The sequence below is a fragment of the Janthinobacterium sp. genome (genome assembly GCF_031995485.1).
Taxonomy (GTDB): domain Bacteria; phylum Pseudomonadota; class Gammaproteobacteria; order Burkholderiales; family Burkholderiaceae_D; genus Janthinobacterium.
This window is the reverse complement of record NZ_DAMAGB010000006.1, coordinates 76,257-131,724: the sequence shown is the minus strand read 5'-3', so window position 1 is coordinate 131,724 and position 55,468 is coordinate 76,257. Positions and strand designations below refer to the sequence as shown.

The following is a 55,468-nucleotide window of genomic DNA, read 5'->3' as shown; positions in this document are numbered from 1 at the left end:
TGATCGAGTCTCGGGAGTCAGCAGTCAAGCTGGTCCAGGCACACGTCGACCTGAAAAACGCCACCGTGCTGGCGCGCATCGCCCAAGATGCGGCCGTCATCGGCCACCTGAATTCGTCAGACGCATTTGATCGCCTGGTGAACGGCATTTCGCGCGGCAACGTGCTCATCCTGCGCAACATCGGCATCAACGTGAACTTGCAAAGCGCGTATCGCCAGATGGCCGATGAGCTTGGTAAGACGACGAAGGAGCTGACGGAGAACGAGCGCGTGCAGGCCCGCCTGAATGCTGTCATTGATCGCGGCTCGGATATTGCCGGGACCTACACCGCCAGTATGGATACCGCTGGCAAGCAGATCACTTCGATGCAACGGTATGTCACCGATTTGAAAACGCGCTTCGGTGAGACATTCAACGAGGTGCTCACGGTGTCTGTAATGGCGCTCACGAAATCACTAAAGGACGCTAATGGCGAAGTAAGTGAATTGTCCAAAAATAATCAGTTGGAAGAGTGGGGGCATAACCTTGCGTCGACTTTTGTCTGGCTGGCCAACACAGTTAGCAATGCGAATACCGTTCTTGTCAAGGCATGGGCGTGGGCGGATCACCGGCAAGCGCGCGATGACCTGGTAAGTAAATTTGACGTGCAGGCGAGGGCGAATTACGACGATAAATCTATTGCGGCGCCGGAGCGAACTCGCCGTGCTGTGCGCATTGAGGCGGGACTGCAAAGCGAATTGGCGCAAGAATATGCGGATTACGTCAGTCAGCAAGCCAAGTTGACCGGCGAATTCGACCGGTTTACGAAGGCCGAAGCTGAACGAAACGCCACCAGGACGGCAAAACGCAAGGCAGAAGCCGATGAGCGGCTTAAGGTCGATGCCGACTATGCAAAAGCGGCTTCAGATATTCTCTTGAAATCGGCCAATGAAGGCGCTGTCGCGCAAGAAGCCGCGCGCAAAAAGGTCCTCGCACTCTATGACAAAACTTACGTCGGCACGCCAACCTACCGCGATTCGGGAGGGCGGGAGCCTACCCCGAAGGCAGACCCGGTCGAGAACACGCAGCTCGCCGACCAACTGAAACAGTTCGAGAAGGAGGCTGCCGCCACCAAAGCACACTACGACGCATTGGGCAAACTTGATGATATGTACTTGAAAGGTGGCGAGCTATCCGTTCAGCAGGCCTATGCCAACAAGCGTGAATACGCCACAAAGACGTACGAGGCGCAGATTGATGCCTTCGACCAGCAGATCGATGCACTGCAAGGGCACAACAGCGCCACCAAAGCGGAGGCCGCCAAGCACCAGAAGGAACTGAACGAGATCCTTGGCAAGCGTGATGCAGCTGAGAAGGCGTTTTTTGATGCGGATTTCATTCGAGAGGAGGAGGAACGCCTGCGCAAAGCAGCCGGTGCCACGGCCGCCAGCGATGCTGCCAACAAGGAAATCGCCAGCATTAATGCGCAGGTCGCGGCGGTGGAAGAGCAGATCCGGACATATGGCATGCTGCCGGCGGCCAAGACGGCGCTGGCCATCGCCGACTTGGAAGAGCAGAGCGCCGCGCTGGCCGGATTCGCGAACAGCGAGAAAACCATCGAGCTGAACAACCGCAAGATCGACAGCCTGAAACGTCTTCGCGCCGCGCAGGGTATCGCCCAGGCGCAGGAGGCCGGGACGGATGTTGCAAAGGCAAAGGAGCTGTTGGACATTTTGACGGCCATCGACACGGCAGCGCAGGCGGCAGCGCAGGGCATGGCAGCGTCTTTTGGTGCGGTCGGCACCGCTATCGGTGGATTGACGACGGCCCTGACTGGGTATGAGCGCACACAAGCGGCGATAGCTGCGCAACTGGCAACCTCAATGACGAGCGCTGGCGGAGATCAGGAAAAGATCGCCAAGGCCCAAGCTGCTGCTGCGCAGCAGGGCGCTCAGGCGCAGGTCAAGAGCTACGGCGACATGGCCAGCGCGGCCAAGGGCTTTTTCAAAGAGAACTCGGCCGGCTACAAGGCGATGGAGGGCGTCGAGAAAGCATATCGTGCGTATGAGATGGCCATGGCCGTCCAGAGCATGCTTACTAAAAGCGGCTTGCTGACTGCTTTCACCGGGCTGTTCGTCACGGCGAAAGCCGCTGAGGTGACCGCGACCGTGGCGACCGTACCGGTTACCGTGGCCGCTGAGGGCGTGAAGCAGGGCGCCCTGGCGACGACTGCCATGGCCGGCGCTATCGCCGTACCATTCCCTGGCAATCTGGCTGCGGTCGGTATCGTGGCCGCCATGCTTGCTGCCATCGGCCTGGCCAGTGGCGGGGGCGGCGGATCATCGATCAGTCTGTCCCAGCAGCGTCAAGCGGCCACCGGTACCGGTTCGGTGCTGGGCGACTCGTCCGCGAAATCGGAATCGATCGCACACAGCCTGGCCATCATGGAGAAAAACAGCGGCCTGGGCCTGGCGCACACCATTTCGATGGACCAGTCGCTGAAACAGATGGTGGCCGGCATCGGCAACCTGGGCAACCTGCTGGCGCGCGATGGCGTGACTGAAGCAGGCGGTGGCGCGGCAGCTGGCGTACAGACCGGCACGAAAGTGCTTGGCGGCACGCTGGGCACCGTTACCGGCGCCGTGACCGGTGGCGTCGGTGGTGCTGCACTTGGCACGTACCTGGGCATGGGCATGGCAGCGATCGGCGGACCGCTCGGCCTGGCAATCGGCGCCGTGCTTGGCACGGTGCTCGGTGGTGTCGTGTCGAAACTGTTCAACACGTCGACCTCGATCAAAGACCAAGGCATCACCGGCAAGGCCATGTCGCTGGGCGATGTCGACGCGTTGGGCTTTACCGCCCAGGCCTACGCCGATATCAACACGAAGAAGAAGGCCTTCGGGATCTCGTACAGCAGCAAGAACAGCACGCAGACCGCTGCGCTGTCCGATGAAATGAACGACCAGTTCAGCATGATCATCAGCGGCATGGGTGACACCATCCGCAGCGCGGCCGATGTGCTGGGCTTGGGTGGTGCCGCCTTCAATGCCAAGTTGAATACCTTCGTGGTCGATCTGGGCAAGATCAGCCTGAAGGATCTGAAGGGCGAAGAGCAGCAGAAGGCGCTGGAAACGGCCTTTTCCAAGCTCGGTGACGACATGGCCAAGTTCGGCGTGGCCGGCCTGGCGCAATACCAGGCTGTCGGCGAGGGCTACCTGGAAACGCTGGTGCGCGTCACCAACGACTATATGCAGGTATCCGACGTGCTGGCCGTGCTGGGCAAATCGTTCAACACCACCGGCTTGGGCGCCGTCGCGCTGAGCGAAAACCTGATCGCAGCAACTGGTGGTCTCGAAAAGCTGACCAGTGGCACCAGCTATTTTGTCGAAAACTTCCTAACCGAAGCGGAGCGCATGGCGCCGATCACCAAGTCGGTGAACGATGCCATGGGCAAGTTGGGCGTTTCAGGAGTGACTACGGTCGACCAATTCAAGGCCTTGGTGCTGGCGCAGGACCTGAATACGGCAGCCGGCCAGGCTATGTACGCGCAGCTGATCGCGCTGGCCGAGCCGTTCAAAGCTGCGGCCGACTACGCCGCCGAGCTGGCGGCGGCCACCGGCGACTTCGCTGCTGTGGCGAAAACCGCCAGCGAAATCGCCAGCGAGCACCGCGACCTGCAGCAGCAGCTGAACGAGCTGACGAAGACCGAAGCCCAGCTGCTGGCCATCCAGCGCGCCGGCATCGCCGACGTCAACAAGGCGCTGTTCGACCAGGTGCAGGCGGCCAAGGCTGTGGTATCGGCCAAGGACGCGCTTGCCAAGGCATACGAAACGGAATCGACGGCGGCGAAGGCTGCATTGGACAAGTCGAAATCGTGGGTGACAACGCTTAACGGCCTGAATGCCAGTTTCGCCTTGGGCGCTCAGTCCACGCTGACGCCGGAGCAGAAATATGCCGAGGCGCGGGCGCAGTTCGAGAAAACCTTGGCAGCGGCGAATGCCGGCGACAGCACGGCGCAGTCTGGCCTGTCGGCGGCCGAGCAGGCGTTCCTGACGGCCTCGCAGGTGGTCAACGCGTCGGATGCGAAGTACGTGGCGGACTACGCGCGCGTGATGGCGGCCAATGACGAGGCCATGCGCTGGGCCAGCACCCAGGTGGATGTGCAGCAGGCCAGCCTGGATGCGCTGACAGCGCAGGTATCTGGCCTGATCACCATCAACGACTCGGTGCTGACGGTGGCGCAGGGGATTGCCAACTTGAATGCGGCAATGGGCGCGGCTACCGGCTTGGGCGTGAAGTTCGACGGCTCGCACGCCGGTGGCCTGGCCAACGTCCCGTTCGATGGTTACGCGGCCGAGCTGCACCGCGGCGAGGTGGTGGTCGATGCGCAGGCTGCGGCGGCCATGCGTCGCTACTTCGGCGGCGCACCAAGCCAGGGCGGCGGCAACACCGATGCGCTGGTGGCGGAGGTCAAGATGCTGCGCGAGGAAATCAAAGGCCTGCGTGGCGACCAGGACAAGCAGACCGGCGCCGCGATCCGTGCCACGGTTGAATCGAACGCCAGCGCCGCGAAGGTGGTGGTAGCAGGCGTCGATAAGTCAGCCAAAACATCGGCGTGGGAAAAAGCAAATAGAAAGGTGGAGTATGTCTGATGATCAGTTTTTAGCGTGGCTGCAGGATTCGGCCGCTGCGCGCATGGTGCTGATCGAGGCCCAAGTGAACGTGGCCGGCGTCGAGGTGACGCGTTACCTCTCGTCGCGCCTGTACACCACCGGCCCGGCTGACACGCCGGCCAACGTCGAATATCTTCCGCTGGCCACCGGCGGCCTGGCCTTCACCGAGCAGGTCAGCCTGACCGGTGAGGCAGGGCTGTCGGGCGGCGATATCGCGCTGGACAACGCCGACGGCGCGCTCGACGGCTGGCTCGGCGATGTGTGGACCAATCGGGCCATCCGCGTCTGGTCTGGCGACCCGGCCTGGCCGCGTGGTCAGTTCCGCCTGGTGTTCGACGGCATCATCGCCGACGTAGGCGTGTCGGGCCGCGAATCGATCACCCTGGCGCTGCGCGACAAGTTGCAGCGTTTGAACACCCCGATCACCGAGGCCAAGCTGGGCGGCGCCACGCAGAACAAGGACGCGGTCCTGCCGGTGCCGTTCGGCGAATGCCACAACGTTTCGCCGCTGGCTACCAACCCGGCCACGCTGGAATATGGCTTTCTCGGCGCCGTCGAGTCGATCGCCGAGGTGCGGGCCAACGGCAAGCCGGTGGCGGCCACGATCGACAACGCGGCCGGCCGCTTCACGCCGATCACGAATCCGCTGGCCCAAGTGATCACCGCCAGCGTGCAGGGCGACAACGTGGCTGGCTACGCGCCGCGCATCGCCCCGCTGGTGCAGCGCATCGCCACCGGCTATGGCAAGGCGGCGGATCGCTTCACAGCTGCCGATCTGGACCTGGTCAATCTGGACGCCTTCGACGCGGCGCACCAGCAGCTGGTGGGCCTGTACATCGCCGACCGCACCAATCAGGCGCAGGCCATCCAGCAGCTGGCGGCTAGCGTGGGCGCGCAAGCGATTATGTCGCGCACCGGCCAGCTGCGACTGGTCCAGGTCGCGCTGCCGGGCCTGGGTGTGCCGGTGGAGATCGGCCCGGACCAGATGATGGAGAAAACGTTGCACCCGGTGCAGCGTCTGCCGGTGACGGCGGCCGTGAAAATTGGCTTCGACCAGAACTACACCGTGCAGGCCAGCCTGACGACCAGCATCCCGCCAGAGCATGCCGACCTGTACGGCACTGAATGGCTGACCGAAACAGTGGTCGATGAGGCAGTGCGCGCTCGGTACCGCCTCAGCGATGACCCGGTGCAGGTCGATACCTGCCTGAAAACCCGCGCCGACGCGCATGCCGAGGCCGCGCGGCGCCTGGTGTTGAACAGCGTGCCGCGCACGATCTACGAATTTGACGGAGAACCCGAGATGATGATGCTGGAACTGGGCCAGGCCGTGACCCTTACGGATGCGCGCTACGGCCTGCAGGATGGCGCCCCGGGCGTGGTGGTGCTGCTGTCGCGCTACTGGCTGACCGGCCGCGTGACCGTCGGGGTGATGGTTTGAGCGCGCTGCTGGGCGAGCGTGACCGCCTGATCATGAATACGGTGCCGCGCTACTCGACGCCGATCGACCGCGCGCTGATGCTGTCGGCCAGCGCCACGATGTTCGAGGTGTCGCTGGCGGGTGTGCCGACACCGGCAACGATCACGTTCTCGGCGCTGATGCTGGGCGCCGTGGGCGAGGTCACATTTGCCAGCGAGCCGCCGGTGCCGCTGACGGTGACCAACGGCGACGCCGTGCTCAAATTCGCGGATATGACGGCCAGCATTGTGACTGTCACGGCCACCACGGTGATCGATGGCCTGACATATTACGCCCGCCAGACCATCGCCAAAACCCAGGCGCTGGATCTGCGGCCGCCGCCGGCGCCGACTGGACTGGTCGCCACAGGCACGCCAGCGGCCATCGTGCTGCACTGGAACGCTGCGCCGGCCAATTACAGCAACCTGTCGCACACCGAGGTGTGGCGCGCGTCGGTGAATGATTTCGCCCAAGCGGCGCTTGTCGGCCGTGCCGACGGCCGTGAATACACCGATCCAGTCGGGCCGGGCGTATTCCGCTATTACTGGATTCGCTATGTGTCGCGAGCGAGCATCCCCGGCCCATACAACGCCAGCAGCGGCACGGTGGGCGCCTCGAATGCCGAGGTCGAGCATCTGCTGCAGGTACTGACCGGCGAGATCACGCAGTCGCAACTGCATGCGGATCTGGGCGCGAAAATCGATCTAATCGATGAGCTGGACGAGGCATATGGCGATACGGCCAGTGCGGCCTCCTCGGCAGCTGCCGCTGCTCAGGCAGCAGCAGCGGCGGCGCTTGATGCTGCAGCCGCAGATGCCGCTGCCGGCGGCGCCAGCCAGTACGCCAGCCAGGCGAACCAGTCGGCTACCAGTGCCAGCACGGCCGCCGGCGCCGCGTCGACGTCAGCTGGACAGTCGTCACAGGCGGCCAGTGCTGCAGGCGGCAGCGCCGCAGCGGCGGAAAACTCGGCCCGCACCGCTGCCAATTCAGCTGGCGCGGCCGGCGCCAGCGCCAGTGCCGCGTCAACCAGTAAGGACAGCGCGGCTGGCTCAGCAACTGCTGCCGGCGTGCAGGCCGCTGCATCATCCCAGTCGGCGATTGAGGCGAAAGCGGCACGCGATTCCGCCAGCGGCGCGGCCAGCGCAGCGCTGCAGTCGGCTGGCACGGCCAGCGCGGCATCGACAGCAGCCGGGCAAAGCGCGGCATCGGCAAGCAGTTCCGCTGGTACAGCGACGACCAAGGCAGCTGATGCAGGCGTGTTTGCATCGCAGGCCGCCACGTCAAAAAGCGGCGCCGATGGCAGCGCCCAGGCGGCGGCTAATTTTCTGCAGCAGGCGCAAGCGATCCTAACTGACCCTGTGACGGGGCTAGTGCAGAAATATGCAGCCGTCAAAGTCCTTGCCGACGCCACTGCCAACTCGCTGGGCCAGGTGCAGGCGAAATATTCCGTCCAGGTTGACGCTGATGGTGTTGCGGGCGGGCTTGAGCTGATCGCCGGCGGGGGACGCGTGGATCTCGGCGTGCGCGCCAGCACGTTCTTTATCGCCGCGCCTGCCAGCAGCGGGATTCCCACGGCTGTGCCATTTATCGTGCGCACGACGGAGACGGTGATCGGCGGCGTGACTATCCCGATCGGCATGTATGTCGCTGACGCTTTCATCCAGAACGCCTCGATCACCAACGCAAAAATTGGCGGGGATATCTGGTCGAGCAATTTTGTAGCCGGCCAGTCCGGCTGGCGACTGTATCGCAGCGGCGATCTGGAGATCAACAATCTTCGTGCGCGAGGCGCCATCGCCGGCGGCGGGTTCACCGGATGGGGATGGCCAGGGAATGGCGGTGGATATTATCTGGGGCCGGAGGGCCTGCTGATGGGCAATGCGGGGACTGGTAAATATCTCCAGGTGACAGCCAATGGTGATGTGGAAGCGCCAGGCCTCTCCATCGTCAATGGCAATGCGAAATTTTCAGGAGAGCTGATCGCCGCAACCGGGACAATCGGAATGTTGCGCAGCCGGACAACAGGTGGCCGCGTCGAGATCTCCGGGGATGCTATCAAGACTTTCGACGATAACGGCACGCTGCGAGGAACTTTTGGGAAGCGAACCGCATGAACTTCGGACTGACATTATTTAAAGCGGATGGCACCGTGCTGGTTAGTTCAGACAGTTTCGGCATCGTGTTTGTCGATCTGATGGTTGTATCTCCAGGCGTTGCTGCAACGCGATCCTTTCCTGCTTTTGCGGGCCGCACATTTAAAACACTGAGCGGCTCACTGGCACAGTTGAGCTATCCAGGGGGCGTGCCGACAGTTTCTGTCAATGGCGCGGATTTTAAAAAAATTGAAAAAATATACATTTTCTCCTTATGACCTTTGGCATCTACTTTGAAAATAATGATGGCGGGCTGATTCTTTCTGCGGACAGCCCTGGGCTTGCCTACATCGGACCGGCGCCTTACATCGGGTCGGCTGACGTGCCAGGCTCTCCCAGCACTGCCAAGGTACTGGGGCGTTACCGTGTAGTTTCCATTAACGAGCCGTTAGTTTTTGTTGAAATGACCTTGGGGAAACTGTTCAGTGTTTATTCGGTCACGCTATCGGCGGCCAATACTTGGGACATCCTCGTTTATTGCTCGGCATCATCGGGCGGAAGCGGCTCCACGCCCACTGCCCAGCAGGCCACTGTGCATTGTTTCGCGCCGCTGACAGGGCCGGTTAGCGGCGGATTCGGGTTTTGGCTGTTTGATGCCGCCGGCAATTGCACCTTCGATGCGGGCGCAAAGATGATCATGCCGCGCGCGATCGGCGACTTCACGGCCGCCACACCGCCGGCCGGTTCGTTTGACCTGCAGAGCTACACATTTCCCAATATGGCCCGGCCGGCAGTTTGCGGACTGGCTGATGGTAGTGGGTCGCGCGGGCTTGCCGTATCACCTGGCGCCAGCGTCTCAACGCTGATGCAATTTGCGGGAGCATTTTTGTTTCGCGCGCCAAATATCTTGGATCGAACGCAGATGTGCGTCGATGCTCAGCCGGAGAATATTCCTCCCTTTGCACTGAACATGCGCTACCGCGCCAGCACGGCTCTGCTTATTGACATGGCTGATTATTAAGGACCACGGAATGCCCAATCTCCGCATCATCCACGACAACGCCGCCGACCGCGCAGTGCTGACCGCATCGAGCCAAGCCGGTGCGCTGGGCCCGGCCAACCTCCAGCTCGACCGCAAAAGCGCCGTGCTGCGCGCCGCCGGCCTGCAGCAGACCGTTACCGCAACTTGGCCGGCGCAGGAATGCATCGCCTGCGTGGCGCTGATTTTCACCAATATGACCAGCGGCGCGCGCATGCGCGTGCGCGGCTACGGCCAGCCGGGCGACGTTGTACCAGCGCTCGACACGGGCTGGATGATGCCCTGTCCGGAGGCACCGCTGGAATCCTATCCGTTCGGCGAGCTGCCGCTCGGCTGGAACGCCTATGCATGGGGCGGCACGAATACCTGGGCGCGCGGTGGTGGCGGCGACGCTGTGGCCTGGTTCGCGCCCGTATTCGTAAGCCGCCTGGTGATCGATGTGTCTTGTCCGGACCTGCCTGAGGCCTACATCGAGGTGTCGCGCCTGGTGGCCGGCAATTACTGGTCGCCCGAGAACAATGCTGAGTATGGCGCCAGCCTGCAGATGCAGGACACGACCGAGGTCTATCGCACGGCCGCAGGCACGGCCAAAACAGCAGTGGGCGTCAGCAGCGAAAAACTGAGCATCAACCTCGGACACCTGCCGGCCGACGATCGAGCGCGGCTGATGCGCATCCTGCGTGAATGCGGCCCCGTTCGACCACTGCTGTTCAGCCTGTTCCCGGAAAATCCTGATCCGCTGCTGGAGCAGGACCACATGCTGTACGGGCGTGTTGCCAATCTGGATGCCGTCAGCACCCCGTATTACGAAACCTATTCTGCACCACTCCAAATCGAAGGGATCTAAAAAATGGCATCAAAATTTTACGCCGGCATGAAAAACGTGGTCGAGGTGCTGAACCAGATGTGGGATGCCTTTGCGGCAGGGCCGTATAACGCGCTGCCGCTGACCGGCGGGAACCTGAGCGGCCCAGTCACTAGCAGCAGTGCCATAAGTGCTGTAGTAGTAGCGAGTGGCAACATGACAAGGCCTAGTCATACCTTTATCAGTGGAGTGCCTTCAGTGACGCCAGCTGGCAGCGATAATGAAGTTGCGAGGTTTGCGGTGGCCGGTGCGTCAGGGTTCGCTTTTGACGGTTGCTTCTCATGGCTGACTAACAGTGCTAATGGTACGTTGTATAAAGAAGGCTATCTAATCAAGCTGCGGGCTTTTGACACAGGTTCGGGCGTATTTACAAATGATTTGATAACGTTCTCGGGTCGGGGAGAGGTAACGGCAACTGGTCTGGTAAGAGGTCCTGTCTGTCAGTTCGGGCCTGTTGCGCGATCAGGGCCAGAGAGTGTTATTGCAGGAGTGAATCAATCGCAGGGCCAACCTAATGTCAGAATACCTAATAGCGCACTGTTTTACGTGTCTGCCGGTTCCACAGGGTCAGCAGCCGCCTGTGCGTTAAGCATTGCTTCCGACACTACCACCGGGCGCAGTATCAACGCAGGCGGCACCGTCAACGCCAGCGGCGCCGACTATGCTGAATACCTCATCAAGGCGCTGCTTTGCGGCACGATCGCGCCGGGGCAGATCGTTGGTATCGACGCCGACGGCCGGCTCACCGACAAGTGGAACCGCGCCATTGCGTTCATGGTCAAATCGACCAGCCCCTGCATGGTCGGCGGCGACTCATGGGCGCAGGACCTGGGCGCGCGCCCGGTTGCGCCTGCCCGCGTTCTTCCATCGATCGAGCAGGAGATGGTCAGCCCGGCCGTGCCGGCAGACCCGACCAGTGGCACGGACGCTGTAGCTGCAGTGTTTCGCAGCATCGTCACAGCATCTGGTGACACGGACGCCGAATGGGCCGCCAAGGAAGAAGCGCATGCCTCGGCGCTCGCCGCATTCGATGTAGCTCTGGAGCAGCGGCGTCAGACGGTAGACCGTATTGCATTTGCTGGCCAGGTGCCGGTCAACGTGCTCGGCGCCGCGCCTGGCCAGTACATCGTGCCGGTCCGAGACGGCGAGGGCATTGTCGGCCAGGCTGTCGATCGCGGCGATATGACGCTCGATCAGTACATGAGCGCCATCGGGCGGGTGATCGCGATCGAGGAAGACGGCCGCGCCCGGATTATCGTGAAGGTGGCGTGATGCGCGCCCCTCACACCGGCGTCGATCGCGCCGGCTCCGTTTTCCGCATGTACGTCGGCGGCAATGCCATTGTGACCTGGTACGTGGCCATGACCGACCCGCGTTCGCTGATGCACCTGGTGGCGTCGACGCGCGACGGCGCCGTGCTGATATGGCTGCTGATGGCCGTTGGCGCCGCCGCGCTGCTCGATGCGGTCATCAACGACTTCATGCCCGAGCGCTTCCACTGGCGTATTGGCCGACGCCAGCGCCATTACATTCTGGCCGCCCTGGCGTTTTGCTACATCGCGCAGCTTTATGTCGAGTTTTTCAACCTACGCAGCGGAGGCCTGCTGGCCTATTACCTGTGGAACGCCGCCACAATCATGTTTATTGCGTTCATCGACGCCCACCAACGCAATAAGGACAACCAATGCTCGACAGTCTGCAATTGAAGAAAATCTGCTGGGTATGGCTCGGCTGCTTCTGGAGCGCCGGCGCCGCTGCGGCGCAAGCCACGTTCGGCAGTGACTTGTCGAGTATTCCACCGGCGGCCGTGGCCGTTGCCGTGGTGCTGGCCCTGATCGGCGGCGCTGCGGCGACGCTGCGCAAGATCGCCAGCCCGACCATCACAATCAAGTCCGTGCCGCTGGAAGTGTCGAGCGATCTGCTGCTATCGCTGCTGGCCGGCCTGGTCACCTATTTCCTGTCTGCCTGGCAGGAAGTGCCGATCCTGCTGCAGGCGGGCCTGATCCCGCTTGCTGGATTCGGCGGTGCTCGAGTACTCGAAGCCTACTTGGCTGCCGGCCTGGCCAAACTTAGCCGCTTCGGCGGCCCACCATCACCACCACCTGAAAGCCTGCCATGAACCTGACCCTTCAGCAACTCATCACCATCATGCCCAATGCCCGCTCCAAAGCGGGTATTTTTTTGCCCGCGCTCAACGCCGCCATGGCGGAATTCGGCATCAACACGCCGGCGCGCGCCGCTTCGTTCCTGGCCCAGCTGGCTCACGAATCTGGCCAGCTGGTCTACGTGCGCGAGCTGTGGGGCCCGACGCCGTCGCAGCTGCGCTACGAGCGTGACGCCACGGCAGCCTGGCCGCCACGCGCGCGGACCGATCGCAATCAGCTGCCATTCGACCTGGGCAACTCCCAGGCGGGTGATGGCTCGCGCTACCGTGGCCGTGGCTTGATTCAGATCACCGGACGCACCAACTACACCGCCTGCGGCAAGGCCCTGGGCCTGGACCTGCTGGCGCAGCCGGCGCTGCTCGAGCAGACCGTCAACGCCTGCCGCTCGGCCGGCTGGTTCTGGCAGTCGCGCGGCCTGAACGTGCTGGCCGACGCCGGCGACCAGGTCGCTGTGACGCGTCGGATCAATGGCGGCACGAACGGGCTGGCCGAGCGCCTGGCGTATTTCAAGGTGGCGCAGCGGGTGCTGGCGTGAGCGGCGCCAGCGCGCTGGCCGGCGCTGCAGTCGGCGGCGTCTGGAAGGCGGCCGTGATCTTGCTGGCTGCCATGTTGCTGGTGGTGACCGGCGTTGCCGGCACCGGCTGGTGGATGGCCGCTGGCGACCGCGACTTGGCGCGGGCGGCGCTGCAGGCAGAGCAGGGCGTCAGCGCTGGCCTGCGTGCATCGATCGCCGAGCAGAACCGGGCCGTCGAGGGCATGGCCGCTGCCACGCTGGCGGCCCAGCAGCGCGGCGAGGCAGCGCAGGTCGCCGCGGCGGCTGCAGGCAGGAAGTACGTTGCGGCACAGGCGCAGCTGGCCGGTGCGCGCGCCACGACCTGCGATGAGGCGATGCCGGCCGTGCGACGCATGCTGGAGGATGTGCGATGAGGCGCTGCTCAAATCAGGCCAAACAGGCTTGCGCACCGCATGGATGCTCATTTTTGGGCGCTGGTCGCGCTGCTGGACTTATTGCTGCCATGCTGCTGGCCGGCTGCAGCACCGCGCCGCCCGCGCCGGTTCGTATCGAGGTGCCAGTGATAGTGCCGTGCATCGGCGAGGTGCCAGTGCGCCCAGCTTACGAATTTGACAAGCTGCCGTCTCCAGCGACAGATGGTGAGATCGTCCTTGCGTTGGCACGGGACTGGCTAGTCGGTCGAAAATATCAAACGCAGCTCGAAGCGATCGTTACTGGCTGTGAATAAATTATTTTTGAGCGCATTCCGGCGTAGGGGCTATAGAGGACTTAGGCGTTGGCGCTAAAGCAGCTCTATTCTGTTGCGGAACAGCATTTCCACACCAAGCCGAGTTGGTTATTTGAATGGGAAGAGGTGTCGTATTGTTGATGATTGGCTGAGTAAATGTCTGGGCGGATTCCAGTGTTCTTGGAGCGAGTAAAGTTGGGGTTTGTTGAAAATTTTGCTCGTTTGGTTTTTTAATGTCATCTTTCCACATCGAAATGGCCGCGTGGATTCCAATGGAAACTAGGATAAATAGCATGACGATAGATCCATAGATAGTCCAACGCTTTGTTTGCAAGAATGCTTTTTCGCCTTTCTTTACTATTTCCCATTCAGTTTTTAGCAATATTCGAGAGTATACAATAAGCTCATCAGCCGCAGCATGTATTTTCTCCTTTAATTTAGTGCGCTTTTCACTGTCGTCTTCTGTAGCTAGACTTTCTAGCATTGTATAGATATGAGGGAAACTCTGTTCAATTTTTCCAAAATCATGGTCATTTAGCCTAAAATGTAACCTTGTCATTGCATAGGTTTGATGTAAATCCCTGGTTATCTCTCTTCTCGTAGCATGTTGATTTTGAATTTTATCCTGCATAAATTTTTTGAATAATTCTACGTTTTCATCTTTTGAATTCTCAATTGACGATAGCATGGCACTTTCCATGGTATCTGCATCCTTCATGATATTCCAACTGAGGCTGGCAAGCGTATTTATTAGGCCAACTAAGTCAGCTAGGGACTTTCTGGCAGAATCAGTCCAAGCTTGACGGTATTCAGATGTCTTGCTTTCTTTTTCATTTACCAACTTCACTATACTTAGGATAGCTGTTAGGAAGCCAGCAAGTGACGAAAGAAAGGCTGTTAGTAGAAGTTTGTCCATGGTGGAATCGTTGTAATAGGGCGTGCCATTTTATAGATTATTACGCATGGGAACTCTCTCGAATTGTAACGCTCACGTGGTTCTGAGAACTCACCTTTAGCAATTCGCTCAGATGATGCCCCGCCAGAGACTCTCAAGCGTCCAGCTAATCTTCAGCATAGTTATGCAGCAGGTAACACGCTTTGCTACCGTGTAGCACGAAGTTTTGGCAGCGGTCGATAAGCTCTATCGAAATACTCAACGGTTGCATCGTCAGCACGCCGTGCGGTGCGGGTCCCGCGCCGTCCCGGCGCAATTTTTGCCGCCGTTCAGTATTAGATATATCGTCGCTGCGCTGGAGATTAAACGGGTTGCGCTACACAAACACAATCACCGCACTCAATTTTGTTTACTGTACAACTCGCATCATTTCGATATACTGTATGCATATACAGTATTATTAGTTGGTACTATGAAGATAAGAGTGATTAAGATGCGTTCAGCTGGGGTGGCTGTAGAGCGCCGCATGCTGAACGACCGGTACACCGTCAAGCACTACGGGATGCTGGTCGTCATGGACGTGACCGATCAGGGGCTGCGGCGCCCTGTGAAGGTGGCGCGGCTTATGCAGCCTGGCAGACCAGGCCCCTATATGGAGCTACTTGATCCGCACATCGTATGGGCGAACGACGGAAAATTCACTTTGGCCGGTTTCGAGCGAATAACGAACGCGGAGGGGCATGTGGTCGAGTATGCGCAGTCTTGGCTTTGCGCACTGGATCTGGCTTTGCCTGAGGCGGCAATCGATGCCATGAGCGTCCGACCGGTGCGGTCATGAGCAATTTTCGAAAGCCCTTGACTACAGTCGAGTTGGTGGAGATCCGGCTCCGCAGCGATTCGCCGGACATGCTTGCCGTGCTGCGGGAGATCAGGCGCCTGCGCGCAATCGTATCTAGGGCAGACCAACTGGAGCGCAGTTTGGGGCCGACTGACGATGCAGTAGAGACGATCCGTGATATTTTACGTGCCGGCCTTGACGAGGAGCCATCCATTGCAGAGCTGGAATGGAATGATCGAATTGTGCGATGAGAGTCTGCAATGAGTAGGACTCGAGCACCGCTCAGCATCGAGCAGTTGAAAGAGATTCAGGGGCGGAACGACTCGCCCGACGTGCTCGCGCTGCTGTGGGAGGTGCGGCGCCTGCGGCAGATTGCGGCGACAGCCGATCAGTTGGATCGAAGCTTGGGGCCGCCTGTCGGCATGCCAGGCCTGCTTCGCGCTTCGCTGCGTGTGCAGCTGGATGGCGGTTACATGGTCGTCATGCGGCTGCCGCCGACAAAGCCTGAATAGATCAGGGTGCCGCGCACGCCTTGCCGACGCTGGCCCAGCCGGCGACGCGCTGCTCCTGGTCGACCAGCACGATGACTTGGCAGTCGGCCGCCGCGCTGCCATAGTTCAGTTGCAGGTATTCACCCTGGTGTTGATAGCTGGAGGGCGTGCCGTAGCGGGCGGCGAGGGCGAAGCTGTTCATGTCAATAACGCCGGGTCGCGGGAGCGCTCGCGGAAATGCCGCTCCGCAACCTTGCTGCGTCAGCACGATGAAAAGAAGTGCTCCATATAATGAGTGAGATGTGGGCACTGATCCGCCAAGAACGTTATACTTAAGTCATTATGGCTAAGTGCGTTGGTTTGGGCTTGAGGTACGTCACTTCGTGGCTCACGTAAAACCCAGTGTAATTCGCAGTGTAATCCAGTGCAATTCAAGGGGTGTCACTGGTGTCTATTCGGCGAACGCCCCCTATGAGAGCACTGCGCAGGCAGATGCGCAAAGGCATTCACACTGCAGGGGTCGCAAGTTCGAAACTTGCACTTCCCACCAAGAATTCGCTTTAAAATCAATAGCTTACATCAAAGCCGCCAATCATCGACAGGCGGCTTTTTTTGTGGGTGTGATTTCCGGGTGTGATTTACTTTTTCTGAACCAGCGCAGATAGCTTGTCGAGCGCCGCCCGTTGAGCATCGATCTGTAGGTGGGCATACCGCTGCGTCGTTTGAACGTTGCTGTGGCCGAGAATTTTGCTGATCGTATAAAGGTCAACGCCCAGGCCGAGCATAATGCTCGCGCAAGAGTGCCGCAAGTCGTGGAAATTCACATGCTCCATGCGTGTCTTTACCCTGGCCCTGCGCCATGACGACTTCAGTCCGTCGACTGTGATTGTGAGCGGGAAATGTTTAAGCCACGGCCGCAACGCGGGAATGATCGGGATCACGCGTGTCTTCAGCGTTTTTGTATGGCTTGCTGGAAGCCTGATGCTATCGACGCCAATATCTTCCCGGCGAATTTGGAATAGCTCCCCACGCCGCGCACCTGTTAGCAGGGCTGCCCATATTGTCGCTTGCGCCTGTTCGGTGCAATGCTCCGCGATCATGCGCACTTCTTCAACGCTCAAAAAGACTTCCCGCTTGATTGCGGCGATGATGACGGCGAGGTCCAGCTGGGCGATGCGCGCGACAAGCTCGCTGGCGTCCTCGCTCAGGTCATAGCCGCGCGCCAGCGGCCGGGCCGACTGCGCTACATTGCGCACCGCAACGGCCACGGCCATATCCCGTGCAGCACGGTCGCCCGGCTCGATCAGTTGGCCGGCGTCAATGGCGTGGCGCAGGGCGGCGTTGGCGACGCGCCGAAGAGCTTCGGCACCAGTCCATGCAGCATCCAGCTCGGCAGCCGCTATCAGCGTCACCGGATACGTACGCGGCGGCGCCGGCCAGCGGCAGTTCGTGAAGTTGCGGTTTGCTGCGTGCGCGACGCCGGGCGTCCAGTCGCCAGGACCGTCCTCGATCGCGTCGCCGGTGAAGACAGGCTTACCGTCGAGCATACCCAGCGGCAGCATGAGCAGATCGAGGCCGCTCTCATGTTCGGAGTTGTACGCGCCATCAACCGCCCACGATGCAGGCATATCTGGCGGATCTCGCCGCTGTCCAGCTCGACACTGACGGCGGCACCGATCTGGTGTGCAGCGTTGAACTTGTCGCATGCGGCCTGGAGCTTGGCAGTCGCCTGTGCCTGGCGTTCGGCGCGGGAGGTCATGCTGCGCCGCCCAGGTCGGCCGCGTCGATCACGATGCTGCGGCAGTACGGCTCGCCGTCGTCCACGATTTCGAAGGTGACGTGTGGGACGTCGGTGCGGTAGGTCCAGCTGTAGCCTTCTTCCTTGGCCCACAGGGCATCGACGGCGCGCACCTGTGGCGCCCGGGCGAAATAGTCTTTGAGCGCTTCGTCGTCGTGCTCGATATCCTCGCGGAATGGCAGTACGCCCTTGGCGTCGATAAGCGCCACGGTCGGCGCGCCGCGCTCATCGTCCACGAAGCCACGGAACTCCATCAGGTCGTCTCTGGCGCCGAAGATCACGATCAGGCCAGCCGCTTTGGCCTGCATTTCCTCTTCCTTCAGCATTTCGTTGCCGTATTCGCGGCCCGTCAGCAGACCGGCCAGCAGTTCTTTGCTCAGCTTGGCCGGCGGTGCTTCGGTCAGGCTGGCCGGTTTGACGGCCGGCTGCGGCGCGGTATGATTGAATGCCGCCTGATCGATTTTCGAGTAGGGGAACTGGTTGGCGAACTTCTTGATGCGCTGGATGAAGAACGAGCCCTGCGACTCGGCGCCCAGGAATTCAGCGAACAGATCGGCGTTGAAATTCTGGTAGTGGTAAATGTCGCTCTGGCCGGTCGACTTCTTCGGGTGGAACTGGATGGCCAGCAGGTTCAGTTCTGGCGCATGGCCGATGGCTGCAAACTGGCTGGACTCGACCTACTGCATAACGACTTGGGGAAGGGTGCTCACGAGTATCTCCTGGTGGTTGGCAATGGTTTAAACGGCTTGCTTGGCTTGTACGGCGCTGATGTGGCGGGTCAGTGCTGCGCACATCGATGGGAACGAGCTTTCGTGATACAGCTTGGCGGCGCGGTCGGTGGCTGCATGGGCAAATCCCAGTGAAGCCAGAAACTCGGCGGTAAGGGCAAAGCCAAGGCGCTCGCCGATTTGGCCGAGGCGCAACGTGGGTTGGCCTACAGTCGCCGTTTCGCGCACTTCGAGGTGCACTGGATGGCAGACAGCAGGAGTCGCTGCCGCAGCTATTTCGGCCAGATCAGCCAGGCGACCTTGCTCGGCCACGGCAGCGGCCTGCTGCTCAGCGCAAGCTGGCCACTAAATTATCGTCAAAAAATGACCTGCTGAAAAAAAAATCGATGGAAAAAAATAAAAACTCCAGCACATCAATTTCAGACAAAAAAACCAGGAGAAAATAGCAATGGAAATGCTGCCATTTCACCAGCGTCGCCGACAACAATTTCTATACGAAGACCTGTATATTAAAACAAGAAAGAACCAGCTCGCCATACTGGATGTGGAACTTGAAAATAAAAGAGTGGTCGATTCGCTGCAGGAAAATTCTTCCGTTCATCATTTTTTGTATCTGGAACTGTTCTGGATATGGATGCTCGACTATACGGCGGGCGAGCCTATCGATGCGCTGGCACCACGCATCGCGGAAATCGTCGATAAATTTGAAGAGTGGAATCAAATCGATCAACTCTATCAACAGGAAACTGCACTCGAACTCCCGGAGTATGGCGCATACGAATATGAGGGGGCGCCTCAGTTTTCCATCCTTTCCGATTATGAAGACACCCTGCAGCTGCTCAGCATCGCCATACTGGTGCGCGATCAGCGTTCGGTACGGCGTATTATCGACGTGCTGCGCAGCCACCGGGGCCAGGATGGACTATTCGAGCAACTGATCGGCGCATATGTCGAGGACAGGCAAGACCTGGACACCTGCATTATCGGCAAGCTATATGATACTTTGCTTCAGGTTTTCAACGAAGATGATGAAACTGGTTCCCTCAAACTGCTGCAAAAATATTTGAAACAATGGTATCCGGCCATGAAAAATCACCCCCGCTGGTACGACGAACATCTCAAGGTCAGCGAGGAAGGGTATGCCGCATATTATGGCTACTGGGCGTTTGAAGCGGCAGCGACCGTGTTCATACTTGATCTGGACGACATCCAGATTGACCATCTGGTTTACCCGAAGGATCTGGCTGACTACGCGCGAAAATTATGGGAAGAAGACCGCCATACGAGTCTGGAAGCAGAAGCCGTGACCGGCATGGCCAGAGTCAAAGGCGGTCAGCCCTGCCCTCAAACTGGCTATTGGGAGACGCCGGCAAAATTACACAGCCGCAGCCATTTTGAGCAAGGCGAAAAAATGCCGGTTTTTGGTGATTCGGCATATGGAGAAACAATTTGGCATTGGAGTGCGCAGCAATAGCCAGCATGCCAGGCTGACCGGCATGCGCATCGCCGTTATGCTGGACAAGTTTGAATTGTGACGGGTAGCCGGTCAACCATGGCAGCAGGAACAGGTTGTGTCGCGTTGTTGATCAAACGGCGGAATTTCCCCGGAAAGGCACTACGGCGCTCAAACTGGGCGGACCATTCCTGCGAGCGCATAAAATTGATCGGCGAACGACATCGCATCGGCGCCGTCGATGGCGAACTGGCCCTTGCGAATCATGTGTATCAGTTCGATGCCGGCGAGCACGGAGCCAGCGGACCAGAACGATTTGAAGTTGAGCATCGGCCTGGTCACTCGCTTGATGGCGCGATGATCCTGCTCGACGATATTGTTGAGGTATTTAACCTGGCGCATCAGGATCGGCACATCGCGGCCGGCGTTGATCGCATCGATCGCCGCCTTGTTGGCGCCGCTCTTGTCCATTGCGACCTTGTCCGGATCGCCATTTGCTCCCATGGCCTTGTCGAAGAAGCGCTTCGCCGTCAGCAGGAAGTCGATGGTCTTGCCCTGCTTGTCGACAGCGCGGTAGAGGTATTTCCAGACGTAGTGGAAAGCGAACGTGTCACTTTTGCGAGGGTAAATGTGTCAATCCATCTTTTTGGTCTCGGAAAATTCGAAATTTATTAATTTTTTCAATGGCTTACCGAATCTGGAAAGCAATTGCGTCAACTGGGACGCAAGGAAAGGAAATGTGTCACTTCATTGGCGCCTTAAATCGGCACCGATTCGCATCGTCAGCGTCATTGTGACTTTTAGAAATAGCTGCGACGTTTTCAAAATAGCTGCGATTAGCTATATGATTTCCCACAGGCCGGATTTGGCCAAACCCGGTCGTTCGGCCCAGCATAGCAGGTTGCCAGGGTAAAAATCTAGCAGTTGCATCGGCAGGCTGCCTTCGCCCCATACCGGTCATTGAAGTATTGCTCCTGACTCTGGAACTAGGCTAAATGGGCGCCAGCCGCCTGGTGGGTCCCATTCACCATCACCACGAATCCGATCCGCGCTCGCATCCTGAAGGACTACACCGCCGATCCCAAGCGGCGACTGCTCCCAGATCAGACCTCCTGTATGGTCAAAAGCAAGAACTTCAGATGCCGAAGTTACAAGCACTGCGATGCGGCTATTTAGGTTCTCAAGGTCGCGCGAATCGTAAGCGTCTCCCCACCGCCGTCTATCTTTAATAGTCCACATACCCCACCAAGAATTCACTGTATCATCAAGTACTTATATTAAAGCCGACACAACATGTGGTCGGCTTTTTTATGCCTGCGCGATTTTTGGTGTAATTTATCTGACCAGGCGCGCTGCTCGCCATTGCGCGCTTCGGTAGCGCGAATAGTGCGTGACGTTCGCCGGAGAAATAGTATCCGCTAGCCATCATCGCAGTTTCTATCCAATTACCACTTTTGCATCACTGCTCCCGGGTTCCCGTTTGCCTGCGGATGGCTCACTGGAAGCGGCCCGACGCGCCTGAAGATCCTGGGATATGATTGATTTCGAGCGTTTTATTCATGGAGGCGGCATGTCGGTATTCCAGCGTACGATCGAAGCCTTGGAGAACAGGAAAAAGGCCCTGGCCGCTGAGGCTGCTCGGGCGCTTGAACAGCAGGCGATCGAGAAGGCGAAGTATGCGGCCAGGGCCAAGGTGGTGGTCGACAGGGTGGTGGCACGGCTGAATGTGGAGGTCGCCGCCATCGACGCTGCCGGTGGCGTGGCCAATATACGCAATCAGACCTTCGAGGGCCACTTCGTGGTGTCGCTGCATTTCTCGTTCGAACAGAAGCAGTCCGAGCGGCAGGACCCGCCCGTGTTCCAGTTCGGCGTGCGCGTCGATGGCGATGCGAAGGTCAGCCTGCTGGCGCAGGCGGCGATGAACCGCAATTCGGCCTACGGCGCGATACAGCTGGGCAAGCTGGAATTGATTGATCTGACCGATCCGGCCTTCGACAGCCGGCTCGACGAAGCGCTCGAGCATTTCTATGGGGCCGCGTACGAGTATGCTGAGAAGCTGAAGCGCCGCTAGCGACGATGCCGGTCTGCCGGTCTGCCTGTTGCGGCCGGCCGGGCAGCGCAAGAGCCTGCATCGCGGCCCTGGCGCTGCCGGCTATCTGCCAATTGCAGATCAAACTGCGCCGACAGCAGCACCGTGCGCGGTGCCGCCGCCGTGCCCACCGTCAAAAGTGTACTGCTCGACAGCCAGTAGTTCTGGTTGAACACGTTCTCGACGCTGGCGCGCAACGCTCCCTGTTTTCCCATGATCATGGCGCGATAGCGCGCACCGAGATCGACCCGGGTCCGTGACGGCAGGGGCAAAGTGTTGCCGACGTCATCTGGCGTGGCGGCCGCGTCCATGCCGCGCGCAGAAGGAAAATCCTGCTCGCTGGCGCCGTAGTGGTAGCCGGCGGCCGCGTACAGCATCAGATCCGGCGACAAATCGTATTCCAGGCGCGAGGCAATGGTCGCGTCGCGCAGGGCCAGATCGGCGCCATCGTAGACGGCGCGGCGGCCCGAAGGCGCCTTCGGAATAAAGGCGATGCCAGGGCGAAAGCCAGTCTGGGCGCGGAAGGTCTCGGTCTCTTCTTTTTGCGCGTGGGCATCCACCGACCAGCGCCATCAGGCCGAATTCCTGCTTGCCGTCGTCGATATTGGTGTCGCCGTTGCGGAAGCTGCCATTGACGCGCAGGCCCCAGGCATTGTCGGGACCGAAGCGGCGGCCCACGTCGAGCTGCAGGGCCGGCAGCGACTGGCTTTCGTAGGTGGCGCGCCACTGGCGCCGGTCACGCTGAAGGCTGTGCCAGCAGGCGCAGGAAGGCGTCCAATGGCAGCGGCCTGGCGTAGTAATAGCCCTGGCCGTATTCGATGCCGAGCGCCTTCAGCTTTTCCGCCTGGGCCGCGTTTTCTATCCCTTCGGCGATCACCTTGCTGCCCACCGCATCGGCGATGGCGACAATTTCGGGAATCAGGCTGGAGCGCAAGGTCAGGTCTTCCATCTCGAACACGAACGAGCGGTCGATCTTCAGGTAGTCCGGCACGACCTGGTTGACCAGCCGGAGATTGGAGTAGCCGGTGCCGAAATCGTCGATGGAAATCGCATAGCCATCGTCTTTCAGCCGCTTCAGTTCGGGCACGATGGCCGGCGAAAAAGCGTATTCCGTGACTTCGAGTTCGATCTGCAGATCGCTGCGGCCGGCACCCTGCAGCACCGCCTGCAAGTGGCCGTGCAGCGTGTCGCGGTGCAGGCTCTGCGAGAAGAAGTTCAGCGCAACCCTGAAATCGGCCTGCGGCGGCAGGGCGCCGCCAAGCGACAGCAGCGCGCAGCGGCTGACGGCGGCGTCGAAGCGCCAGGTCAGGCCGCAGTGATTCAAGGCAGGAATGAACTGGTCGGGATACAGCAATTGATCGCCATCGCGCAACCGTCCCAGCGCCTCGCAACCGATCACGCGCCCGCTGGCGAGATGAACGATGGGCTGGAAATGGCAGACGATATTGGCCTCGTTGCACAAGCTGCGGATGCGGAAATCCATCGAGCGCAGATGGTGGAAGCGTGCCGACAGGGTTTGCCCCGCGAAAAAGCCCAGCAGGGCGGACGCCGCCAGGATGCCTGCCAGCAGGGCCAGCGGGTCAGTGCCAAGCTTGTTTGTGCGCAGCGCCGTCTGTATCACCAGCGGCGTGGCGCCGCCGGTTTCGCTCGATACCAGCACGTCGAGCTGCTTCCAGTCCAGCGTCAGATGGGCAGTGTGCCCGGCCGGCGTGCCGGTGGCGATCCCGGGCCCGCGGTACAGCAGCTTGCGCTGCGCGCCGCCGCCTGCCCAGACCGCATCGCTGTAATGCTGAAACGCCGCACTGGTCGCGCTGTCATCCACCACCGCCTGGAACCGGCCCCGTTCCAGGATATTCACGGTCTGCCGGGACAGCGGCTTGCCGTTGAAGGGCGCCAGTGGCGAGTCGAAAATATAGCGGCCAAGCGCGCCGTCGACCGCATTGCTGCCCATGCTGACCGGTGTGGCCAGCTGGCCCAGGCTGGTGGTGCAGAACAGGCGTCCCTGCGGGTCGAGCATGCCGACCACGTGCACATGCGGCCGGCCCACCAGCAGCGCGCGCAGCGCAGTCAGGTTGACGGCATCGCACCCGGGCCGGTGGCTGGCATTGAGTTCCTTCAGCAGGGAGCCGGCATCGCGCTGGATTGCCTTGACCAGCCCAACGATCCGCGCATGGCCGTCGTCGATTTCGCGGATTTTCGCGCCCATCACGCTGGCGCCGAGACCGACGGCAAAGGCCAGCCCGAGCAGGTATCCGGCCAGGCGGCCGAGCAGGTCCGGGTGGCGGCCGATCAGTCCGCTGACCCGCAGCACGGTGCTATCCCATTTGGGAAATTGCTGCTGAAAATGCATCCGTCTGCTCGCGATCCGCCAGGTTGGCGACACCGATTCAAATGGCAGGCGCTCGGGCGACACCGGTGCGTGCAGTTTGAATCCGCATCTGATTATATTCGAGCAATTTTAATCTACTCTGGACATGGATGCGGAAGGATTACGTCGACATCACGGCAAAACATGCCTGTGCCGCTTGCAGCATGTATTTGCGCATAGGACCAGCTGGCATTGCAGTTGCTCCGCGATTGCGCTGTAGCGAGCCAGCTTGGCGCGTGACGGTCCGGCCGGTCCGCTGGCCAGCACGCACAGACAAGTTTTCCGGACGCCATTGGCCGCATCGAAGGCATTGCCCGGCTTGCCTCGCTGCCACCTCGTCGGGCCACCACCACCGTCCGCAGTCAGGTGCGCCTTGCGCGCGCTGTCCCGGCGCCAATCCCGCTATGCTGGGCGCAAGGAGGAGAGGCAATGGCTGAATGGATCGAACTGTTGCAATGGCCCGCGATGGCGCTGTCCCTGCTGGCGGCCTGGCTGGTCGGTTCGCGCACGCCGGCCAGGCGGTTAACGGGCTTCTGGGTATTTTTGTCCAGCAATGCGCTGTGGGTGGCGTGGGGCTGGCATGACGAGGCCTGGGCCCTGATTGCCTTGAATCTGTGCCTCGCGCTGACCAATGTGCGCGGCATTATCAAGAATGACCAGGCATGAAAATGATCAAGCTGTATTTTGGTAATTGGCTTGAGCAAACGGCATATGAGCGGGAGCTACCGGCATGGCGCCCAATTCGTTCGGTAAGCGCTGCATGCGGCAGGCGCAAATCAGGCGCCGCTTCATTGCAGCGGCAGCCCGGGTTTGTTAGCGCCAGGATGGCGCGCGTGCCGAGGTCGAAGCAGGGCACGCCATCCATCCTGCAGCAAGTCGGTGCTTTCGCCGCTTGCTCAAATCTGCCGCTGCCCCCCATCCACAAACAGCTCGATCCCGTTGACAAAACTCGCATCGTCGGACGCCAGGAACACCGCTGCCTTTGCGATTTCGTCCGGCTCGCCGACCCGGCCCATCGGGATCAGGGTGGCCAGATGGTCGAGGAAGCCTTGCTGCTGGCCGGCGTCGCTGCCCACCAGTTCCACCAGGCCTGGCGTCCTGATCGGACCAGGGCTGAGCGTATTGACACGGATATCGCGGCCTTTCAGGTCCAGTATCCAGTTGCGGGCAAACGCGCGCACCGCTGCCTTGGATGCGGCATACACGCTGAACGCTTCCGTGCCGCCGCTGGCCGCGGTGGAGCCAGTCAGTATCACCGACGAGCCCTTGCCCAGCAGTGGCAGGGCGGTCTGCACGGTAAACAGCGTGCCTTTGACGTTGCGCGCAAAGGTATCGTCGAAGTGCGCTTCGGTAATCTGGCCCAGTGGCAGCAGGGAGCCGCCGCCGGCATTGGCGACCAGGATGTCGAGCCTGCCGTGTTTTTCCCTGACCCGGTCGAACAGGGTCTGCAGCTGAGCGAGGTCGGCCGAATCGACGCGGGCGCCTTCGGCCGTGCCGCCGATGGCTTGCACCGCCGTGTCCAGCTCGGCCTGGCGGCGGCCGGTGATATACACGTGTGCGCCCTCGGCCGCATAGCGTGTTGCAATCGCCAGGCCGATGCCGGTACTGCCGCCGGTAATGACGGCGACTTTGTCTGCAAGTTTCATGATCGTTTTCCTTGATATGTGAATGGGTACGCAGGCAGTGTGCCTTGCAACTACCTGCGTGATAAGACAGGCCGCACTCATATCAGCTATGCTTTATCTGCATGAATCAATCATGGGAAAGAAGAAATGGATAAATTGCTGTGGATGCAGTGCCTGGTGCGCGCCGTCGAGACGGGCAGCTTCTCGGCGGTGGCGCGCGAGTTGGGCATCGGCCAGCCCAATGTCAGCCGCCATATCGCCTCGCTGGAAAAGGCGCTCGATACGCGGCTGCTGCATCGTTCGACGCGCCAGCTGGTGCCAACGCCGGAAGGACAACGATATTATGCGCAAGCACGCCAGGCGCTCGATCTGATTGCGCAGGCGGACGCCGATGCGCGCGGCCAGGAACAACCCCATGGCCTGCTGAGGGTGGCATGTGCGCCAACGCTGGCCACGGAAAAGATCATCGTGGCGCTGCCGGAGTTCCTTGGGCGCTACCCCGACGTCGAGGTCGAGTTGCGGCTGGGTGACGATTACATCGACCTGGTCGCCGAAGGCGTCGATATCGCCCTGCGAGGCGGCGTGCTCAAGGACAGTTCCCTGCGGGCGCGCCGGGTCGGCACGTCCGAGCGCATCTGTGTTGCCAGCGAGCGTTATGTGCAAAAGCATGGCGAACCCCGGCAGCCGGCCGATCTGCTGCAGCACCAGTGCCTGATCTATACCCTGATGGCGGGCGGCGGCGGCTGGCCTTTCAGGCAGGGAGAAGTGCATGTGCAAGGGCGCTTGCGCCTGAACAGCCTGGAGGGCATACGCACGGCCGTGTTGCAGGATATCGGCATCGCCTATCTGCCGTCGTGGACGATAGCCGAGCAGTTGCGCAGCGGCGAGCTGCGCCCGTTGCTGAGCGAGCATGCGGCGCCGCGCACGCCGCTCAATGCGGTGTATGCCGCCGAGCGGCTGCTGCCCCGGCGCGCTGCCGTGTTCATCGACTTTATCAGCGCCGTGTTTGCCGCCACGCCCGGGCTTGACGGCAACCCGATAGCTTGACCATCTTGCCCGTGTTTCAGCGCGCCTTGCCGCCGCTCCTGCGCACGGTCGTCACATAGGTGGGCAACTCCCACGCGCCGCCGGGAGCGACCAGCCGGCACATGCCGGTGGTCGATTCTTTGGTCAAGACGAATTGTTTGCCGTCCCAGGTGTAGATGGCCGAGCTCCAGCAGTCGCCCAGGCCGCGGCCTTTGTGCGACGCTGAAATTTCACCGTCCTCATACGCATTGGCGTCGTCTGCGGCGCTCACCGGATTGAACGGCGGCGTGGGATTGATGACCCAGAACATGCCGGACTGATTGTAGGCATAGGTCTCGCATACCGTCGATACAAGAAGCTTGCTGCGCGACAGGCGCTGCACGCCGAGGTCACTTTTTTCCTGTCCATGCTCTGATGCGTACAGCCCCGGGCAGTCTTCCTGGCCGACGGTGTTGCGCAGTTCCTTCAACAGGGCCGCGCGCTGGGCGGCCGGCAGCAACAGATCCTTGTCGTTGTGCTTCGGCACGGCAGCGGCGATGACGACCGGCGCCACGCTGGCCTGTACCACGCCGCTTTCGGGCTTGCCGCCCTTGCGCACCAGCGCGCCGATGGTGCCGATGCGGCCCTGGGCTTCATCCATTTTCAACAGCACGGCGCTGGCGCCGGCGGCGGACAAGGTCCAGTCCTGCTTGCCGCTCGAAAAGATCAGGCTCGACGACTGCAGCAGCGCCGGCACGATGGCGGCCAGCGTTGCGCCGTTCAGGGGGCTGGACTGCGCGCCAGGGAGCAGGTCGATAGTCCCGAGTTTGCGTCCGCCGGACTTGATCACCAGGTGACTGACATTGGCGGCCAGTGCAACGTCGCTCCCGGCGTAGGAGCCCAGCTGGATCCGTGCGCTCACTTCCTGCCGCGCGCCGGCATGGCGCACCAGCAGCAGGGAGACGGCCGGCTCGGCCCCTTCCACCTGGTAACCGGCGGCGCGGCAGGTGCCGGTGTTGTCGCAGGCCAGTTCCCAGTCCTTGTGCGAGAAACCGATGCCCGGCTTGCCGGCGGCAAGGCCGAGGCTGGGCATGGCAGATACACCGGTCAACAACATGATGGCCAAGCCTGTCTTCATTTCACATCTCCTGACTGTTCGATCCGCATTATAGGATGGGATGGCCTGGTTCCCGAACGACAATGGTTGCCGCGGCCGGGCGTCAGGAATCAAGGCTGGGCCGGATCGACATGTTTGCCGATGCCCGTCCAGCACTCGAAACAGTCGGGGCCGGGGCGCAAGCCGGCGGATTTCGCGTCGTACCGGCCGTGGATCAGGCCCATGAATTCGCTGGCCACGTGGCGGTGGCAGCAAGGCTGCGGGCAACCAGTGGCTGCGCCACCTGCTGGCCGAAACGTTCGCCGAACAGGGCGCACTGTGCATTACTATACGGTTTTGCTTATCAAGGAACACCATGGCCGTCCGCGTACATCATCTGAATCAAAGCCGCTCGCAGCGCATAGTCTGGCTGCTCGAAGAACTGGGGCTGGACTATGAACTCGTGCGCTACCAGCGCGACGCCGTCACCCGTTTCGCACCGCCGGAATTGAAAGCCATCCACCCGCTGGGCAAGTCGCCGCTGCTGGAAGTCGATGGCGTGCTGATCGAAGAGTCGGGCGCCATCGTGCAGTATCTGTGCGAGCAGCATGGGCAATTCCTGCCGGCGGCCGGCACACCGGAAGCGCTGCGCCATCTGCAACTGATGCATTTTGCCGAGGGCTCGGCCATGCTCCCGCTGCTGCTGCGTATTTATGTGTCGCGCCTCGGCGATGGCGGCGCACCGCTGCACGGCCGCATCGACGGCGAAGTGGTCAGCCATTTCGATTACCTGGAAAGCATGGTCCAGCCTTCCGGCCATTTTATTGGCGACAGCCTGACCGGTGCCGACATCATGCTCAGTTTTCCCGTCAGCATTGCCACCAGGCAGCCGGAAGGCACGCGCTGGCCCAGGCTGCAGACGTTTGTGCGCGCCATCGAAGCGCGCCCGGCCTGGCAGAAGGCCATGGCCGCTACCCAAGGCTAAGGCCAGGCGCCGGCGATGGACAACTTCCGGAGAAACCTGAATGGCCCGGACGCCGTCGGCCTGCTGGCGGCACTGCGCCAGGGTACGCTGAGCGTGGAGCAGCTGGCGCAGGCGCAGCTGGCGCGGCTGGACCAGGTGCAGCCGCGGATCAATGGCGCGACCCATATTTTCCGTGACCAAGCGCTGGCACAGGCGCGCCTGCTGGACGCCAGTGGCGACAGGTCGCTGCCGCTATTCGGCCTGCCGTGCAGCATCAAGGAAACCTTTGCCATTTCGGGCGAGATGCTGACGGCCGGCTCCGCACGCATGGCGCCGCAAGTGCCCGGGGAAGACGCGCGGATCGTGCGCCGCTTGAAAGAGGCGGGCGCCATCGTGGTGGCGCGCAGCAATGTGCCGGAGTTCGCCATGACGGCCGAGACCACCAACCCGCGTTACGGGCGCACGAATAATCCGCTCGACGTGCATCGCGTGGCCGGTGGTTCGAGCGGCGGGGAAGGGGCGCTGGTCGGTGCGGGCGCGTCCGTGTTCGGCGTCGGCTCCGATATCCTCGGCTCGATCCGCATCCCGGCCGCCTTCTGTGGCGTGGTCGGCTTCAAGCCCCATTCCGCCGCCGTCGACCAGCGTGGCACCTGGCCGGTGGTGACCGGCAACACCCGGTCCTGGCTCGGCCTGGGGCCGCTGACCCGCAGCGTGCGCGACGCGCGGCTGGTATATGACGTGATCGCCACGCAGCCGGTCGCTGCCGTGCCGCCGGCGCCAGGCCGCCTGGTGATGCCGGGCGGCTTTCCGCTGGCGATGCGGGAGCCGTGCATGGCCGAGGCGCTGGCCGCCGCCAGGACGGCCTTGCTGGAAGTGGGCTACCGTCCGGAGGCGCAGGATTTTTCGGACGTTCCCTATTTATACAGTCAGATTCCCAAGCTGATCCTCGATGATTTTTACGACGGCTGGCTGCGCATGCTGTCGACACCTGCGGCGGGCCGCTTTTCACCATGGGCCGAGCTGCTGCGCCAACTGCTGAAAAAGTCGACCATCGATGAAGGCCTGCTGCGCTGGATGCTGATTGCGCCGCTGATGAAGCCGCGCAGCGCGGTCACAGTGAACACGATCGCGGCGCGGTTTGCCGAGGCCCGCTCGCGCTATCAGGCATTGCTGGCTACCGATGGCGTGATGGTCTTGCCGACCCTGGGGCTGCTGGCGCCTGCACATGGGCAGATGAACCGGCTATCGCTGAAACCCGGCGTGAATGGCTGGTTTACCGCCCATACGCTGGGCAACTACCTGGATTTGCCGGCAATGGCCATTCCGGCCTGGAAATTTACGGACCCTGCCACCGGCTTGCCGCCGAGCATCTCCGTGATGTGCGCGCCCGGCGCGGAAGCGCAGCTGTTTGCGGCCGCCACGCGCATCGAGGCCGCCTTGAACTGAAGAGGTTTTCATGTTGATATTGTCGTTATGGCATTTCAGCAAGTGAAATTTCGTTTTATTGCATGAAATTGGCGCTTCGGCACAGGCTTGGCCGTCTAATTTGCTGTCTTATATAAGATTCCTCGGCATCGGGTACACAAACGGCGCCGGGACAGTCTAAAATACGTGGTGGGCCAAGCACGGCGTCACCGCCGGTACATAAGCCGTCCAAAGCATGATCAACCATCCTGTATTTGGAACGAAGAAAGTTAACCACCAAGCATCACCGCATACAAGGGACTGAACAATGGCAACACAAAAATCCAAGATCATCTACACGCTGACTGATGAAGCGCCCATGCTGGCGACGTATTCGCTGCTGCCGATCATCAAGAAGTTCACTGGACCGGCCGGCGTCGAGGTTGTCGCCAGCGATATTTCGGTCGCGGCGCGCGTGCTGGCTGAGTTCCCCGAGTACCTCTCCGACGACCAGAAAGTCCCGAACACCCTGGCCGAACTGGGCGCCCTGACGCAAAACCCCGACACCAACATCATCAAGCTGCCGAACATCAGCGCGTCGGTCGGTCAGCTGATCGCCTGCATCCGCGAACTGCAAGGCCGTGGCTACAAGCTGCCGGACTATCCGGAAGACGCCAAGACCGACGAAGAAAAAGCCCTGAAAGCGCGCTACGGCAAATGCGTCGGCAGCTCGGTCAATCCGGTCCTGCGCGAAGGCAATTCCGATCGCCGCGCGCCAAAAGCCGTGAAAGAATTTGCCCGCAAGCACCCGCATTCGATGGGCGAGTGGAGCCAGGCGTCGCGCACCCACGTGTCGCACATGCACCATGGCGACTTCTACCACGGTGAAAAATCGATGACCATCGCCGCCGCGCGCGACGTCAAGATGGAACTGGTTACCCACTCCGGCAAGACCATCGTGCTCAAACCGAAGGTCTCGCTGCTGGCCGGCGAAATCATCGACAGCATGTTCATGAGCAAGAAAGCGCTGCTGGAATTCTACGAGAAGGAAATCGACGACGCGTTCAAGACCGGCGTGATGTTCTCGCTGCACGTGAAAGCGACCATGATGAAGGTGTCGCACCCGATCGTGTTCGGCCACTGCGTGCGCATTTTCTACAAGGATGCGTTCGAGAAGCACGCCGCGCTGTTCGATGAGCTGGGCGTCAATGTCAACAACGGCATGGTCAACCTGTACGACAAGATCGAAACGCTGCCGGCGTCCAAGAAGGAAGAAATCCTCAAGGACCTGCACGCCTGCCACGCCAACCGTCCGGAACTGGCGATGGTCGATTCGGCCAAGGGCATTACCAACTTCCATTCGCCGAACGACATCATCGTCGACGCGTCGATGCCAGCCATGATCCGTATCGGCGGCAAGATGTGGGGCGCCGATGGCCGTCCGAAGGACGTCAAGGCCGTGATGCCGGAGTCGACGTTTGCGCGCATCTACCAGGAAATGATCGGCTTTTGCAAATGGCATGGCAACTTCGATCCGAAGACCATGGGCACCGTGCCGAACGTGGGCCTGATGGCGCAGCAAGCCGAGGAATACGGTTCGCACGACAAGACGTTCGAAGTGACCGAAGCGGGCGTGGCCAACATCACCGATATCGCCACCGGCGAAGTGCTGCTGTCGCAGAACGTGGAAGAGGGCGATATCTGGCGCATGTGCCAGGTCAAGGACGCACCGATCCGCGACTGGGTCAAGCTGGCCGTCACGCGCGCGCGCAACTCGGGCATGCCTGCCGTGTTCTGGCTCGACACCTACCGTCCGCATGAAAACGAAGTCATCAAGAAGGTGCAAACCTACCTGAAAGACCACGACACCAGCGGCCTGGATATCCAGATCATGTCGCAAACGCGCGCCATGCGCTACACGCTGGAACGCGTCGCGCGCGGCCTGGACACCATCTCGGTGACCGGCAACATCCTGCGCGACTACCTGACCGACCTGTTCCCGATCATGGAACTGGGCACCTCGGCCAAGATGCTGTCGATCGTGCCGCTGATGGCCGGTGGCGGCATGTACGAAACGGGTGCGGGCGGTTCGGCGCCGAAACACGTCAAGCAGCTGGTGGAAGAGAACCATTTGCGCTGGGATTCGCTGGGCGAGTTCCTGGCCCTGGCCGTGTCGCTGGAAGACATGGGCATCAAGACCGGCAACGCCAAGGCAAAAATCCTGGCCAAGACGCTCGACGAAGCCACCGGCAAGCTGCTGGACAACAACAAGTCGCCATCGCCACGCACCGGCGAGCTGGACAACCGCGGCAGCCATTTCTACCTGGCGCTGTATTGGGCGCAAGGCCTGGCTGCGCAGAACGACGACGCCGAACTGAAAGCCCACTTCACGCCTGTGGCAACTGCCCTGAGCGAGAACGAGGCCAAGATCGTCGAAGAACTGCTGGCAGCGCAAGGCGCGGCAACCGACATCGGCGGCTACTACATGCCCGATCCGGTCAAAACGGAAGCCGTCATGCGTCCAAGCGCCACGCTGAACGCGGCGCTGGACAGCATCTGATGTAACAAATGACGATGCGGCCAGCCGGCCGCACCGTTTCAAGAGCAAGGCCGGCAGCGATGCCGGCCTTTTTTTCGTCCGATGTGCGAGCGTTGCGGTGTCGGCTTGCGCAGCACGCCTACCTGCACGATGGCACCACGACACTACCGCGGGTGCAACCGGCATCCTCCTGCCCTCAATGGCTCTGCATCTCCGGCAAATCGATCTGCGCCTTGCGCGCGGCGATTTCGGCGCCCAGCGACTGCAGGTCGAGCTTGGCCTTGCGCGCTTTCGGAAACATCTCTTCTTCCTCTTCCTGCACATGGTGCTCGATCTGTTCGGACAAGACCTTGACCTTGGCGTCGTACAGGTCTTCACCGGGTTCCATCGCCACGATCTGCGCAATCAGCTCTTTCGCCGAAGCGTGTTCGACAGTGGCTTCATCGACCAGGTCTTCGCTCGATTTGCTCGCTTCGCGCACGGCCGGATAGAAGATTTCCTCCTCGGCGGTGGCGTGCTTGGTCAGTTCCAGGCAGATCGCCAGCGCGAGCTTGCGCTTGCTGGCCAGCGAGCGGTCGCTCAGCGCTTCGTATTGCTCGAACATGTCCTTGACCTTCTGGTGATCCTGGGTCAGCAGTTCGATCGCGTCGAGCGCATTGTCGGCAGCGCCGGCCTGTTTTGGTTTCGACGTCGTGTGTTGGGATGAGTTGGCCATGATTCTTTCCTCAAAGAGTGAGGCGGAGCAGGAGCGCCGCCTGGGTAACTACGTTGAAATGCAATATTTACTTTTTGCCGTCTGCCGCAGATGCTTTCGACTGCGAACCATCGCTGCCGCCGGATTTGCCTTGCGATCCACCGGCACTCTGGCGGTTGCCATCGTTCTTGTGGCTCATGGCGCCGGCCGCGCGCGCTTCTTCGGACGTGAATTCGTGCGCCTTGCCCGAGGCATGCGCGGCGCGGCCCCCTTCGGCGGCAATGGCGCGTTGCTGCGCCGGATCCATGCCGGCAAAGCCGCGGCCGCGGCTGCCGCCCTTGTCGGCGCTCTGGCGGTTGCCTGCCTTGCCGTCATCGTCCTGATTCCTGTCCTGGGCTTTGCTATCGCCTTGCTTGCTGCTCGCCATGATTTGTCTCCGTCTGGTTGAAAATATGGTTGAAAATAAGCACTGGGAGATTGCATTGTAGGCAGGCATTTACTGGCTGCATGTAGGACGTTGACTCAAGAACAGGTAGGCTGTTGGGCGGCACGCGATGGTTGCTCACGGTGACCAATTCTTAATTGAATGACATATTTCTGGCTTGAATTTTCGGCGTATCTTGTCGCTCCGCAGAGGGTGTTTTTCCTACAGCAAGGCAGCCGATGCGCTGACCTGAAACCACCGTGGCGGCCGGTATGGTCATGCTTCAGCCAACCAGGAGACTCTCAATGCGCGCACTCGTTTATCATTCGGCCCACGACGTCAAGGTCGATACCGTTCCCGATCCCATCCTGCAGCAGCCGGACGACATCATTCTGAAAATCACTGCTACCGCCATCTGCGGCTCCGACCTGCACTTGTATCGCGGCAAGGTGCCCGGCATGAAGGAGGGCGATATCATGGGCCATGAATTCATGGGCGAGGTGGTCGAGGCCGGCCCGGCCGTCACCAAAGTGGCGGTCGGCGACCGGGTGGTGGTGCCGTTCGTGATCGCCTGCGGCAGCTGCTTCTTTTGCGACATGGACCTGTATTCGGCGTGCGAGACCACCAATCCGGACCGCGGCACCATCATGAACAAGAAAAGCCTGAAGTCGGGCGCGGCGCTGTTCGGTTTCAGCCACATGTATGGCGGCGTGCCGGGCGGCCAGGCCGAGTACGTGCGCGTGCCCAACGCCAACGTGGGGCCGATCAAGATTCCCGATACGCTGGAAGACGAACAGGTCCTGTTCCTCAGCGATATTCTGCCGACCGGCTACCAGGCCGTGCTCAATGCCGGCATCGGGCAGGGTTCCAGCGTGGCGATTTTCGGCGCCGGCCCGGTCGGGCAGATGGCGGCCGCGTCAGCAAAGATGCTGGGCGCCGAGAAAATCTTTATGGTCGACCATCATCCGTACCGGCTTGAATTCGCGCGCCAGGCGTATGGCGTAATACCCGTCAATTTCGATGATGTCGATCCGGCCGAGTTCATCATCGAAAACACCAACTCGCGCGGTGTCGATGGCGTGATCGATGCGGTGGGTTTTGAAGCGAAGGGCAGCGGGCTGGAAACCACGCTGACGGCGCTGAAACTCGAAGGCAGCAGCGGCAAGGCGCTGCGCCAGTGTATCGCCGCCGTGCGGCGCGGCGGCATGATCAGCGTGCCGGGGCTGTATGCCGGCTTTATCCACGGCTTCCTGTTCGGCGACATCTTCGAGAAGGGCATCGGCGTGAAAGCGGGGCAGACGCACGTGCAGAAATTCATGCCCGAGCTGCTGACCTTTATCGAGGAGGGCAAGCTCAGTCCCGAGATCATCATCTCGCACCGCATGCCGCTGGCCGATGCGGTCGAAGGCTACAAAATGTTCGACAAGAAAGAAGACAATTGCCGCAAAGTCGTGTTACGGCCGTGACAGTGAACTAGCGCATGGCCTCGATGGCCATGGCCAGGGTGCGGGCGACCTTGCTGCTGCGGTCGCTCGAACCCTGGGCCTGCTTTTTCAGGATGGCGACAATTTCCGCCTTGCGTTCCTGGAACTCGGGGCTCTGGTCATAAGCGGCCTCAAAAAACTCCAGCGCCGTCAGCGCCTGGCGTGCCATATCGTATCCTGCGTGGGGCATGGTTTCTCCAATTCAATAGTTCATGATGCTATCACGCTGCCCGGCAGTTGCCGCGCACGCATGCGCCTTCGGCAGCTCGCGCTGCTCAGCTTGCATGGCAGTGGCAGAGCCCGCTGTATCTTGCGTTCGGCCAGCAGCACACCATGCCGTGACCATGCCGGAACAGGGCGGCGACCTCCTCGGCCGCATGGGCTGCCTCGGAAATGGCGCACAGTGCCACTGTTTCGGCTGCGCCGCTTTTCAAACGACTTCATTCCTGACGCTGGTCGACATGGGTGCTGCCACAAAAAATGTGTGCAATGCCTCAGTGGTGTTGCATGCGCAGCTGTTCGACTGCCTGATAGCCCGCCTGGCACAGCGCTGCGGCCTGTGCCAGCTGCTCCATCCGTACCGGCTGCGGGTCGCCCGCATAAGCACTGCCGGTATATTTGGAATGAAAGCCCGAGCGCTGCCGCATCGCCTCCAGTTGCTGTTGCGTGCAGTCGACCCGCAGCATCGACAACAGTGTCGAAAACACGATTTCCGGCAATTGATTGTAGTTAACCGGTAACAGGCGCCCGGCCGCCACGTGGGGCTGCGCCGCCGAGAAGAAACTGTCCAGCACCATTCCCGCATGGGCATCGAGGTCGCCGGGTGCGTGCGCAGGGGCCGGCAACGGCAGCAGGGCAGGGTGGATCAGGCCCGGCACCATCTGCGGACCGCGCTGGCGCTGGTGCGACGCCAGTACCGCCAGCGGCTCGCGGTACAGGAACAGGCAGGGCGTGTCGGGGAAGGCTGCGCGCAGCAGCTCCAGGCTGTGGATGTGCCAGCAGTCGAACTTGATGACCAGGTGCTTTTCCTGCCCGGTGCGGCGCTGGCCCATGGCGCGCACGACCTGACGCAACAGGGCGACGGTGCTGTCAGGCGCGCCCTGGTCATGGTGCAGGCGCAGCACGGAGTCGATGATGGGTGGCTCGGACATGACGATGCATTGCGGAAGCGAAGCGAGCAGTTGCGTCAGCAAGGTCGAGCCGCAGCGCGAGACATGGAAGATAAACGCATCCGGCGCCGGCACATGATTGAATTGCGCCAGCGCCGCGAGCGGCGTATGGCAGACGCGGCGCTGGTCGCGGTGCTGGCGCGCCAGGGTATTTTCAAAGAAGGAATCGGTGAAGGCGATGTCCGCCATGTCGCGCCAGGCCAGCGTCGCCTCGCCACCGTCGACGCCGGCGCTGGCCGTCAGCGGGAACCAGTGGCGCAGGTCCATGCCCTGCTGCCATGCAATTTGTTCACCTTTGGTCAGCTGGCGTTCCTGCACCGCAAAGCCGTTATGCCCGTTCACGCCGCCACCCCGCGGTAAATCGCGGCCAGCCGCTCGGCCTGCGCCAGCACGGCCGGCTCGCCGGTGGCACGCAGGCTGGCGATGACGTGCTGCACATTGCCGTCGTTGATGCTGGCGTCGCCATACTTGGGCGGTGGCTTCGGCACGAAGCCGGCGCTGGCGAACAGCTGTTCCAGCCAGTCGTTGGTGACGCAGTCGATCACCAGGTGCACGCGTGGCGCCGCGCCACGGTTTTCCACGGCGTGGCGGCAGCTGGCGTCCATATACCAGGCATGGCCGGCGCTGAAATGCACCTGCTCGCCATCGATGCGGAACAGCACGTGCGGCGAGGTCAGGATCGGGATATGGATGCGCGTGACGCCGTCGGCCAGCGCGGTGCCGGGGTCGCGGTGTTCACGGATCACGGCGCCCGCGTCGAGCGCCATCAGGCGCGCGGCGCCGACCTCGCAGTCGAAGCCGGCGATCACCTGCCGCAGGTACGGGCAATGCCCCAGGTGCGGCGTGTCGGCATACGCCACCTCGTCGAGCGACATGATATGGCGCGCGTCGCCGCCGGCCGCACGCAGCGGCAGCACGCTCCAGCCGTTTTCATAGGCGCCGGTATTGAAATGCGCCAGCCAGTCGGTGGCGGCGAAGCGGGCGATTTCCTGCTGCATGCGCGCCACGTCGAACAGCAATGGCAGGCGCAGATGGGTGCTGGGCGCCGTCATGGCGCGCTCCAGCGCAATTGTTGCTGGATCGGGTCTTCGCCGTCGGCCACAAAACCGAGCCGCGCGTACAGGCGGCGCGCGGCCAGGTTGCCGTGATTGACGCCGAGGCTGAGCGTCGCTTGCCGGGCGGCGGCATGCGCCTGCAGGCCGGCCAGCACGGCGCTGCCGGCGCCCTGGCCCTGCGCCTGCGGCAGCAGCGTGATGTCGACCACGCGCAGCGCCTGTTCGCCGGGGTTGACGATCAGCCGGCCGATCGGCGCGCCGTCGCGCTCGATCACCAGGTGGCGCGCCTGCGGATAGGACTGGCGATAGCCCTGGTCGTGCATGCGCTGCTGCATGGCGATCAACTGCTCGATGAAGTCGGCTTCGGCCTGCATCTGCAGCAAATCGCCGCGGCTGCTGCGGTACAGCGCGCGCACGAACGCCTGGTCGCTGGCGCTGTCGGCATCGAACTCGCGCAAGTTGAAAGGGGAGGATAAGGAATACACCGGCGCTCCAAAAAAAGGGTGGTTCGAATGGCTATCTATTTGCTATGCTGCCAATATTTACGTCGTCTTGCAATCACATTTACAGGATTTCCCCTATGAACATCACTCTTGAACTGGTCGCTCCGCTGGTCGACAGCGTCTTCATGGCCCATACGGCGGCCGGCGTGGTTCCCCTGACCTTGAGCGAAGCGAAGGAACTGCCGCGGCGCGGCTTGCCGGAGCAGTTCCGTACGCCGCTGAGCATGATCTTCGCGGGTCCGCCCGAACTGGTGCTGGCGGACGGCAATTACACCCTCGATCACGAGCAGCTGGGCCGGCTGGAACTGTACTTGTGGCCGATCTCGGCGCCGTTGCCTGCCAGGTCCAGCGAGATGGGCAAGCAGTGCTACCAGGTATCGCTGTCGTGAGCGGCGTCGATCGCGCTGCCGAGCAGGCGGAACTGGCGCAGATCGCCCGCGCCATCGCCGACCCGGCGCGTGCGCTCGCCTCGCTGATCGGCGAAACCGGGCAGCTGCGCGCCTTTGTCGAGCGCCATTCGCAGCTGTCGATGGAGGGCTCGGACCGCATGACCGAAGGCGAAAGCACCTTGCCCAGCGGCTGGGCGATTTCACCGGTGCAGGCGGCGCTGTGCGCGCGTGAACCGCTGCGCAGCGCCGCCTTCATCCAGGGCCTGGCGGCGGCCATCCGCGCCGCCGCCACGCCGCAGCGGCCGGTATCGGTGCTGTATGCCGGTTGCGGCCCGTTTGCCTTGCTGGCCTTGCCGCTGATGGCGATTTTTTCGCCGCTGCAGGTGCGGTTCACCATCCTCGAGGTGCACCAGGAAGCGCTCGACTACGCGCGCGCGCTGATCGAAGGGCTCGGCTATGGCGCGCACGTGGCGGCATTCGTCTGCGCCGATGCCGCCACATGGCGTATTGCCCCCGAGGCAACGCCGGACGTGATCGTCAGCGAAACCATGAATACGGCATTGGGCAAGGAACCGCAGGTGGCCATCATGCGCAATCTGTTCGTGCAGGCGCCGCAAGCGGCACTGGTGCCTGCCGCCATCGCGGTGCACCTGGGCCAGCCGGGGCGTGCCATGGATGAGCCGTGCGCCGACTGGGGCCGCATCTTTGAAGTGAACGCCGCCAGCATCCTGGCGTGGCAAGGACAGCAGGGCGGTTCCCTGCCGGCCGCCAGCATCCGCCTGCCGGCGGCGCTGGCGCGCGCACCGAAACTGCTGACGCGCATCCAGGTGCATGGCGAGATCGTGCTGCACGATTATGACTGCAGCCTGAACCTGCCGCTGCACCTGCCCGGCAAGCCGCAACTGACGGGATCGGAAACGCTGGCCTTTTCCTATCGGCTGGGCAGCACGCCGGGACTGGCGTGCGAGGTGCTGCGCTGATGCTTTAAGCCGTCTAACAAAACCGTAGCGAGCGGAAGGGAGTTGTGGCTGAGAAGCGCAACCGTACAAAGGTACGGTGAGCATCGCAGGCCGCAAATACCGACGCGCAGTAGGTTTTGATAGGCGGTATTAATTGCGCATCGGGAAATAGCCCTCGACGGCAATCAGGTAATTCATCGCAATGAAGGGCGGCGTCGGCGCGCTCTGCGCCGTCAGCGTGACCGGCGTGGTGATCGGCAGGCCGCTACCGGTGCTGGCGTTGGTGACGCTCGGGCTGAAGCTGACCTGTCCGCTGGCCTTGGCCAGCGCGACGCTGCCGCTGGCGCCCAGCGCCGGCAGGTACATATTGGTAACCGAGGTGCCCGACGACGCGGCGGTGGCCAGGTAGCCGCCGACCGTCGGCGCAGGGTCGGTGGCTTCATCCAGCGAGGCGGTCAGCGTGACGTCGACCGTCGACGAGCCGCTCGACACGGTGGCCGCGTGGGTATGCGCCGGCAGGTTGGCGACTGTCAGCGCGATGTTGGCGGGGCCGGTGCTGACGAGGCGTACGTTGGCGCCCAGGGTGTCGCCATTTTGCGCTGTCCGCGTCGGCGCGCCTTGTGCATTGACCGGTGCGGTCACGATGCGGTCGGGCGCGACCGTGTTGTTCAGCGCGACCGGAATGCGGCCGCGCAGGTCGGGCAGGGCGAACGTGGTCTTGCCGTCGCCGCCGAATTGCACGCCCAGCAGCGCGTACAGTGCGTTGTTGGTGCTGATGTTGAGTATCTGGCCATTGCAGAACATCCAGCCCTTCGGTGCGAAAGGGAATGCTGCCAGCATGATGGTGCCGATGAGTGGGTCCATGTTGTCTCTGGTGAAGTGATGGGTGTGTCAGATGGGTACGTGAAACTGATGCGACAGATGCAACCGCTGCGGCTCCGGGGCGCGCCGTGCGCGCCCCGGATCGTGCCGCTGGCTTTAGTTGCGGCTAGGGAAAATGCCACTGACGCAGATGATGTACTGTATCGTCTGGAACGGTGGTACGGTGGCCACGTTGCCGGTGGTGGTCACGTTGACCGGCGCCACCACGGGGGTGCCGTTGCCGGTATTGCCAACGGTGACCGTGCCGCTGCCGCCGCCGCCAGACACGGTCGCCGTGGCGGCATTGAGCTTGGTCAGCGTGCCGCCGGCGGCATACAGGAACGGTGTGCTGGTGCCATCGGTGGCGCCCGCGGCCAGGTAGCCGTTGGTCAGGGGGGCCGCTGAGGTGCCATCGTCGGTGCTGACATTGATGTCGACGGTGATGGGCGCGCCGCCGCCGCCGGCCGTAAACGTCGCGGGATGGTTGTGGGCCGGCAGGTTGGCGACGGTCAGGGTGGCGGTGGCGGAGCCGGTGCCGGGCGCGACAAACGTGCTGGACAAGGTGCCGCCGGATGCGCCGTTGGTGCCCGAAATGCGGCCCGCCACGTTGGCCGGATTCTGGCCCACGGCCACGCGGCCGCGCAAATCGGGCAAGGCAAAGGTGTTGACGCCGTCGCCACCATATTGCGTGCCGATCAATGCAAACAGGGCGGAGTTGGTGTTAATGCTCAACAACTGGCCGTTGCACGTCATCCAGCCGCGCGGTGGAAAGGAAAAGCCTACGCCGAGTATGGTACCGAGAAATGCATCCATGTTCATTACCCTTCAAATGAGAACTTCGATATTATGTCGCCGGGATCGCCAGGCCGGCCTGAGTGAAACGCATCCAGCCTGGACATATTAAGTCAGTTTTAAAACAGGGTGCTGAAATTTGCAATACGGCGTTATTTTAAAAATACAACGCACCTTACATCGTGTATATGCAAAACAAGTAAACAGTAATAATCTTCTGGCCGCTGCCACATGCGGCAAGCCGCGCGCTGTTATCAGTTGCGTTGTGGAAAAACGCCTTCCACGGCGATGATGTATTGCATTGCCAGGAAAGGCGGCGTTGGTGCGCTCTGCGCCGTTAGCGTGATCGGCGTGATGACCGGCTGGCCGCCACCGGTGCTGGCGTTGGTGACGCTCGGGCTGAAGCTGACCTGTCCGCTGGCCTTGGCCAGCGCGACGCTGCCGCTGGCGCCCAGCGCCGGCAGGTACATATTGGTAACCGAGGTGCCCGACGACGCGGCGGTGGCCAGGTAGCCGCCGACCGTCGGCGCAGGGTCGGTGGCTTCATCCAGCGAGGCGGTCAGCGTGACGTCGACCGTCGACGAGCCGCTCGACACGGTGGCCGCATGGGTGTGCGGCGGCAGGTTCGCTTCCGTCAGCGTGAAGCCGGCGGGGCCGCTGCTGACCAGGCGCACATTGGCGCCCAAGGTATCGCCCACCACGCCTTGCCGGGTTGGCACGCCTTGGGCATTGACGGGCGCGGTGACGATGCGGTCCGGCGCGACGGTGTTGTTGACCGCCACCGGAATGCGGCCGCGCAGGTCGGGCAGGTTGAAGGTGGTCTGGCCATTGCCGCCAAACTGTATCCCGATCAGCGCATACAGCGCGGCATTGGTTTGAATGTTGAGGGTCTGGCCGTTGCAAAACATCCAGCCTTGCGGTGCAAAGGTGTAAGGGCACAACATGACACTACCTAAAATCGGATCCATGCGTGTTCTCTTTCAAATGATGGAAATGAAAAGACAGGCGGCGCGACAACGCCGCTGGGGGAATGCTGAGGCTTCTGCATGCAAGGATCAGCCTGCCGTAAGCTGAAAAGAAAAATCCGCATGGAATATGCTGGCGGCATAGGCTTGCATGTTCTTCCTTTCGAATCTGGAATACGGCAGTGTCTCGCTGCCGATTGAACCGGCGCGGCATGGAGTAGATATATTAATTCAAAATTTTAAAAATATCTATTAATTATCGCGGCCATATTATTATGTATGAATATGCAACTGTAGCGCTTGCAATTGCTTGTGCAGAAGCGGCGACGATAATAAAATGGCGCGCCGCGGCGGCCTCATGTTTTGACGTTTCGTGCCGTTATAGTTGTGTGTGCTCCGCATGCGTTTGCCTGCGTGGCGAAAAAAAATTATCAAAAACTGAAAATTATCATTTTTGCCCATGCTCCCATCAAGGCTCGGCAAGGAAGGACAGCCATGACTTCTGTTTCTCCCATCGCAAGCTGGAATGCCGGTACCGTGCGTGCTGCCGCCACTGCCGCCAGCCGCGTCGAGGCTTCGTCCTTGCCATCCAATACCTCTTTTGACACGTCTTCCAGCATTGTTGCCCTGGCTGCCGCCGCTGGCCCGCGTGCCACCCAGGCCACTGCCGCGCCGTTGCAGTGGGAACGCGCGTCACGCGACCAGGTCAGCGACCTGATGGCGAAAAATTTTGCAGCGCAAGGTGCCAGTGGCCGTTTCAGCGGACTGGGCGCGGCGCTGCTGGACCAGTTGAAGGGCGGCGCGACCCAGCTGTCGCAGACGGCGCAGCGCGCGCCAGGCGGCGTGCCGGCCGATACCTATGCCGGGCTCGCCACTGGTGTGTCGGGCGCCTTGCACGGCATGGGCAGCGACAAGTTCAGCCTGGGCATCACCACCAGAGGCGGGGTCGAGGTGAAGCTGTCGCTCGACAGCGACGGCGACGGCCTGGCCGTGCAGATGACGGCCAGCGGCGACCTGTCCGAGGACGAAACGCGGGCGCTGGGCAAGCTGGCCACGGCGTTCCAGGCGGCCATCGACGGCATGGCGCAGGACCCGCCGCAGATCAGTCTGGGCGGCCTGATGCAGTTCGACAGCAAACAGCTGGCCTCGCTCGACCTGCGCGCGCAGGTAGGCCTGAACACGGAACCGCCCAGCGTGCAGACGCTGTCGTTCCAGGCCGACGCCACGCAGCGCAAAGTCAGTTTCAGCGGCGCCGCCGGCAGCCTGGACGTGAAGGTCGATGCCGGCAAGCCGGCCAGCCTGGGCAGCGCGGAGCAGCAGGCGCGCGCCATGAAAAGCTATATGGGCCAGTTCGACCAGGCGGCCACGCGCGGCCATGCGGACGGCGCCCTGATGACGCTGTTCAAGGATACCTTCAGCACCCTGCACAGCACGGTGGGCGATGCATCGCAGCTGAGTCTGGGCGGCACCGCGCCCGGCAAGTGGCAGCTGGCCGCGCAGGACAGCGCACTGCTGACTGGCCTGGCCGATTTTTCGGCGTCCGTTTCGCAAACGCCGAAGATGGAGAACCCGATGCGCCTGTCCGAGCAGGATGCGTTTGCCTATGAAGTGGGGCAGAGCACCAGCATCGGTGGCCGTAGTATCGATGAGCGCGCCATTTCGCAGAAGCAGACGTCCAGCCTGAACGCCAGCTTCCATATGCCGCTGGTCGCCGGCACCTCGCTGAACCTGACCACCGCCGCCGAGTCGCAGAACTACACGTATCACCAGATCGACGACCAGGCCAGCAGCGACGCCAATATCGTCTACCAGGATGGCAAGCTGGCCAAGGCGACTCTTGAGCAGTCGTCGAGCCAGTCGACCCGCATCCAGCGCTACGAGATGGGCAAGCTGAAGTCGGACCTGACCACGCCGAGCGAACATTCGCTGCTGCGCGACCTGGTGTCGGCGCTGGCGCCGTACCAGGCGGGGCAGACGCATCTGAATGCGGAGCAGAAGGCGCAGCAGCGCACGCTGATGCTGCGCGAGCTCAATGACGATGTGTTTTTGAAGGCGGACGCGGGGCGCTGAAAGTCAAAAAGCCCATCCTGTTGGCGGGATGGGCTTGTGTATTGCGGCGCGATGGCTCACGCCTTGGCCTTGCTTTGCCGTATCGCGTAGCCGATGCCCAGCACGCCCAGCCAGACCGGGATCAGATACACGGAAATGCGCAGGCCCGGCGTCAGGAACATGATCACCAGGATGCCGGCCAGGAACGCCAGGCACAGGTAGTTGGTGAGCGGATAGCCCAGGCTCTGGAACGCGGTGGTCTTGCCTTCCAGTTTTTTCTGCGCGCGGAAGCGCAAGTGGATCCAGCTGATCATGGCCCAGTTGATGATCAGGGCCGACACCACCAGTCCCATCAGCACTTCGAACGCTTCGCCGGGCATGAAATAATTGACCACCACGCAGATGCCGGTCGCCAGCGCCGACACGCCCAGCGCCACCAGCGGCACGCCGCGGCGGTTCAGGTGCAGCAGTGCGCGCGGCGCATTGCCCTGCTTGGCCAGGCCGAACAGCATGCGCGTGTTGCAGTACACGCCGCTGTTATACACCGACAGGGCGGCCGTCAGCACCACCACGTTCAGGGCGGTGGCCACCAGGTTGCTGTCGAGCGCATGGAAGATCAGCACGAACGGGCTGCCGCCGGTGACCACGTTCTGCCACGGGTACAGCGACAGCAGAATGCCCAGCGCGCCGATATAAAAGATCAGGATGCGGTAGATGGCCTGGTTGGTGGCGCGCGGAATCGTGGTGCCGGGATCGTCCGCTTCGGCGGCCGTGATGCCGACCAGTTCCAGCCCGCCGAACGAGAACATGATCACGGCCATCGCCATCACCAGACCCTGCCAGCCGTTCGGAAAAAAGCCGCCGTGCTGCCACAGATTGGCGACGGTGGCCTGCGGGCCGGCGTCGCCGGACGCCAGCAGGTAGGCGCCGAACACGATCATGCCGATAATGGCCACCACCTTGATCAGCGCAAACCAGAATTCCATCTCGCCGAAGGCTTTCACGTTCAGCAGGCTGATGGCGTTGATCACGCAGAAGAACACCAGCGCCGAGACCCAGGTGGGCACGTCCGGCCACCAGTACTGCACGTAGATGCCCACAGCCGTCAGCTCGGCCATGCTGACCAGTACATACAGCACCCAGTAGTTCCAGCCCGACAGGAAGCCGGGCAGGTGGCCGCAATATTTGTCGGCAAAGTAGCTGAACGATCCCGCCACCGGTTCATCGACCACCATCTCGCCCAGCTGGCGCATGATCAGGAAGGCGATCACGCCCGCGATGCCATAGCCGAGCAGCACGGACGGGCCCGCCATCTTGATGGTTTGCGCGATGCCCAGGAACAGGCCCGTGCCGATCGCGCCGCCCAGGGCGATCAGCTGGATATGGCGGCTTTTCAGCCCGCGCTTGAGTTCCGTCGTTTCGGTGCTGCTGACTGCCGTCATCTTGTTTTATCCTGTTTTCATGGGTGGCCAAGGCCAGTGATTCTAATGCATGAGCTGGATAAACAGCAGGGAAAACGATGCTGCACTGCGGGGGCGCAATTCTGCATCCCGCCTCGCCGCATTCAGGCCGGCCTGCTGCCGACGACCGCCGGCTCGTAGACGGCCAAAAACTCGGGCGGCAAGCGCCGCGCGCGGCCGCTGCTCAATTCGATGCAAATCAGCTCCCAGCGTCCGCGCACCACGGTGGCGCCATCGCTGTCGCGTACCAGCTGGAAGCGCCGCTCCATGCTCGACCGCCCGTCGCTGGCGCACAGCCAGGTGGACAGGCTCAGCGCCTCGCCTTCATGGGTGGGCAGCAGGTAGTCGTATTCGCCGCGGCGGATTGCCATCGCCCGGTCGAGCCGGCGGTAATCGTCCAGGTCCAGTCCCAGCGCTTTTGAGTGGTGCCAGGCGACATGTTCGCACCAGCGCACATACACGGCGTTATTGGTGTGTCGCAGGCCATCGATATCGCCGGCCTGCGGCGTGACGGCGACGGTGTGCGGCTGCGGATAGTCCCAGTTCAAGTGGCGTCCCTTCATGATCGTGAGTCGATCGGGGATTGTACTGTCCGCTGCGCGGCCAGGCACGATTTTTACCCTTGATGTATGATGCATCATAAATTGAAAGATGCTGACATGACCCATCAACTCGATCATCTGTCTCACGCCAACCTGGGCAAATCCGTCCATGCGCGGCTGCGCGAGGCGCTGGCGGCCGGGCGCTTTCGGCCCAACGACCGGCTGCGCATCCGCGAGCTGGCGCTGCAGCTGGGTACCAGCGTCACGCCCGTGCGCGACGCCATGCTGCAGCTGGTGCAGGAGGAAGCGCTGGTGCTGCGCTCGCCGCGCGACTTTCGCGTGCCGGTGCTGAGCGTCAAACGCTATCTGGAAATCCGTGCCCTGCGCGTGGAACTCGAAGGGCTGGGCGCGGCGATGGCGGCGCAGCAGGCCGACGCCGCCACGCTCGATCATCTGGAACAGCTGCTGCTGGCCAATGAAGTGGCGATTGCGCGCCAGGACCTGGCCGGCGCGCTGCAATGCAACCAGGCGTTTCACCTGGGGCTGGCGCAGGCGTCGGGCATGCCGACATTGAAACGCTTTGTCGACCATCTGTGGATGCAGACGGCACCGCTGATCGCCGCCGGCTATGCAGCCTTCACGCCCACCATGCGGGTCGGGCATCACCGCGCCATTATCGATGCGCTGCGCGCGCGCGACGGCGAGGCGGCGCGGCAGGCGATGGCGCGCGACATCCTCGATGGCGGCGCGCAACTGCTGGCCTATGTGGGGCAGATGGAGCAGGGCGCCACCGTATACGAACAGGAAAAGGAAGAAGATGAATAATCTGGAACATGAGAACGAGCAGAAGACCGCCATCGTCACGGGCGCCAGCCGCGGCATCGGCCACGCCGTCGCCGAGCGCTTTCGCAGCCTGGGCTGGCGCGTGATCACCGTCTCGCGCAGCCCGATCCCGCTCGGCTGCCCGCGCAGCCAGGAGCACAACACGCACTTCTGCATGGATCTGTCCGACCTGAGCCAGATCGGGCAGATGGTCGACATGCTGCGTCCGATGCTGGTGGGCGGCAAGCTGCACGCGCTGGTCAACAATGCGGGCGTGTCGCCGAAAGGGCCGGGCGGCACGCGCGTCAATTCGCTGACCACCGACATGCAGACGTGGCAGGAGATGTACAACACCAATTTCTTTGCGCCGCTGGCGCTGACGCGCGGTTTTGCGCAGGAACTGTCGACCGCGCACGGCTCGGTGGTCAACCTGTGCTCGATCGCCGGCTACCGCGTGCATCCGTTCGCCGGTTCGGCCTATGCCAGCTCGAAGGCGGCGCTCGCTTCCCTGACGCGCGAAATGGCCAACGACATGGCGCCGATGAACGTGCGCGTCAACGCCATCGCGCCAGGCGAAATCGACACGGCCATCCTGTCGCCCGGCACTTCCCACATTGTCGACACGCAGATCCCCATGCGCCGCCTGGGCACCACGGCCGAGGTGGCCGACCTGGTGGAATTTTTGTGCAGCGAACGGGCCTCGTATATTACCGGCGCCGAGATTCCGATCGATGGCGGACAGCGGATCTGAAGGCTGGAGTCCGACCCGCAATGCCGCCAACGCAGAGGTCATTGCCAACGGTGGCGGGGCTCTGACCCCGGCTGTCATGCGGCCTGGTCTGGCGGGCGACATCAAATCGGGGGCTGGCTACAATAACAATCTTGTACGACGAGGCTGCTTCCGGCAGTCCCGCTTCGTGTATCCCCACTTATACAGGAGTCAACAAGATGAATCTACGCAGCCTGCTTTCCTCCGTCCTGATTGGCGCCGTCGCCAGCGCCCGTTCGATGACGCCGATGGCCACCATTGCGGCGGCCCGCCTGGCCGGGCGCCATACCACCGGCCAGCTGGTCTTGCTCGACCGTCCCGTATTCAAGGCCGGCGCGCTGGTAATGGGCGCCGCCGAACTGTATGGCGACAAGATGAAGACGGCGCCCGACCGCACCGTGTTCCTGGGCCTGCTGGCGCGCGTGCTGAGCGCCGGCATTGCCGGTGCTGCATTGGCGCCCGAGGGACGCGAAAAGACGGGCGCGGCGGTCGCGGTCGCCACGGCCGTGCCGCTGGCCTACCTGACGCTGGCCGGCAGGAAGGAAGCCATGGCGCGCATCGGCCAGACCAAAAGCGGCCTGATCGAGGATGCACTGATCGTGGCGGCAGGCGTTGCCATCGTGGCCTTGTCGACCAAACCGAAGTAGTCCATTGACAGGCCGGATCGACACCGCGCACCTGCTATTGGCGCATGCTGCTGCCGATGCCGGCCCATCCTGATCAGTGCGCGTCCAGCTGCGCCTGCAAGGCGGCCACGACCAGCGCATGGTCGTCTGCCTGCGCCAGGCCCGACACGGTGACCGTTCCCACCATGCCCACGCCCCGGATCATCAGCGGAAAGGCGCCGCCATGGGCCGCATATTCCATCGTGTCGAGGTATGCGACGTCTTCGAACGTCTTGCCCTTGCTTTTGTAGCTCATCCCCATCGCATACGAACTGCGCGCAAAGCGCTGCACGGTATTGTTCTTGCGCCGTATCCAGTCGGCCTGGTCCGGCGTGGCGCCGCTCATCGCGTAGTGGAACAGCACCTGGCCGTTGCGCGTGATATTGACAGTGACGGCCTTGGCCTGCTTGCGCACTTCTGCGACGATCCACAGGCCGACGGCCAGCGCGGTGTCGCTGTCGAAGCGGTCGAATTGCAGGGTTTCTTCCTGTTGCGCCAGGGTGAGCAATAAATCGTCGTACTGTTCCATGTGTGATCGGGTAGAAGTGGGTCGTAGCGCTACTGTAACCGACGCCACGCCTTTTTTCACGGCGCGCTAGAATACGCGCATGAACCTGTCCCTGTTTGACGATGACGATTACGCCGCCATCGGCCCCGCGCCGCTGGTGCCGGGCACGACCGCTTCGACCCTGCTGCGCGGCTTTGCGCTGCCGGCAGTCACGCAACTGCTGCAGGGACTGGACGCCATCGTGCAGGCGGCGCCCCTGCGCCATATGGCCACGCCGGGCGGACTGCGCATGTCGGTCGCGATGAGCAATTGCGGCCAGCTGGGCTGGGTAACGGACGCGCGCGGCTACCGCTATGTGCGCCAGGACCCGGCCAGCAGCGAGCCCTGGCCGGCCATGCCGCCTGGCTTCCTGCAACTGGCGCAGGATGCGGCGCAGGCTGCCGGCTACCCCGGTTTCCTGCCGGACGCCTGCCTGGTCAACCGCTACCTGCCCGGCGCACGCATGGCGTTGCACCAGGACAAAGACGAGTGCGACTTCACGGCGCCCATCGTTTCCGTCTCGCTGGGCCTGCCTGCCACCTTCCTGTTCGGCGGCAACGCGCGCAGCGACAAGGCGGTGCGTATCGCGCTCGTGCATGGCGACGTGGTGGTCTGGGGTGGCGCCGACCGCCTGCGCTTCCATGGCGTGGCGCCGCTGAAGGACGGCGAGCATGCGCTGCTGGGATCGCAGCGCATCAACCTCACCTTTCGCAAAGCCTTATAGGCACTTGCTAGCGCGCCATCGACGTATCGAGCGCCTGCGCAAACGCGATATGGTTGCCGTCCGGGTCGGTCAGCATGATGGTGCGCACCTGCGGCGTGGAGCTGAGCGCGCCATGCGCCACGCCGACCAGCTGCAGATGGCTGGCCAGCGCCCCGATATCGTCGACGGCCAGCGTTACCGAGCCGCCGCCGGCGCGGTCCGGCTGCTGGTACAACTGCAGCCAGCCGCCCCGCTCAAACTGCCACTCGGCCACTTCCGGCATCGGCCGCGATGCCGCGGGTTTGCCCAACAGGCGGGCATACCACAGGGAGGAGGCTGGCAGGTCGCTGACGGCCAGGCTGGCAATCGCGTTCACGATGGTCATGGCGGACTCGCTTTCTTGATAGTGAAAACTGGAATCAAAAAGTGCCTTGCTTTTGCCAATTCTAGCCTACACTGAAAACCATTCAAGCTTGCGGAGGTGCATGATGGGGCAGAAAATCGATCAGGATAGCGCGCTGGAAGCGGAACTGGAGCGCGAACGGCAGGAGCATGACCTGCTTGACGAAGAGAAAATGGGCATGGGCGAGCTGGAAGAAGAGCGCATGAAACCGCGGCGCTTCCCGGTCGAACCGAAGGAAGAGCGCGCCTGAGCCGGTGGTGGCAGGCGAAATGGTGCTGGCATGGCAGGCAGCGCGTCGGTACAATTTCGCTTTGCCATCTGCCCTAGCTCCGGAGGCCCATGAAATTCCGTTTTGCCGCATCAGCACTGATCGCGTTTGCTTTCAGCATCTCGACCAACGCCCAGGCCGCCACTATCTGTACCGCCATGGGTGACGCCGCCACGGGCGCCGTGGTACTGCAGGAAGGTAACTGCATCGAGCGCGTTACGCCTGCCTCCACCTTCAAGATCGCGCTCAGCCTGATGGGCTATGACGCCGGTTTCCTCAAGGACCAGCATGCGCCGCGCCTGCCCTACCAGCAGGGATATGTGGATTGGGGCGGCGATGCTTGGCGCCAGGATACCGATCCGGCGCGCTGGATGCAGTATTCGGTGGTCTGGTATTCGCAGCAGATCACGCAGGCGCTGGGCGCGGCGCGCTTTCAGAAATATACGCGCTCGCTCGGCTACGGCAATGCCAATGTAGCTGGCGACCCGGGCAAGGACAACAGCCTGGAGCGTTCCTGGATCAGTTCCTCCCTGAAAATCTCGCCGCTCGAGCAACTGGGCTTCCTGCGCAGACTGGTCAACCATCAACTGCCCGTCAGCCGTGCCGCCATCGACGAGACCGCGCGGCTGACGCGCCTGGCGGATTTGCCTGGCGGCTGGCAGCTGCATGGCAAAACGGGCGCGGCCTTTCCGCGCAAGCCCGACGGCAGCTTCGATGAAGCGCATGGCTATGGCTGGTTTGTCGGCTGGGCCAGCAAGGGCGAGCGCACCTTTGTCTTTGCGCGGCTGGTGCAGGATGAGCAGGCGGGCCAGCAGTCGGCGGGCCTGCGCACGCGCGAGGCGATGATCCGTGAATTGCCAGCCATGCTGGAACAGGCGCAGCAGTAAGTTTCTTCTGCTGTGTTCCGCCAGGCTATGCCTGCGCCCTATATACTTGCCGAAACGGATATTCCGGCAACAGACAAGGGCAAGGCATGGCATCAGGCATGGAGCAGTTTCGGGCGAAAGCAAAACAATGGACGGCGCGCGGCAAGGATCAGGCGGCGCGCCTGGCCCGGCATGGCGGTGCCCGCCTGGCAGCGTTATACGGACGCGGCCATGCACACCTGATGGCCTTGCCGGCGGGACGGCGCGCGCTGGTGATGGCCTTGTGGTCTTTTCTGGCCGTGCTGGCGCTGCTGGTCGCCTACCTGTTGCTTCTGATTCCCTTGACGCCCAGCATCCACGACCTGCGCCAGGCGCGCACGGCGGCGCCCAGCACCATGGTGGCGGCCGGCGGCCAGGAACTGGCCCGCTTCGACCAGGGCCTGCAGGAGCGCGTCACGTTGAAGGATATTTCGCCGAACGTGGTCAGCGCCCTGATCGCCACCGAAGACCACCGTTTTTATGATCACCACGGTGTCGACTTCAAACGCCTGGCCGGCGCCATGTTCCACAGCCTGACGGGCGATCCGCAGGGCGGCTCGACCATTACCCAGCAGCTGGCACGCAATATGTTTCCGGTCGAAATAGGCCGCTCGCGCAGCCTGAACCGCAAGCTCAAGGAACTGATCACGGCGCTGAAGATCGAGGCGACCTACAGCAAGACCGAGATCCTGGAGGCCTATCTGAACACGGTACCGTTCCTGTACAACACCTTCGGCATCGAAATGGCGGCCCGCACCTATTTCGACAAGTCCGCCGCGCGGCTCGATATCCTGGAAAGCGCGACCCTGGTCGGCATGCTCAAGGGCACGAATTACTACAACCCGGTTGGCAATCCCGAACGTTCGCTGCAGCGCCGCAACGTGGTGCTGGGCCAGATGCGCAAGCACGAGGTGATCGACGAGGCGCGCTACAAACAGCTGATCAAGCGGCCGCTGCGCCTGCACTTCGAGCGCCAGAGCGAACGCGCGCAAACCGACAGCCATTTCACGGCCTATGTGCGCAAATGGCTGATCGACTGGGCCGATGAAAACGACTACAACCTGGAACTCGACGGCCTGATCGTGCACACCACGCTGGACATGGACCTGCAGCAGGCGGCCGAGCGCGCCGTCGAACGCCAGGCCAATGCGCTGCAGGCGATCGCCGACGTGGAATGGGCGCGCGCCGGCGTGCCGTCGTCCACCTCGACCGGCATGTTTGCCTCGATGCAATCGGGCAGCGTGCCGTTCGATTACTTCTGGAAAACGCATCCGGCCCTGCTTGACGCGTTCGTGCGCGAGTCCGGCGAATACCGCAAGCTGGTGGCCGCCGGCAGTGCGCCCGACGAGGCGCTGGCCCAGATGAAGGGCGAGCGCGCCTTCATGAGCGCCCTGCGCAAATCGAAAACGCGGCTGCAGGCCGGGTTCGTGGCGATGGACCCGACCACTGGCGCGCTGCGCGCCTGGGTCGGCAGCCGCGACTTTGCGCGCGAGCAGTTTGACCACGTGGCCCAGGCCGCGCGCCAGCCCGGTTCCACCTTCAAGCCCATCGTGTATGGCGCTGCGCTGGAAAAGGGCCTCAGTCCCGAACACGTGTATCGCGATGAAGTGATGGACATCAAGGCGGCCGACGGCACCAAATGGCGCCCGACCGACATGAGCGGCACCACCGGTCGCGACATGACCATGCGCGACGGCCTGGTGTACTCGAAAAACACCATCACGGCGCAGGTGATGCAGGATGTCGGCCTGCCGCCGATTATCAAGCTGGCGCGCGCGCTGGGCGTGCGTGACAGCAAGCTCGCTTCGGTGCCGTCGCTGGCGCTCGGTACCAGCCCCGTCACCTTGCTGGAAATGGTCAACGCCTATGCCAGCATCGCCGCGCAGGGCCAGGCGCGCATGCCGTATGTCGTCACGCATATCACCGACCGCGACGGCAAGCTGATCGCCCGTTTCGGCGAAGACAAGCCGAAACAGGCCATGTCGGTCGAGTCGGCCAATACCCTGACCGACATGATGCGCGGCGTGATTGACCGTGGCACCGGCACGGCCATCCGCAACCGCTTCGGCGTGCGCTCCGACGTGGCCGGCAAGAGCGGCACCACGCAGAACAATGCCGACGGCTGGTTCATCCTGATGCACCCGGAACTGGTGGGCGGCGCCTGGGTCGGCTTCAACGACGCGCGCGTCACCATGCGCAGCAACTACTGGGGCCAGGGCGGCCACAACGCCGTGCTGGTAGTGGGCGACTTCTTCAAGACGGCGCTCGATACGGGCAAGCTGTCGCGCGACGCCATCTTCCCGGGCGGCAAACCACCGCCGCCACCGCGCCGCATCGAAGCGATGGAGCCGGAAAACGAGCCGGTGGAAGAGGGCGGCGACATGCAGCAGGAAGGCGCGCCGGCCGCGCCGCTGGCCATGCCGCCCGAAGACAATGGCGGGCAGGAGTCGAATGGGCGGGCCGTGCCGCAGGATGTGCCGGCGCCGCTGCCGGTGCCGGCGTTCCCGGTGCCGCAACCGCAGGGCTGAGCGGCTTTTCCAAGGACCTCTGCATGAGCAGCATCGCATTCAAGCACGGCGACATGATTACCGATATCGGCTTCGATATCGTGCTGCACTCGCTGCTGTCCACGGTGGCGCTGCATCTGGAAGGCGGCAACTGGGGTGGGCGGTTTCCGCTGATTATGTGCAAGCTGTACCGGGGCAAGCTCGATGCGCAAGATGCAGTTGCCGCCTTGCGCGAGCTGCAGGCAATGCAGGCAGGCCTGGCCAGCCTGAGTCCGGACCAGGTCGTGTGGGATATCAACGACCTGGCGCGCCAGCCGCCGTGGGGCAAGGCCATCAATCCCGGCACCACCTCGATGGCCAACTACCACGCCACCGTGGAGAGCACCAACCTGCTGGACGAGATGCTGGCCTGCGTGGCGGCGCTCGAACAACAGGGCGGCGTGCTGGAGATTATTCCGTTTGACGGCATCGAGCCGTTTTATTACGTGAGCTGAACGTGCCAAGCGCCAGAATTACCATTTTGGCTGGCGTGACCATCGCAGCACCTTGGCAAGCCTGACCCTCACCGTCTGATCCTCACCCGTTTCATACTCCAGCCACAGTACGCCTTCTTCGATGCTGATCCATGCGTCGACAATACGCGTGTCAAACGGCGTCGCCGTATCCTTGATATCGATTTTCATCCGTCCGGACTCAACCGTTAGCGCACGTATCACCCGTGTGGTTCGCTGTGTGAACTCGATGAAATAGGCGTGATCGGATTTCTTGCTCATTTGAAGTTTTCTAAATTTTTTCAAATATTACTATATAAATTTTTTTGGCGCGCAAGAAAGACGAACACATCCTTAACTTTACGGCATTATAAAAATTTCCATATGGAAATATTAATTCAAATAGGAAAGATCATTCGCATATTGTCTTCATCTTAAAAAAATTTCACTCAGGAAAAATTTGTTTCATCGAAAAGTATTTTTGTTCGGAATATCCATTTGATTTAATTGCAACAAAAATCATGTTTACATTATTTTAATTTGATCTATATCAATACTTTTTGTGCTGATAATTTTTCGGTAATTCTTACTGCTAGGATACGAACTCTGCACTGTTTCGAGCGAGCGATTCATGCTGAAAAACAACGAAAATTTCCTATTAGAAAATGCTGTCGATGGCAGTCCGGCCGCCTTTAAAATATTGTTTTTTAAATATAAGCCACGGGTAAAGCGATTGGTGAGCCAATATGTAAAGAATCCGCAGGATGCTGACGATATAGTGCAGAGTGTTTTTATAAAGGCATTTCAGGGTTTGAAACGATTTCGTGGGGATTGCGCCTTTTTTACATGGTTATTCTCGATCACCATGAATTGTATAAAAAATGATCGTGAAGGCAGAATGAAAATCGGTCGCGAGCTGGTTTATCTGGTTGAGGTAGACGACCATTTGATCGATCAGGCAGGCTTGCTGGATGAAGACGATCCTGAAGCGATATGCATTGCCAGGGAATCCATTATTGAAATAACCAAATTGATCGACGATTTGCCGTCATTTTTAAAGATGGTTTTATTGCTGCGTGAGAACGAAGGGATGCCTTACGACGAAATTGCCGCGAGGGTGGGCTGCCCTATAGGAACAGTAAGAAGCCGTATCCATCGCGTAAGGTCAGAGATGCGAAAGATACTGGAAGAAGAATGAGCCCGGTCGCCATGAGGAAGGTTGCCCCGGCGCAGGA

General features: G+C 61.7%; 57 protein-coding genes and 3 pseudogenes (1 of these 60 running past the window's edge). 35 read left to right on the top strand and 25 right to left on the bottom strand.

Annotation, left to right across the window (positions count from 1 at the left end; translation table 11 throughout):
- The 11 genes in view from RTQ46_RS06645 to RTQ46_RS06595 are tightly spaced (at most 10 nt apart) and all read left to right on the top strand, a layout consistent with a single transcriptional unit that may run on beyond the window.
- Positions 1-4,631, top strand: the 3' portion of a protein-coding gene (locus tag RTQ46_RS06645; protein ID WP_312435391.1) for a hypothetical protein. Its footprint begins 943 nt before the window's first position; the window shows 4,631 of its 5,574 coding nt (coding positions 944-5,574); the start codon falls outside the window, past its left edge; the stop codon is at positions 4,629-4,631.
- The gene (locus RTQ46_RS06640) at positions 4,624-6,093 is read left to right on the top strand and encodes a hypothetical protein (RefSeq protein ID WP_312435390.1); all 1,470 of its coding nucleotides are present in this window, start codon (positions 4,624-4,626) and stop codon (positions 6,091-6,093) included. The genes RTQ46_RS06645 and RTQ46_RS06640 overlap by 8 nt, the downstream gene beginning before the upstream one ends.
- On the top strand, positions 6,090-8,225 hold the full coding sequence (locus tag RTQ46_RS06635) for a hypothetical protein (RefSeq protein ID WP_312435389.1): 2,136 nt from the start codon (positions 6,090-6,092) through the stop codon (positions 8,223-8,225). The genes RTQ46_RS06640 and RTQ46_RS06635 overlap by 4 nt, the downstream gene beginning before the upstream one ends.
- On the top strand, positions 8,222-8,482 hold the full coding sequence (locus RTQ46_RS06630; protein ID WP_312435388.1) for a hypothetical protein: 261 nt from the start codon (positions 8,222-8,224) through the stop codon (positions 8,480-8,482). The genes RTQ46_RS06635 and RTQ46_RS06630 overlap by 4 nt, the downstream gene beginning before the upstream one ends.
- Positions 8,479-9,225 carry a hypothetical protein gene (locus RTQ46_RS06625; protein ID WP_312435387.1) on the top strand — a complete coding sequence of 249 codons (747 nt, stop codon included), beginning with the start codon at positions 8,479-8,481 and terminating at the stop codon, positions 9,223-9,225. The genes RTQ46_RS06630 and RTQ46_RS06625 overlap by 4 nt, the downstream gene beginning before the upstream one ends.
- Positions 9,226-9,235: 10 nt before the next feature.
- A complete protein-coding gene (locus RTQ46_RS06620) occupies positions 9,236-10,090 on the top strand; it encodes a hypothetical protein (RefSeq protein WP_312435386.1) in 855 nt (284 codons plus the stop codon).
- 3 nt (positions 10,091-10,093) lie between these two features.
- The gene (locus RTQ46_RS06615; protein WP_312435384.1) at positions 10,094-11,380 is read left to right on the top strand and encodes a hypothetical protein; all 1,287 of its coding nucleotides are present in this window, start codon (positions 10,094-10,096) and stop codon (positions 11,378-11,380) included.
- Entirely contained in the window at positions 11,380-11,814 is a 435-nt protein-coding gene (locus RTQ46_RS06610) for a hypothetical protein (protein WP_312435383.1), read from the top strand. Before RTQ46_RS06615 ends, RTQ46_RS06610 begins: the two co-directional genes overlap by 1 nt.
- Positions 11,793-12,227, top strand: a complete 435-nt coding sequence (locus tag RTQ46_RS06605) for a phage holin family protein (RefSeq protein ID WP_312435381.1) — start codon at positions 11,793-11,795, stop codon at positions 12,225-12,227. Before RTQ46_RS06610 ends, RTQ46_RS06605 begins: the two co-directional genes overlap by 22 nt.
- Entirely contained in the window at positions 12,224-12,808 is a 585-nt protein-coding gene (locus tag RTQ46_RS06600; protein ID WP_312435380.1) for a glycoside hydrolase family 19 protein, read from the top strand. The genes RTQ46_RS06605 and RTQ46_RS06600 overlap by 4 nt, the downstream gene beginning before the upstream one ends.
- Positions 12,805-13,200: a hypothetical protein gene (locus tag RTQ46_RS06595; RefSeq protein WP_312435378.1), complete on the top strand. Its 396-nt coding sequence runs from the start codon at positions 12,805-12,807 to the stop codon at positions 13,198-13,200. The genes RTQ46_RS06600 and RTQ46_RS06595 overlap by 4 nt, the downstream gene beginning before the upstream one ends.
- A gap of 315 nt (positions 13,201-13,515) precedes the next feature.
- Here the strand turns inward: RTQ46_RS06595 and RTQ46_RS06590 are convergent, their stop codons facing one another.
- Positions 13,516-14,430: a hypothetical protein gene (locus tag RTQ46_RS06590; protein ID WP_312435377.1), complete on the bottom strand. Its 915-nt coding sequence runs from the start codon at positions 14,428-14,430 to the stop codon at positions 13,516-13,518.
- Positions 14,431-14,935: 505 nt separating this feature from the next.
- Here RTQ46_RS06590 and RTQ46_RS06585 point away from each other — a divergent pair.
- From RTQ46_RS06585 to RTQ46_RS06575, 3 genes are read left to right on the top strand one after another with little or no spacing between them, the layout of a single operon-like run.
- On the top strand, positions 14,936-15,247 hold the full coding sequence (locus RTQ46_RS06585) for a hypothetical protein (protein ID WP_312435375.1): 312 nt from the start codon (positions 14,936-14,938) through the stop codon (positions 15,245-15,247).
- A 17-nt stretch (positions 15,248-15,264) separates the two neighbouring features.
- The gene (locus tag RTQ46_RS06580; RefSeq protein ID WP_312435374.1) at positions 15,265-15,498 is read left to right on the top strand and encodes a hypothetical protein; all 234 of its coding nucleotides are present in this window, start codon (positions 15,265-15,267) and stop codon (positions 15,496-15,498) included.
- 9 nt (positions 15,499-15,507) lie between these two features.
- Positions 15,508-15,759 (top strand): hypothetical protein, encoded by a 252-nt coding sequence (locus RTQ46_RS06575; RefSeq protein ID WP_312435373.1) that lies wholly within the window; start codon positions 15,508-15,510, stop codon positions 15,757-15,759.
- A gap of 1 nt (position 15,760) precedes the next feature.
- Here the strand turns inward: RTQ46_RS06575 and RTQ46_RS06570 are convergent, their stop codons facing one another.
- The 4 genes and pseudogenes from RTQ46_RS06570 to RTQ46_RS06555 form a co-directional block, all read right to left on the bottom strand.
- The gene (locus tag RTQ46_RS06570; protein ID WP_312435371.1) at positions 15,761-15,940 is read right to left on the bottom strand and encodes a hypothetical protein; all 180 of its coding nucleotides are present in this window, start codon (positions 15,938-15,940) and stop codon (positions 15,761-15,763) included.
- A gap of 436 nt (positions 15,941-16,376) precedes the next feature.
- Positions 16,377-17,366: a site-specific integrase gene (locus RTQ46_RS06565; RefSeq protein ID WP_312435370.1), complete on the bottom strand. Its 990-nt coding sequence runs from the start codon at positions 17,364-17,366 to the stop codon at positions 16,377-16,379.
- 127 nt (positions 17,367-17,493) lie between these two features.
- Entirely contained in the window at positions 17,494-17,862 is a 369-nt protein-coding gene (locus tag RTQ46_RS06560) for a hypothetical protein (RefSeq protein WP_312435368.1), read from the bottom strand.
- Positions 17,863-18,084: 222 nt separating this feature from the next.
- Positions 18,085-18,156 (bottom strand): annotated as a pseudogene (locus tag RTQ46_RS06555) (hypothetical protein); the annotation flags it as partial.
- A 288-nt stretch (positions 18,157-18,444) separates the two neighbouring features.
- Here RTQ46_RS06555 and RTQ46_RS06550 point away from each other — a divergent pair.
- Together RTQ46_RS06550 and RTQ46_RS06545 are read left to right on the top strand one after the other, a co-directional pair.
- Complete coding sequence (locus RTQ46_RS06550) at positions 18,445-18,639, top strand: hypothetical protein (protein ID WP_312435367.1); 195 nt, start codon at positions 18,445-18,447, stop codon at positions 18,637-18,639.
- A 73-nt stretch (positions 18,640-18,712) separates the two neighbouring features.
- Entirely contained in the window at positions 18,713-19,738 is a 1,026-nt protein-coding gene (locus tag RTQ46_RS06545) for a PoNe immunity protein domain-containing protein (protein WP_312435365.1), read from the top strand.
- Positions 19,739-19,888: 150 nt separating this feature from the next.
- Here RTQ46_RS06545 and RTQ46_RS06540 read toward each other — a convergent pair.
- Positions 19,889-20,305, bottom strand: a pseudogene (locus tag RTQ46_RS06540) (IS6 family transposase); the annotation flags it as partial.
- A 946-nt stretch (positions 20,306-21,251) separates the two neighbouring features.
- Here RTQ46_RS06540 and RTQ46_RS06535 point away from each other — a divergent pair.
- Positions 21,252-21,788, top strand: a complete 537-nt coding sequence (locus tag RTQ46_RS06535) for a hypothetical protein (protein ID WP_312435363.1) — start codon at positions 21,252-21,254, stop codon at positions 21,786-21,788.
- On the opposite strand, the gene RTQ46_RS06530 is transcribed toward RTQ46_RS06535, so the two are convergent.
- Positions 21,785-22,366, bottom strand: coding sequence for a TonB-dependent receptor (locus RTQ46_RS06530; protein WP_312435362.1), 582 nt, complete (start codon positions 22,364-22,366; stop codon positions 21,785-21,787). The genes RTQ46_RS06535 and RTQ46_RS06530 overlap by 4 nt on opposite strands.
- 176 nt (positions 22,367-22,542) lie before the next feature.
- Positions 22,543-24,156, bottom strand: a complete 1,614-nt coding sequence (locus RTQ46_RS06525; RefSeq protein ID WP_312435361.1) for an EAL domain-containing protein — start codon at positions 24,154-24,156, stop codon at positions 22,543-22,545.
- Between the two features lie 447 nt (positions 24,157-24,603).
- On the opposite strand from RTQ46_RS06525, the gene RTQ46_RS06520 reads away from it, so the two are divergent.
- Positions 24,604-24,840 (top strand): hypothetical protein, encoded by a 237-nt coding sequence (locus RTQ46_RS06520; protein ID WP_312435360.1) that lies wholly within the window; start codon positions 24,604-24,606, stop codon positions 24,838-24,840.
- A gap of 230 nt (positions 24,841-25,070) precedes the next feature.
- Here the strand turns inward: RTQ46_RS06520 and RTQ46_RS06515 are convergent, their stop codons facing one another.
- Complete coding sequence (locus RTQ46_RS06515) at positions 25,071-25,820, bottom strand: SDR family oxidoreductase (RefSeq protein ID WP_312435359.1); 750 nt, start codon at positions 25,818-25,820, stop codon at positions 25,071-25,073.
- 126 nt (positions 25,821-25,946) lie between these two features.
- Here RTQ46_RS06515 and RTQ46_RS06510 point away from each other — a divergent pair, with 126 nt between their 5' ends.
- Positions 25,947-26,846, top strand: a complete 900-nt coding sequence (locus RTQ46_RS06510) for a LysR family transcriptional regulator (protein WP_312435358.1) — start codon at positions 25,947-25,949, stop codon at positions 26,844-26,846.
- Positions 26,847-26,862: 16 nt separating this feature from the next.
- On the opposite strand, the gene RTQ46_RS06505 is transcribed toward RTQ46_RS06510, so the two are convergent.
- Positions 26,863-27,942 (bottom strand): DUF1176 domain-containing protein, encoded by a 1,080-nt coding sequence (locus tag RTQ46_RS06505; RefSeq protein ID WP_312435357.1) that lies wholly within the window; start codon positions 27,940-27,942, stop codon positions 26,863-26,865.
- An 89-nt stretch (positions 27,943-28,031) separates the two neighbouring features.
- Positions 28,032-28,220, bottom strand: a pseudogene (locus tag RTQ46_RS06500) (homogentisate 1,2-dioxygenase domain-containing protein); the annotation flags it as partial.
- Positions 28,221-28,276: 56 nt separating this feature from the next.
- On the opposite strand from RTQ46_RS06500, the gene RTQ46_RS06495 reads away from it, so the two are divergent.
- The 3 genes from RTQ46_RS06495 to RTQ46_RS06485 all read left to right on the top strand — a co-directional run bounded on the left by RTQ46_RS06495 (position 28,277) and on the right by RTQ46_RS06485 (position 32,828).
- Positions 28,277-28,885, top strand: a complete 609-nt coding sequence (locus RTQ46_RS06495) for a glutathione S-transferase (protein ID WP_312435356.1) — start codon at positions 28,277-28,279, stop codon at positions 28,883-28,885.
- 15 nt (positions 28,886-28,900) lie between these two features.
- On the top strand, positions 28,901-30,310 hold the full coding sequence (locus RTQ46_RS06490; protein ID WP_312435355.1) for an amidase: 1,410 nt from the start codon (positions 28,901-28,903) through the stop codon (positions 30,308-30,310).
- A 286-nt stretch (positions 30,311-30,596) separates the two neighbouring features.
- Complete coding sequence (locus RTQ46_RS06485; RefSeq protein ID WP_312435354.1) at positions 30,597-32,828, top strand: NADP-dependent isocitrate dehydrogenase; 2,232 nt, start codon at positions 30,597-30,599, stop codon at positions 32,826-32,828.
- A 175-nt stretch (positions 32,829-33,003) separates the two neighbouring features.
- Here the strand turns inward: RTQ46_RS06485 and RTQ46_RS06480 are convergent, their stop codons facing one another.
- Positions 33,004-33,522, bottom strand: a complete 519-nt coding sequence (locus tag RTQ46_RS06480; RefSeq protein ID WP_409518304.1) for a hemerythrin domain-containing protein — start codon at positions 33,520-33,522, stop codon at positions 33,004-33,006.
- Positions 33,523-33,589: 67 nt separating this feature from the next.
- Positions 33,590-33,928, bottom strand: a complete 339-nt coding sequence (locus RTQ46_RS06475; RefSeq protein WP_312435352.1) for a KGG domain-containing protein — start codon at positions 33,926-33,928, stop codon at positions 33,590-33,592.
- Positions 33,929-34,230: 302 nt separating this feature from the next.
- Between RTQ46_RS06475 and RTQ46_RS06470 the strand changes: the two genes are divergently transcribed.
- Positions 34,231-35,391 (top strand): zinc-dependent alcohol dehydrogenase, encoded by a 1,161-nt coding sequence (locus RTQ46_RS06470; RefSeq protein ID WP_312435351.1) that lies wholly within the window; start codon positions 34,231-34,233, stop codon positions 35,389-35,391.
- Positions 35,392-35,398: 7 nt separating this feature from the next.
- On the opposite strand, the gene RTQ46_RS06465 is transcribed toward RTQ46_RS06470, so the two are convergent.
- The 4 genes from RTQ46_RS06465 to RTQ46_RS06450 form a co-directional block, all read right to left on the bottom strand.
- Positions 35,399-35,599: a hypothetical protein gene (locus RTQ46_RS06465; protein WP_312435350.1), complete on the bottom strand. Its 201-nt coding sequence runs from the start codon at positions 35,597-35,599 to the stop codon at positions 35,399-35,401.
- 304 nt (positions 35,600-35,903) lie between these two features.
- Positions 35,904-36,920, bottom strand: coding sequence for a sulfotransferase (locus tag RTQ46_RS06460; RefSeq protein WP_312435349.1), 1,017 nt, complete (start codon positions 36,918-36,920; stop codon positions 35,904-35,906).
- Positions 36,917-37,630, bottom strand: coding sequence for an aspartyl/asparaginyl beta-hydroxylase domain-containing protein (locus RTQ46_RS06455; RefSeq protein ID WP_312435347.1), 714 nt, complete (start codon positions 37,628-37,630; stop codon positions 36,917-36,919). The genes RTQ46_RS06460 and RTQ46_RS06455 overlap by 4 nt, the downstream gene beginning before the upstream one ends.
- Positions 37,627-38,118, bottom strand: coding sequence for a GNAT family N-acetyltransferase (locus RTQ46_RS06450; protein WP_312435346.1), 492 nt, complete (start codon positions 38,116-38,118; stop codon positions 37,627-37,629). Before RTQ46_RS06450 ends, RTQ46_RS06455 begins: the two co-directional genes overlap by 4 nt.
- 95 nt (positions 38,119-38,213) lie before the next feature.
- Between RTQ46_RS06450 and RTQ46_RS06445 the strand changes: the two genes are divergently transcribed.
- Positions 38,214-38,525 (top strand): DUF6916 family protein, encoded by a 312-nt coding sequence (locus tag RTQ46_RS06445; RefSeq protein ID WP_312435345.1) that lies wholly within the window; start codon positions 38,214-38,216, stop codon positions 38,523-38,525.
- Positions 38,522-39,505, top strand: a complete 984-nt coding sequence (locus RTQ46_RS06440; protein ID WP_312435343.1) for a hypothetical protein — start codon at positions 38,522-38,524, stop codon at positions 39,503-39,505. The genes RTQ46_RS06445 and RTQ46_RS06440 overlap by 4 nt, the downstream gene beginning before the upstream one ends.
- A 129-nt stretch (positions 39,506-39,634) precedes the next feature.
- Here the strand turns inward: RTQ46_RS06440 and RTQ46_RS06435 are convergent, their stop codons facing one another.
- From RTQ46_RS06435 to RTQ46_RS06425, 3 genes are all read right to left on the bottom strand, one after another.
- Positions 39,635-40,348, bottom strand: a complete 714-nt coding sequence (locus RTQ46_RS06435; protein WP_312435342.1) for a tail fiber protein — start codon at positions 40,346-40,348, stop codon at positions 39,635-39,637.
- Positions 40,349-40,462: 114 nt separating this feature from the next.
- Positions 40,463-41,158, bottom strand: a complete 696-nt coding sequence (locus RTQ46_RS06430; protein WP_312435339.1) for a tail fiber protein — start codon at positions 41,156-41,158, stop codon at positions 40,463-40,465.
- 233 nt (positions 41,159-41,391) lie between these two features.
- Complete coding sequence (locus RTQ46_RS06425; protein WP_312435338.1) at positions 41,392-42,105, bottom strand: phage tail protein; 714 nt, start codon at positions 42,103-42,105, stop codon at positions 41,392-41,394.
- A 492-nt stretch (positions 42,106-42,597) separates the two neighbouring features.
- Here RTQ46_RS06425 and RTQ46_RS06420 point away from each other — a divergent pair, with 492 nt between their 5' ends.
- Entirely contained in the window at positions 42,598-44,172 is a 1,575-nt protein-coding gene (locus tag RTQ46_RS06420) for a hypothetical protein (protein ID WP_312435337.1), read from the top strand.
- A 56-nt stretch (positions 44,173-44,228) separates the two neighbouring features.
- Here RTQ46_RS06420 and RTQ46_RS06415 read toward each other — a convergent pair whose 3' ends face one another.
- The gene (locus RTQ46_RS06415) at positions 44,229-45,593 is read right to left on the bottom strand and encodes an amino acid permease (RefSeq protein WP_312435335.1); all 1,365 of its coding nucleotides are present in this window, start codon (positions 45,591-45,593) and stop codon (positions 44,229-44,231) included.
- Positions 45,594-45,715: 122 nt separating this feature from the next.
- Positions 45,716-46,174, bottom strand: coding sequence for a thioesterase family protein (locus RTQ46_RS06410; protein ID WP_312435333.1), 459 nt, complete (start codon positions 46,172-46,174; stop codon positions 45,716-45,718).
- Between the two features lie 96 nt (positions 46,175-46,270).
- On the opposite strand from RTQ46_RS06410, the gene RTQ46_RS06405 reads away from it, so the two are divergent.
- From RTQ46_RS06405 to RTQ46_RS06395, 3 genes are all read left to right on the top strand, one after another.
- Entirely contained in the window at positions 46,271-46,978 is a 708-nt protein-coding gene (locus tag RTQ46_RS06405; RefSeq protein ID WP_312435332.1) for a GntR family transcriptional regulator, read from the top strand.
- Positions 46,971-47,726 carry an SDR family oxidoreductase gene (locus tag RTQ46_RS06400; RefSeq protein ID WP_312435331.1) on the top strand — a complete coding sequence of 252 codons (756 nt, stop codon included), beginning with the start codon at positions 46,971-46,973 and terminating at the stop codon, positions 47,724-47,726. Before RTQ46_RS06405 ends, RTQ46_RS06400 begins: the two co-directional genes overlap by 8 nt.
- 197 nt (positions 47,727-47,923) lie before the next feature.
- Positions 47,924-48,391: a hypothetical protein gene (locus tag RTQ46_RS06395; protein WP_312435330.1), complete on the top strand. Its 468-nt coding sequence runs from the start codon at positions 47,924-47,926 to the stop codon at positions 48,389-48,391.
- A gap of 73 nt (positions 48,392-48,464) precedes the next feature.
- Here RTQ46_RS06395 and RTQ46_RS06390 read toward each other — a convergent pair whose 3' ends face one another.
- Positions 48,465-48,938, bottom strand: coding sequence for a heme-degrading domain-containing protein (locus tag RTQ46_RS06390; RefSeq protein WP_312435329.1), 474 nt, complete (start codon positions 48,936-48,938; stop codon positions 48,465-48,467).
- A 79-nt stretch (positions 48,939-49,017) separates the two neighbouring features.
- On the opposite strand from RTQ46_RS06390, the gene alkB reads away from it, so the two are divergent.
- Positions 49,018-49,680, top strand: a complete 663-nt coding sequence (gene alkB, locus RTQ46_RS06385) for a DNA oxidative demethylase AlkB (RefSeq protein ID WP_312435327.1) — start codon at positions 49,018-49,020, stop codon at positions 49,678-49,680.
- A gap of 7 nt (positions 49,681-49,687) precedes the next feature.
- Here alkB and RTQ46_RS06380 read toward each other — a convergent pair whose 3' ends face one another.
- Positions 49,688-50,044 (bottom strand): VOC family protein, encoded by a 357-nt coding sequence (locus RTQ46_RS06380; RefSeq protein ID WP_312435326.1) that lies wholly within the window; start codon positions 50,042-50,044, stop codon positions 49,688-49,690.
- 100 nt (positions 50,045-50,144) lie between these two features.
- Between RTQ46_RS06380 and RTQ46_RS06375 the strand changes: the two genes are divergently transcribed.
- From RTQ46_RS06375 to RTQ46_RS06360, 4 genes are all read left to right on the top strand, one after another.
- Positions 50,145-50,312 carry a hypothetical protein gene (locus RTQ46_RS06375; RefSeq protein WP_312435325.1) on the top strand — a complete coding sequence of 56 codons (168 nt, stop codon included), beginning with the start codon at positions 50,145-50,147 and terminating at the stop codon, positions 50,310-50,312.
- A gap of 89 nt (positions 50,313-50,401) precedes the next feature.
- Positions 50,402-51,217, top strand: coding sequence for a class D beta-lactamase (gene blaOXA, locus RTQ46_RS06370; RefSeq protein ID WP_312435324.1), 816 nt, complete (start codon positions 50,402-50,404; stop codon positions 51,215-51,217).
- An 86-nt stretch (positions 51,218-51,303) separates the two neighbouring features.
- Positions 51,304-53,763, top strand: coding sequence for a transglycosylase domain-containing protein (locus RTQ46_RS06365; protein WP_312435322.1), 2,460 nt, complete (start codon positions 51,304-51,306; stop codon positions 53,761-53,763).
- Positions 53,764-53,786: 23 nt separating this feature from the next.
- Positions 53,787-54,236, top strand: a complete 450-nt coding sequence (locus RTQ46_RS06360) for an Imm70 family immunity protein (protein WP_312435321.1) — start codon at positions 53,787-53,789, stop codon at positions 54,234-54,236.
- An 18-nt stretch (positions 54,237-54,254) separates the two neighbouring features.
- On the opposite strand, the gene RTQ46_RS06355 is transcribed toward RTQ46_RS06360, so the two are convergent.
- Positions 54,255-54,515 (bottom strand): hypothetical protein, encoded by a 261-nt coding sequence (locus RTQ46_RS06355; RefSeq protein ID WP_312435320.1) that lies wholly within the window; start codon positions 54,513-54,515, stop codon positions 54,255-54,257.
- Between the two features lie 349 nt (positions 54,516-54,864).
- On the opposite strand from RTQ46_RS06355, the gene RTQ46_RS06350 reads away from it, so the two are divergent.
- On the top strand, positions 54,865-55,431 hold the full coding sequence (locus RTQ46_RS06350; RefSeq protein WP_312435318.1) for a sigma-70 family RNA polymerase sigma factor: 567 nt from the start codon (positions 54,865-54,867) through the stop codon (positions 55,429-55,431).
- Positions 55,432-55,468 lie beyond the last annotated feature (37 nt).

Bases quoted from the DNA above. Each gene is read 5' to 3' on its own strand.
- RTQ46_RS06640 (WP_312435390.1), top strand. From the start codon at position 4,624: ATGTCTGATGATCAGTTTTTAGCGTGGCTGCAGGATTCGGCCGCTGCG.
- RTQ46_RS06630 (WP_312435388.1), top strand. From the start codon at position 8,222: ATGAACTTCGGACTGACATTATTTAAAGCGGATGGCACCGTGCTGGTT.
- RTQ46_RS06625 (WP_312435387.1), top strand. From the start codon at position 8,479: ATGACCTTTGGCATCTACTTTGAAAATAATGATGGCGGGCTGATTCTT.
- RTQ46_RS06620 (WP_312435386.1), top strand. From the start codon at position 9,236: ATGCCCAATCTCCGCATCATCCACGACAACGCCGCCGACCGCGCAGTG.
- RTQ46_RS06615 (WP_312435384.1), top strand. From the start codon at position 10,094: ATGGCATCAAAATTTTACGCCGGCATGAAAAACGTGGTCGAGGTGCTG.
- RTQ46_RS06610 (WP_312435383.1), top strand. From the start codon at position 11,380: ATGCGCGCCCCTCACACCGGCGTCGATCGCGCCGGCTCCGTTTTCCGC.
- RTQ46_RS06605 (WP_312435381.1), top strand. From the start codon at position 11,793: ATGCTCGACAGTCTGCAATTGAAGAAAATCTGCTGGGTATGGCTCGGC.
- RTQ46_RS06600 (WP_312435380.1), top strand. From the start codon at position 12,224: ATGAACCTGACCCTTCAGCAACTCATCACCATCATGCCCAATGCCCGC.
- RTQ46_RS06590 (WP_312435377.1), bottom strand. From the start codon at position 14,430: ATGGACAAACTTCTACTAACAGCCTTTCTTTCGTCACTTGCTGGCTTC.
- RTQ46_RS06585 (WP_312435375.1), top strand. From the start codon at position 14,936: ATGCTGAACGACCGGTACACCGTCAAGCACTACGGGATGCTGGTCGTC.
- RTQ46_RS06575 (WP_312435373.1), top strand. From the start codon at position 15,508: ATGAGTAGGACTCGAGCACCGCTCAGCATCGAGCAGTTGAAAGAGATT.
- RTQ46_RS06570 (WP_312435371.1), bottom strand. From the start codon at position 15,940: ATGAACAGCTTCGCCCTCGCCGCCCGCTACGGCACGCCCTCCAGCTAT.
- RTQ46_RS06565 (WP_312435370.1), bottom strand. From the start codon at position 17,366: ATGCCTGCATCGTGGGCGGTTGATGGCGCGTACAACTCCGAACATGAG.
- RTQ46_RS06560 (WP_312435368.1), bottom strand. From the start codon at position 17,862: ATGCTGAAGGAAGAGGAAATGCAGGCCAAAGCGGCTGGCCTGATCGTG.
- RTQ46_RS06545 (WP_312435365.1), top strand. From the start codon at position 18,713: ATGGAAATGCTGCCATTTCACCAGCGTCGCCGACAACAATTTCTATAC.
- RTQ46_RS06535 (WP_312435363.1), top strand. From the start codon at position 21,252: ATGATTGATTTCGAGCGTTTTATTCATGGAGGCGGCATGTCGGTATTC.
- RTQ46_RS06525 (WP_312435361.1), bottom strand. From the start codon at position 24,156: ATGCATTTTCAGCAGCAATTTCCCAAATGGGATAGCACCGTGCTGCGG.
- RTQ46_RS06520 (WP_312435360.1), top strand. From the start codon at position 24,604: ATGGCTGAATGGATCGAACTGTTGCAATGGCCCGCGATGGCGCTGTCC.
- RTQ46_RS06515 (WP_312435359.1), bottom strand. From the start codon at position 25,820: ATGAAACTTGCAGACAAAGTCGCCGTCATTACCGGCGGCAGTACCGGC.
- RTQ46_RS06510 (WP_312435358.1), top strand. From the start codon at position 25,947: ATGGATAAATTGCTGTGGATGCAGTGCCTGGTGCGCGCCGTCGAGACG.
- RTQ46_RS06505 (WP_312435357.1), bottom strand. From the start codon at position 27,942: ATGAAGACAGGCTTGGCCATCATGTTGTTGACCGGTGTATCTGCCATG.
- RTQ46_RS06495 (WP_312435356.1), top strand. From the start codon at position 28,277: ATGGCCGTCCGCGTACATCATCTGAATCAAAGCCGCTCGCAGCGCATA.
- RTQ46_RS06490 (WP_312435355.1), top strand. From the start codon at position 28,901: ATGGACAACTTCCGGAGAAACCTGAATGGCCCGGACGCCGTCGGCCTG.
- RTQ46_RS06485 (WP_312435354.1), top strand. From the start codon at position 30,597: ATGGCAACACAAAAATCCAAGATCATCTACACGCTGACTGATGAAGCG.
- RTQ46_RS06480 (WP_409518304.1), bottom strand. From the start codon at position 33,522: ATGGCCAACTCATCCCAACACACGACGTCGAAACCAAAACAGGCCGGC.
- RTQ46_RS06475 (WP_312435352.1), bottom strand. From the start codon at position 33,928: ATGGCGAGCAGCAAGCAAGGCGATAGCAAAGCCCAGGACAGGAATCAG.
- RTQ46_RS06470 (WP_312435351.1), top strand. From the start codon at position 34,231: ATGCGCGCACTCGTTTATCATTCGGCCCACGACGTCAAGGTCGATACC.
- RTQ46_RS06465 (WP_312435350.1), bottom strand. From the start codon at position 35,599: ATGCCCCACGCAGGATACGATATGGCACGCCAGGCGCTGACGGCGCTG.
- RTQ46_RS06455 (WP_312435347.1), bottom strand. From the start codon at position 37,630: ATGACGGCGCCCAGCACCCATCTGCGCCTGCCATTGCTGTTCGACGTG.
- RTQ46_RS06445 (WP_312435345.1), top strand. From the start codon at position 38,214: ATGAACATCACTCTTGAACTGGTCGCTCCGCTGGTCGACAGCGTCTTC.
- RTQ46_RS06435 (WP_312435342.1), bottom strand. From the start codon at position 40,348: ATGGACCCACTCATCGGCACCATCATGCTGGCAGCATTCCCTTTCGCA.
- RTQ46_RS06430 (WP_312435339.1), bottom strand. From the start codon at position 41,158: ATGGATGCATTTCTCGGTACCATACTCGGCGTAGGCTTTTCCTTTCCA.
- RTQ46_RS06425 (WP_312435338.1), bottom strand. From the start codon at position 42,105: ATGGATCCGATTTTAGGTAGTGTCATGTTGTGCCCTTACACCTTTGCA.
- RTQ46_RS06420 (WP_312435337.1), top strand. From the start codon at position 42,598: ATGACTTCTGTTTCTCCCATCGCAAGCTGGAATGCCGGTACCGTGCGT.
- RTQ46_RS06415 (WP_312435335.1), bottom strand. From the start codon at position 45,593: ATGACGGCAGTCAGCAGCACCGAAACGACGGAACTCAAGCGCGGGCTG.
- RTQ46_RS06410 (WP_312435333.1), bottom strand. From the start codon at position 46,174: ATGAAGGGACGCCACTTGAACTGGGACTATCCGCAGCCGCACACCGTC.
- RTQ46_RS06405 (WP_312435332.1), top strand. From the start codon at position 46,271: ATGACCCATCAACTCGATCATCTGTCTCACGCCAACCTGGGCAAATCC.
- RTQ46_RS06400 (WP_312435331.1), top strand. From the start codon at position 46,971: ATGAATAATCTGGAACATGAGAACGAGCAGAAGACCGCCATCGTCACG.
- RTQ46_RS06395 (WP_312435330.1), top strand. From the start codon at position 47,924: ATGAATCTACGCAGCCTGCTTTCCTCCGTCCTGATTGGCGCCGTCGCC.
- RTQ46_RS06390 (WP_312435329.1), bottom strand. From the start codon at position 48,938: ATGGAACAGTACGACGATTTATTGCTCACCCTGGCGCAACAGGAAGAA.
- alkB (WP_312435327.1), top strand. From the start codon at position 49,018: ATGAACCTGTCCCTGTTTGACGATGACGATTACGCCGCCATCGGCCCC.
- RTQ46_RS06380 (WP_312435326.1), bottom strand. From the start codon at position 50,044: ATGACCATCGTGAACGCGATTGCCAGCCTGGCCGTCAGCGACCTGCCA.
- RTQ46_RS06375 (WP_312435325.1), top strand. From the start codon at position 50,145: ATGATGGGGCAGAAAATCGATCAGGATAGCGCGCTGGAAGCGGAACTG.
- blaOXA (WP_312435324.1), top strand. From the start codon at position 50,402: ATGAAATTCCGTTTTGCCGCATCAGCACTGATCGCGTTTGCTTTCAGC.
- RTQ46_RS06365 (WP_312435322.1), top strand. From the start codon at position 51,304: ATGGCATCAGGCATGGAGCAGTTTCGGGCGAAAGCAAAACAATGGACG.
- RTQ46_RS06360 (WP_312435321.1), top strand. From the start codon at position 53,787: ATGAGCAGCATCGCATTCAAGCACGGCGACATGATTACCGATATCGGC.
- RTQ46_RS06355 (WP_312435320.1), bottom strand. From the start codon at position 54,515: ATGAGCAAGAAATCCGATCACGCCTATTTCATCGAGTTCACACAGCGA.
- RTQ46_RS06350 (WP_312435318.1), top strand. From the start codon at position 54,865: ATGCTGAAAAACAACGAAAATTTCCTATTAGAAAATGCTGTCGATGGC.